This window comes from Helicobacter sp. MIT 01-3238 (assembly GCF_003364135.1).
In the GTDB taxonomy this organism is placed as follows: Bacteria; Campylobacterota; Campylobacteria; order Campylobacterales; family Helicobacteraceae; genus Helicobacter_B.
In genome coordinates, this window is sequence record NZ_NXLN01000001.1 from 1 (window position 1) to 57,671 (window position 57,671).

At 41.5% G+C, this 57,671-nt stretch carries 47 protein-coding genes and 1 pseudogene; 25 read left to right on the forward strand and 23 right to left on the reverse strand.

Annotation, left to right across the window (positions count from 1 at the left end; translation table 11 throughout):
• The first annotated feature begins 566 nt into the window (after positions 1 to 566).
• From ccoG to CQA40_RS00050, 9 genes are all read left to right on the forward strand, one after another.
• The gene (gene ccoG / locus CQA40_RS00005; RefSeq protein ID WP_115519117.1) at positions 567 to 1,979 is read left to right on the forward strand and encodes a cytochrome c oxidase accessory protein CcoG; all 1,413 of its coding nucleotides are present in this window, start codon (positions 567 to 569) and stop codon (positions 1,977 to 1,979) included.
• Positions 1,980 to 2,055: 76 nt separating this feature from the next.
• On the forward strand, positions 2,056 to 2,967 hold the full coding sequence (locus CQA40_RS00010; protein ID WP_258864395.1) for an endonuclease: 912 nt from the start codon (positions 2,056 to 2,058) through the stop codon (positions 2,965 to 2,967).
• A 190-nt stretch (positions 2,968 to 3,157) separates the two neighbouring features.
• Positions 3,158 to 3,430, forward strand: coding sequence for a 30S ribosomal protein S15 (rpsO, locus tag CQA40_RS00015; RefSeq protein WP_023927732.1), 273 nt, complete (start codon positions 3,158 to 3,160; stop codon positions 3,428 to 3,430).
• 529 nt (positions 3,431 to 3,959) lie between these two features.
• Positions 3,960 to 5,876, forward strand: a complete 1,917-nt coding sequence (locus tag CQA40_RS00025; protein ID WP_115518963.1) for an anthranilate synthase component I family protein — start codon at positions 3,960 to 3,962, stop codon at positions 5,874 to 5,876.
• Between the two features lie 22 nt (positions 5,877 to 5,898).
• Entirely contained in the window at positions 5,899 to 6,408 is a 510-nt protein-coding gene (locus tag CQA40_RS00030; RefSeq protein WP_258864396.1) for a DUF411 domain-containing protein, read from the forward strand.
• 149 nt (positions 6,409 to 6,557) lie between these two features.
• Positions 6,558 to 7,226, forward strand: a complete 669-nt coding sequence (locus tag CQA40_RS00035; protein WP_115518964.1) for an aminodeoxychorismate/anthranilate synthase component II — start codon at positions 6,558 to 6,560, stop codon at positions 7,224 to 7,226.
• Between the two features lie 65 nt (positions 7,227 to 7,291).
• Complete coding sequence (gene trpD, locus CQA40_RS00040) at positions 7,292 to 8,296, forward strand: anthranilate phosphoribosyltransferase (RefSeq protein ID WP_115518965.1); 1,005 nt, start codon at positions 7,292 to 7,294, stop codon at positions 8,294 to 8,296.
• 99 nt (positions 8,297 to 8,395) lie between these two features.
• Positions 8,396 to 9,367 carry an indole-3-glycerol phosphate synthase TrpC gene (trpC, locus tag CQA40_RS00045; protein WP_220271882.1) on the forward strand — a complete coding sequence of 324 codons (972 nt, stop codon included), beginning with the start codon at positions 8,396 to 8,398 and terminating at the stop codon, positions 9,365 to 9,367.
• Between the two features lie 34 nt (positions 9,368 to 9,401).
• Positions 9,402 to 10,061 carry a phosphoribosylanthranilate isomerase gene (locus tag CQA40_RS00050; protein ID WP_220271883.1) on the forward strand — a complete coding sequence of 220 codons (660 nt, stop codon included), beginning with the start codon at positions 9,402 to 9,404 and terminating at the stop codon, positions 10,059 to 10,061.
• An 86-nt stretch (positions 10,062 to 10,147) separates the two neighbouring features.
• On the opposite strand, the gene CQA40_RS10935 is transcribed toward CQA40_RS00050, so the two are convergent.
• A complete protein-coding gene (locus CQA40_RS10935; RefSeq protein ID WP_181882768.1) occupies positions 10,148 to 10,324 on the reverse strand; it encodes a hypothetical protein in 177 nt (58 codons plus the stop codon).
• Between the two features lie 471 nt (positions 10,325 to 10,795).
• Here CQA40_RS10935 and CQA40_RS00055 point away from each other — a divergent pair, with 471 nt between their 5' ends.
• Positions 10,796 to 14,137 carry a hypothetical protein gene (locus CQA40_RS00055; RefSeq protein WP_115518966.1) on the forward strand — a complete coding sequence of 1,114 codons (3,342 nt, stop codon included), beginning with the start codon at positions 10,796 to 10,798 and terminating at the stop codon, positions 14,135 to 14,137.
• Positions 14,138 to 14,253: 116 nt separating this feature from the next.
• On the opposite strand, the gene cobA is transcribed toward CQA40_RS00055, so the two are convergent.
• The 16 genes from cobA to cmoA form a co-directional block, all read right to left on the reverse strand.
• Positions 14,254 to 15,948, reverse strand: coding sequence for a uroporphyrinogen-III C-methyltransferase (gene cobA / locus CQA40_RS00060; protein WP_115518967.1), 1,695 nt, complete (start codon positions 15,946 to 15,948; stop codon positions 14,254 to 14,256).
• Positions 15,949 to 15,968: 20 nt separating this feature from the next.
• Positions 15,969 to 16,487 (reverse strand): GIY-YIG nuclease family protein, encoded by a 519-nt coding sequence (locus CQA40_RS00065; protein WP_181882769.1) that lies wholly within the window; start codon positions 16,485 to 16,487, stop codon positions 15,969 to 15,971.
• Positions 16,468 to 17,691 (reverse strand): class I SAM-dependent methyltransferase, encoded by a 1,224-nt coding sequence (locus CQA40_RS00070; RefSeq protein ID WP_258864397.1) that lies wholly within the window; start codon positions 17,689 to 17,691, stop codon positions 16,468 to 16,470. Before CQA40_RS00070 ends, CQA40_RS00065 begins: the two co-directional genes overlap by 20 nt.
• Positions 17,692 to 17,781: 90 nt before the next feature.
• Positions 17,782 to 19,233 (reverse strand): sulfate adenylyltransferase subunit CysN, encoded by a 1,452-nt coding sequence (gene cysN, locus CQA40_RS00075; protein WP_115518968.1) that lies wholly within the window; start codon positions 19,231 to 19,233, stop codon positions 17,782 to 17,784.
• On the reverse strand, positions 19,233 to 20,135 hold the full coding sequence (cysD, locus tag CQA40_RS00080) for a sulfate adenylyltransferase subunit CysD (protein WP_115518969.1): 903 nt from the start codon (positions 20,133 to 20,135) through the stop codon (positions 19,233 to 19,235). The genes cysN and cysD overlap by 1 nt, the downstream gene beginning before the upstream one ends.
• 37 nt (positions 20,136 to 20,172) lie before the next feature.
• The gene (locus CQA40_RS00085; protein ID WP_258864398.1) at positions 20,173 to 20,883 is read right to left on the reverse strand and encodes a phosphoadenylyl-sulfate reductase; all 711 of its coding nucleotides are present in this window, start codon (positions 20,881 to 20,883) and stop codon (positions 20,173 to 20,175) included.
• Complete coding sequence (locus CQA40_RS00090; RefSeq protein WP_115518971.1) at positions 20,852 to 21,907, reverse strand: sulfate/molybdate ABC transporter ATP-binding protein; 1,056 nt, start codon at positions 21,905 to 21,907, stop codon at positions 20,852 to 20,854. The genes CQA40_RS00085 and CQA40_RS00090 overlap by 32 nt, the downstream gene beginning before the upstream one ends.
• Before the next feature lie 9 nt (positions 21,908 to 21,916).
• Positions 21,917 to 22,729 carry a sulfate ABC transporter permease subunit CysW gene (gene cysW, locus CQA40_RS00095; protein ID WP_115518972.1) on the reverse strand — a complete coding sequence of 271 codons (813 nt, stop codon included), beginning with the start codon at positions 22,727 to 22,729 and terminating at the stop codon, positions 21,917 to 21,919.
• On the reverse strand, positions 22,726 to 23,565 hold the full coding sequence (gene cysT, locus CQA40_RS00100) for a sulfate ABC transporter permease subunit CysT (protein ID WP_115518973.1): 840 nt from the start codon (positions 23,563 to 23,565) through the stop codon (positions 22,726 to 22,728). The genes cysW and cysT overlap by 4 nt, the downstream gene beginning before the upstream one ends.
• 28 nt (positions 23,566 to 23,593) lie before the next feature.
• Complete coding sequence (locus CQA40_RS00105; protein WP_115518974.1) at positions 23,594 to 23,860, reverse strand: type II toxin-antitoxin system YafQ family toxin; 267 nt, start codon at positions 23,858 to 23,860, stop codon at positions 23,594 to 23,596.
• A 3-nt stretch (positions 23,861 to 23,863) separates the two neighbouring features.
• On the reverse strand, positions 23,864 to 24,151 hold the full coding sequence (locus CQA40_RS00110) for a type II toxin-antitoxin system RelB/DinJ family antitoxin (RefSeq protein WP_115518975.1): 288 nt from the start codon (positions 24,149 to 24,151) through the stop codon (positions 23,864 to 23,866).
• Positions 24,152 to 24,217: 66 nt separating this feature from the next.
• Positions 24,218 to 25,213: a sulfate ABC transporter substrate-binding protein gene (locus tag CQA40_RS00115; protein WP_115518976.1), complete on the reverse strand. Its 996-nt coding sequence runs from the start codon at positions 25,211 to 25,213 to the stop codon at positions 24,218 to 24,220.
• A gap of 63 nt (positions 25,214 to 25,276) precedes the next feature.
• Positions 25,277 to 27,031, reverse strand: coding sequence for a nitrite/sulfite reductase (locus tag CQA40_RS00120; RefSeq protein WP_115518977.1), 1,755 nt, complete (start codon positions 27,029 to 27,031; stop codon positions 25,277 to 25,279).
• A gap of 84 nt (positions 27,032 to 27,115) precedes the next feature.
• Positions 27,116 to 28,405 (reverse strand): O-acetylhomoserine aminocarboxypropyltransferase/cysteine synthase family protein, encoded by a 1,290-nt coding sequence (locus CQA40_RS00125; RefSeq protein WP_115518978.1) that lies wholly within the window; start codon positions 28,403 to 28,405, stop codon positions 27,116 to 27,118.
• 646 nt (positions 28,406 to 29,051) lie between these two features.
• Positions 29,052 to 29,753, reverse strand: a complete 702-nt coding sequence (locus CQA40_RS00130) for an amino acid ABC transporter permease (RefSeq protein ID WP_115518979.1) — start codon at positions 29,751 to 29,753, stop codon at positions 29,052 to 29,054.
• Positions 29,754 to 29,820: 67 nt separating this feature from the next.
• Positions 29,821 to 30,702 carry a carboxy-S-adenosyl-L-methionine synthase CmoA gene (cmoA, locus tag CQA40_RS00135; protein WP_115518980.1) on the reverse strand — a complete coding sequence of 294 codons (882 nt, stop codon included), beginning with the start codon at positions 30,700 to 30,702 and terminating at the stop codon, positions 29,821 to 29,823.
• A 130-nt stretch (positions 30,703 to 30,832) separates the two neighbouring features.
• Between cmoA and CQA40_RS00140 the strand changes: the two genes are divergently transcribed.
• The 14 genes and pseudogenes from CQA40_RS00140 to CQA40_RS00200 all read left to right on the forward strand — a co-directional run bounded on the left by CQA40_RS00140 (position 30,833) and on the right by CQA40_RS00200 (position 47,224).
• Positions 30,833 to 31,579: a triose-phosphate isomerase gene (locus CQA40_RS00140; protein ID WP_115518981.1), complete on the forward strand. Its 747-nt coding sequence runs from the start codon at positions 30,833 to 30,835 to the stop codon at positions 31,577 to 31,579.
• Positions 31,580 to 31,693: 114 nt separating this feature from the next.
• Complete coding sequence (gene lpxD / locus CQA40_RS00145; protein ID WP_408941398.1) at positions 31,694 to 32,689, forward strand: UDP-3-O-(3-hydroxymyristoyl)glucosamine N-acyltransferase; 996 nt, start codon at positions 31,694 to 31,696, stop codon at positions 32,687 to 32,689.
• Between the two features lie 78 nt (positions 32,690 to 32,767).
• Positions 32,768 to 34,192: a CapA family protein gene (locus CQA40_RS00150; protein WP_115518983.1), complete on the forward strand. Its 1,425-nt coding sequence runs from the start codon at positions 32,768 to 32,770 to the stop codon at positions 34,190 to 34,192.
• 31 nt (positions 34,193 to 34,223) lie between these two features.
• The gene (locus CQA40_RS00155) at positions 34,224 to 36,311 is read left to right on the forward strand and encodes an excinuclease ABC subunit UvrC (protein ID WP_115518984.1); all 2,088 of its coding nucleotides are present in this window, start codon (positions 34,224 to 34,226) and stop codon (positions 36,309 to 36,311) included.
• Between the two features lie 632 nt (positions 36,312 to 36,943).
• A pseudogene (locus CQA40_RS11825) lies at positions 36,944 to 37,300 on the forward strand (hypothetical protein); the annotation flags it as partial.
• A gap of 1,029 nt (positions 37,301 to 38,329) precedes the next feature.
• Positions 38,330 to 38,770 (forward strand): methyl-accepting chemotaxis protein, encoded by a 441-nt coding sequence (locus CQA40_RS11830; RefSeq protein WP_408605732.1) that lies wholly within the window; start codon positions 38,330 to 38,332, stop codon positions 38,768 to 38,770.
• 388 nt (positions 38,771 to 39,158) lie between these two features.
• Positions 39,159 to 39,848, forward strand: coding sequence for a hypothetical protein (locus CQA40_RS00165; protein WP_023927513.1), 690 nt, complete (start codon positions 39,159 to 39,161; stop codon positions 39,846 to 39,848).
• Positions 39,849 to 39,905: 57 nt separating this feature from the next.
• Positions 39,906 to 41,306, forward strand: a complete 1,401-nt coding sequence (locus tag CQA40_RS00170) for a peptidase U32 family protein (protein WP_115518986.1) — start codon at positions 39,906 to 39,908, stop codon at positions 41,304 to 41,306.
• 29 nt (positions 41,307 to 41,335) lie between these two features.
• The gene (locus CQA40_RS00175) at positions 41,336 to 42,118 is read left to right on the forward strand and encodes a TSUP family transporter (RefSeq protein WP_115518987.1); all 783 of its coding nucleotides are present in this window, start codon (positions 41,336 to 41,338) and stop codon (positions 42,116 to 42,118) included.
• A gap of 66 nt (positions 42,119 to 42,184) precedes the next feature.
• Positions 42,185 to 43,558 (forward strand): sodium-dependent transporter, encoded by a 1,374-nt coding sequence (locus CQA40_RS00180; RefSeq protein ID WP_115518988.1) that lies wholly within the window; start codon positions 42,185 to 42,187, stop codon positions 43,556 to 43,558.
• Positions 43,558 to 43,761 (forward strand): hypothetical protein, encoded by a 204-nt coding sequence (locus CQA40_RS00185; RefSeq protein ID WP_115518989.1) that lies wholly within the window; start codon positions 43,558 to 43,560, stop codon positions 43,759 to 43,761. The genes CQA40_RS00180 and CQA40_RS00185 overlap by 1 nt, the downstream gene beginning before the upstream one ends.
• 124 nt (positions 43,762 to 43,885) lie before the next feature.
• A complete protein-coding gene (locus CQA40_RS00190) occupies positions 43,886 to 45,394 on the forward strand; it encodes an aldehyde dehydrogenase family protein (protein WP_115518990.1) in 1,509 nt (502 codons plus the stop codon).
• 381 nt (positions 45,395 to 45,775) lie between these two features.
• Complete coding sequence (locus CQA40_RS00195) at positions 45,776 to 46,507, forward strand: hypothetical protein (protein WP_115518991.1); 732 nt, start codon at positions 45,776 to 45,778, stop codon at positions 46,505 to 46,507.
• 57 nt (positions 46,508 to 46,564) lie between these two features.
• Positions 46,565 to 47,224, forward strand: a complete 660-nt coding sequence (locus CQA40_RS00200) for a UPF0323 family lipoprotein (RefSeq protein WP_258864399.1) — start codon at positions 46,565 to 46,567, stop codon at positions 47,222 to 47,224.
• Positions 47,225 to 47,664: 440 nt separating this feature from the next.
• Here CQA40_RS00200 and CQA40_RS00205 read toward each other — a convergent pair whose 3' ends face one another.
• The 5 genes from CQA40_RS00205 to argF form a co-directional block, all read right to left on the reverse strand.
• A complete protein-coding gene (locus CQA40_RS00205; RefSeq protein ID WP_115518992.1) occupies positions 47,665 to 50,142 on the reverse strand; it encodes a TonB-dependent receptor in 2,478 nt (825 codons plus the stop codon).
• A gap of 527 nt (positions 50,143 to 50,669) precedes the next feature.
• Entirely contained in the window at positions 50,670 to 52,052 is a 1,383-nt protein-coding gene (locus CQA40_RS00215; RefSeq protein ID WP_115518994.1) for a (Fe-S)-binding protein, read from the reverse strand.
• Positions 52,049 to 53,443, reverse strand: coding sequence for an oxygen-independent coproporphyrinogen III oxidase (hemN, locus tag CQA40_RS00220; protein ID WP_115518995.1), 1,395 nt, complete (start codon positions 53,441 to 53,443; stop codon positions 52,049 to 52,051). Before hemN ends, CQA40_RS00215 begins: the two co-directional genes overlap by 4 nt.
• Before the next feature lie 59 nt (positions 53,444 to 53,502).
• Positions 53,503 to 54,006, reverse strand: a complete 504-nt coding sequence (locus CQA40_RS00225; protein WP_181882770.1) for a DUF2603 domain-containing protein — start codon at positions 54,004 to 54,006, stop codon at positions 53,503 to 53,505.
• On the reverse strand, positions 53,985 to 55,106 hold the full coding sequence (argF, locus tag CQA40_RS00230; protein WP_115519125.1) for an ornithine carbamoyltransferase: 1,122 nt from the start codon (positions 55,104 to 55,106) through the stop codon (positions 53,985 to 53,987). Before argF ends, CQA40_RS00225 begins: the two co-directional genes overlap by 22 nt.
• A 407-nt stretch (positions 55,107 to 55,513) precedes the next feature.
• Between argF and CQA40_RS00235 the strand changes: the two genes are divergently transcribed.
• Positions 55,514 to 56,149, forward strand: coding sequence for a DUF502 domain-containing protein (locus tag CQA40_RS00235; protein ID WP_023927527.1), 636 nt, complete (start codon positions 55,514 to 55,516; stop codon positions 56,147 to 56,149).
• Between the two features lie 213 nt (positions 56,150 to 56,362).
• Here the strand turns inward: CQA40_RS00235 and CQA40_RS00240 are convergent, their stop codons facing one another.
• Entirely contained in the window at positions 56,363 to 57,157 is a 795-nt protein-coding gene (locus CQA40_RS00240) for an SIMPL domain-containing protein (protein WP_181882771.1), read from the reverse strand.
• Positions 57,158 to 57,671: the final 514 nt, after the last annotated feature.

A 57,671-nucleotide genomic window follows, 5' to 3' on the forward strand; every position in this document is an offset into this window, starting at 1 on the left:
AAAAAAAAAAAATGTAAATTTACAAGAAGTGCTTTTTTGGATATTTCGCTTTTTGCAAAAGCTCACAATATGACAAATCCGCATTGAGATATTTCGCTTGCACTCAATATGACAAATAAAGACAACTCTCCTTGCTAAATGAATAAATCTTAAAAACATTTTTTACCTTTGTTTTGCTAGTATTTTTGTCAAAAATTTTTACTCAAAATTTTCTCAAAAAACATTGCTTTTTGGAAATTAAAGTTATATAATCGCTTCTGTTTTAGGCTAGGGCGTTTGGCATTTTGTGCAATTTTATGTGCAGAATTTGTCTAGATAGCCAAGCCAAACCCTTTATCACAAACACTTCGACATTTCACAACAGCTAAAGAGAAATCCTAAGGAGAATGCAAATGGAAGCGCAAAATCCACAAAATCCCACTTCACAAAATCCCGCCGTCTCACAAACAGCACAAAATCCACAAAACACCACACAACAAAATCTACAAAATCAAAGCACTTCACAAAGCCCAAGCACTACTACTCTCCCACCAAACTCCATAGACACTCTTTCAGGGCATTTGAGTATGCAGACTAAATCCCCTAGCCACTCTACTAGCTCTAGCTCCCTGCCAAAGCGCAAAAAACGCTATATCGGCTACGCGCTTATCACTACACTAGCATTGATTTTGCCATTTATCACTATAAATGGACATCAGCTTTTTTTGCTCTCATTTGTGCATAAAGAGTTGCACCTTTTGGGTGTGGTGTTTAGCGTGCAGGAGCTTTATCTTATGCCGTTTTTGTTGATAATGCTTTTTGTAGGGATATTTTTTATGACGACTTTGGGGGGTCGCGTATGGTGCGGGTGGTGCTGTCCGCAGACGATTTTCCGCGTGATATATCGCGACTTGATAGAGACAAAGATTTTGGGACTTCGCAAGCGTATCAGCGATAAGCAAAAAAAGCCTGATTTTAGTTTGTTTTCAAATAAGCTAAAAAAGGCATTGGGTGTGGTTATATTTGCGTGCTTATCTCTTGTAGTGGCGGCGGACTTTTTGTTTTTGTTTATGCCACCAAGTGAGTTTTTTGGCTATATAGCCGATGCGTCAAACCACACCATCGCAGTTGGCTCTTGGCTAGCGATAGCAGCTTTTTTGACTTTAGATGTTACACTTATGGCGGAGGCTTTTTGTATCTATGCTTGTCCTTATGCGCGCGTGCAGTCGGTGATGTATGATGATGATACGCTTATGGCGATTTATGATTCTAGTCGTGGTGGGGCAGTGTATGCACCAAATGGCGCAAAAAACGAGCTAGCACCCAAAAAGCAAAATCCAGCAAATGAGTGCACAAACTGCGTAGCATGCGTAAAAGTCTGCCCCACACACATAGACATACGCAAGGGAATGCAGCTAGAGTGCATAAACTGCCTAGAATGTGTCGATGCGTGCAGCGAAGTAATGGCTCACTACAATCGCCCAAGCCTCGTGCAGTGGAGCTCTCCAAACGCAATCGCTACGCGTAGTAAGGTGCGCTTTTTTAGGCTTAAGACTATCGGCTATATCGCCGTGCTGTGTGTGATATTTGCCATACTTATCGCTATGAGTGGCAAAAAAGAGCCAATGCTACTAAATGTCGATAGAAACACCCAAGCCTATGAAATCCGCAAAAGTGGCGCGGTGGATAACTACTATACTTTCCTTTTCCAAAACACCGACATAGAGCCACACGATTTTTACTTCGAGGTGGTGGGGAATGATGATATAAGGATTTTAGAGCCTAGCGAGCCTGTGAGAGTAGAGCCAAATGGCAAGGTAAAAAAAGCTGTGGCTTTGCGCGTGCAAAATCCGCTAGATAGCGCACTGGAATCAAAAGATTTGCGCGAAAAACTCATCATACGAGCCTATGCGGTGGATAATGATGAAATCTCTGTGGAGAGAGAGAGCTTTTTTGTCTATCCTAGCAAAAAGCGACTAGAAGCGAAAGCTAGGAGATAGTTGGTATTAAAAGTTGGCTTAAAAGTTTGGCTATATGTGGCTTATTAGATGACTTTATGGGCTTTATAAGCGGATTTTGGCAGTAGCAAATCAAGTGGCAAATAAGGATTTGGATAAAATCTTGGCTAGACTTGCTGTATACGCGCTTTTGTGTTGCTTGCTTAGTGTTAGTGCGTTTGCAAAAGTGCGAAACTTCGCCAATGCAAAAGCCACGCTAAAGCAGATATATCTAGACTTAGGGGAGGGGGCTTGGGAGGATTTTTATTGTCAAGCACCATTTATCCCCAAAGACAATCGCCTAGAAATCCTACCAAGCCAAAAATACACACCTAGAATCTCATCTAAAAAAGTGCAATATATCGAGTGGGAGCATATAATGCCCGCACATCGCTTCGGTAGCGAGCTAAAATGCTGGCAAGATAACCAAAGCAAAAATAACAAAAACTTGCCAAAAAATGCAAAATCTGCGAAAACTTCAAATTCTGCGAAAACCGCAAAAACCACTCAAAGCTCGCGAAAGTCCTGCCAAAAAGACGCATTGTTTCGACAAATGGAGGGGGATTTGCACAATCTTGTGCCTGCTATTGATGAGATAAATCGCGACAGACGCGACTTTGAGTATGCTATCCCTCCAAGCGAGCTAGAATTTAGCCAATATGGCGCGTGTAGAGTGTATAGCAATTTTGCAGAGGCGAAGTTTTATCCTGCGGAATATTCGCGCGGGTGGATAGCGCGGACATATCTATATATGAGTAAAAAATACGGCATAAAGCTAACAGATGATGAGGAATACATTATGCACTTGTGGGATAGGCAATATCCACCTAGCAAGCGCGAGAAAGCGATAAGAGAGGCGATAGAGCACAAGCAAAAATGGGAGGAAACAATGCAAGTGCTAGATGAAGCCAAAAAACTATACAGAAAATCCAAAAATCCGCGCAAAAAGCCATACAAAAATCCGCGCAAGCTAAGAAATGTTTTTAGATAGTATTTTTTTATTTTAATAAGGCAAGTTCGCAGAATTTTTGTGGCAATGCGCTGATAATTATATGCTTTGTGTGTTTGTTTTTCTGCTTTGATTTGTCTAAAAAGGGCAAAATTTAAGCAAAATTAAACTTATTTTATGTCTTTTTTGTGTAAAATCACGCCTTTATTTCATACCAATCAGGAGGTCAGTTATGGCTTTGGATACGGCGAAAAAGAGCGAGATTATCGGCAAATTTGCGCGAGATAGTAAAGATACAGGCTCTTCAGAAGTGCAAGTGGCTTTGCTAAGTGAGCGCATTTCATCACTCACACAGCACCTAAAGGAAAACCCAAAAGACCACTCTAGTCGATTGGGACTGCTAAAGCTCGTAGGCAAACGCAAGCATTTGCTACGATACCTAAAAAACACCAAATACGAGACCTACGCCAAACTTATAGAAACGCTAAAAATCAAAGACAGGTAAAACTTTCGGTTTTTTAGAAAATGGAGTGCAAGCTGTCCCAAAATGTGAAATGAGGCGAGTTTGTAAAATGTAAAAAGGGATATAAGGTTTGTGAGACTAGGGTAGGTTTTGTTACTTTTTGATTTTGCCTTTTTGTGAAATCTTTTTATAACAAACCTAAACCTGCAAGTTTTACGATTTTCATTGGTTCTTGTTTTTCTTTAGAGTTTAGGTTTGACAGAATCTAACACCGCAGATTATCATTTCACAATATTCCTGCGTGTTAGATTCTGTTTTTTTATATAATCTTTACTTATGAAAACTATAATTTTCAATGATTTTTTTATTTCCACGCCTTATGTAAAAACATTGTTTCGTATAAAATATACCAAAGAGATTAAACCTTTTGTGCTAAAATCCCAACTTATGTTTTTAGATGTGCAAAAATCAAAAAAATACTCAAAAACAAAAATCCTTAGCAAAAAATACAAAAATATCAAAATCCACACAAAAATTTCCAAAATCCTTTTTGCAAACTTAAGGAATCTAAATGCCACACTCCTTTTTTGAAGCCACAAACACTTCAAATGCCAATGCCTCCACTATTGCAGACGCCCCCAGCTTTTTAGATGATTCTATTATTTTTGACACTATCTGCCCTACCCTTGATACTCTGCACAAAATCTTGCCACAAATCCCCAAAGAATGCAAAAAACTGCCAATCTACAAAGAGCTATATGCGGATTTTATCACGCCCATTATGGCGATAGCACTGCTGAAATCCCGCTCGCAAAACTCCTTTTTGCTAGAATCTATGCAGGATAGGAAGCAGTGGGGGCGGTATAGCTTTTTGGGCTTTGAGCCAAGTGCGCATATCAGCTATTCTAATGGTGTGGTGCGACTAGAATCAAACGAGCAAAAATTGCTTGATTTGGCAAGATTTGGCAAAAAAGTATCCAAGCACCACGCGCAATCAAACACCATAGAATTTCAAGCAAATCCAAAAGAGATTTTGCGCGAAGTGCTAAAGCTATACAAAAGCCCCAATCTAGCGCAATATGGCATAGAAAATATCCCCTCTTTTAGTGGTGGGCTTGTGGGGTATTTTGCCTATGAGTATATAGGGCTTATTGAGGAGAAGCTAGATTTTGCCAAGACACAAAAATCTATGATAAATTTCACAAGCCACGCTAAAGAGCGAAATCCAACGCAAACAAAAGATATTGAGTTTATGCTTTTTGATAGCCTTATCATCTTTGATAATCTCGCTCAAAAACTCCTCTTGCTGACAAATATAGATTTGGACAAAAACAAAAATCCCACTGATAGCCTAAAAAACGCCTACATACAAGGAATCAAAAAACTAGAATCCATAGAAGAAATACTATGCCAAAATCTATCTAGCTCATCAACTAAAGAGAAAATCTCAAAAGAGCAGTCCCTATCGCAAAATCCACAAACTAGTCAGCAAACCACGCAGAGCAATCAAACTGCGCAAGATAAAATCCCTACCCCTCCTCCCTGCACTATCGCTTCAAGCCTGCCAAATGCTTTTGCCAAATCTCTGCAAGGATTTAGGCTAGATTCCCCGCTAAAAAGCCACTATGACAAAGCCGAATTTTGCGCTATCGTAGATAAAGCAAAGCACTACATAAAGGAGGGGGATATTTTCCAAGTAGTCCTCTCAAACCCTCTGCACGCAAAGGCAAGTGGCTCGCTTTTTGATGTCTATCGAGTATTGCGCACTAGCAATCCATCGCCCTATATGTTTTACCTCACAAGTAGTGATTTGGAAATTGCAGGGGCTTCCCCCGAAACGCTACTAAAGCTCCAAAATGGCACTATCTACACCTACCCGCTTGCAGGTTCTCGCCCTCGAGGTAGCACCCCTATCCAAGATGAAAATCTAGCAAAAGAACTCCTTAGCGATGAAAAAGAGCTAAGCGAGCACAATATGCTTGTGGATTTGGGGCGAAACGACATAGGCAGGGTGGCAAAAGTAGGGAGCGTGAAAGTCGAGCAATACCAAAACATTGTCCGCTATTCACACATTATGCACATTTCCTCACGCGTAAGCGGAATCCTGCGTGATGACAAAGACGCTTTTAACGCGCTTGATAGCATATTTCCCGCTGGCACTCTCTCTGGTGCTCCCAAAATCCGCGCGTGCGAAATCATTCACGAGCTAGAGGGGATAAATCGTGGCATATATGGCGGGGCGATAGGCTACCTTGACTTTAGCGGAAATATGGATATGTGCATAGGGATTCGCCTAGTTGTAAAGCAAGGCGATGAAGTTAGCGTGCGCTCGGGTGCTGGAATCGTCTATGATAGTGATGGGGAAAAGGAGTTTATCGAAACGCAAAACAAAGCAAAAGCTGTGATAAATGCCTTGCAAATCGCCTCACAAAATGCGCCAAAAAGACATAAAACAAAAGATGAGCAAATCAAAAATCTAAGCCAATAAAACCACTTAAAAGGAGTGTAAAATGAGATTCTTAGCTTCTATTATGACATTTGCATTACTTGCGACTTGCTTAAGTGCAAATAGCGCAAATCCAAATAGCGCAAACCAAAGCAAATTTATCAAAGTCTTTGAAAGCCCTACTTGTGGGTGCTGTGATAAATGGGTAGAATATATGAAGTCCAAAGGCTACAAACTAGAAGTGCATAAAAGCACGGATTTTTACAAAATCAAAGAGCAATACAACATAAAGCCCGCTTACCAAAGCTGCCACACAGGAATAATCACAAGTGCTAACCAAAGCTACGCGCTTGAGGGGCATATCCCACTTGGTGCGCTTGAGTGGCTACTAGAGCATAAGCCACAAGAAGCCATTGGCATATCTGCGCCCGGTATGCCTCAAGGAAGTCCGGGTATGGAGCAAGGGACTTATGAGGAATATCCCGTGATTTTGTTACTTAAAGGCGGCGAATATGAGCTACTAGGAATCTACAAAGGCGACAAACTCATAAAACCAGCAAAAATCAAAGAGTAAAAATCTGCGTAAAAAAAAACTTGACTAGAAACTTGTGTGCAAAAATCTAACCCAAAAATCTGTCCACAAAATTTGCTACATAGATTTTCGCAAGCAAATCTAAGAGAATCTTATAAAATCCACAAGCAAAAACACAAATAAGGAATCAAATGCTAGTGCTAATTGATAATTACGATAGCTTCTCATACAATCTCTACCAGCAAATTGCGCAATTTTACCCACAGATACAAGTAGTGCGAAACGATGAGTGCACTATTCCCCAAATAGCCAAGTTAAAACCAAAAGGACTTATCATATCCCCGGGTCCAAAAGCCCCAAAAGACGCGGGAATCTGCATAGAAGCCATTTTTCACTTTGCCCCGCAGATTCCTATACTTGGGGTGTGTCTAGGGCATCAAGCGATTTGTGAGTCATTTGGCGGAAAGGTAAGCTATGCCCCAAAGATTATGCACGGAAAAAGCTCGCTCATAGAAGCAAGTCAAGATTCCCCACTTTTTGATTCTATGCCACGATTTTTTGAGGTGGCTCGCTATCATTCTTTGGCGATTATCGAAGATGAGCTACCCTCCTGCCTAGAAATCATCGCACGCGTAAGTAGCAAAAATATCTCAAAATCCACCAACCACACAAAATCTACAAAATCCACAAAACTTGCAAAATCTAGGGAACAGCATTTGCAAGAAAATATAGATGAAAACACCATAATGGCTATCGCACATAAGCAGTATAAAACCTTTGGTGTGCAATTCCACCCAGAGTCAATCCTAACTCCACTAGGCAATCAAATAATAAAAAACTTTTTAGCACAGATTGGCTAAGAGTGCTAAAAATCCACTCCAAAAGTCCTAACTAGCGTAAATAAACCAAACAAAAAGGGGAACTAATGATAACTGACACTATCCACTCACTCACTCGCAAAGAAAATCTAAGCTCCAAACAAGCAAAAACCACGATGGACGCCATAATGGACGGAAAGGTAAGCGATGTGCAAATCGCAGCGTTTCTAACCGCCCTAGCCTGCAAAGGAGAAAGTATCGATGAAATCACTGCTAGCGTGCGCTCTCTAAGGGAGCATTGCGAGCATATAGAATGTGGCGAAGTGCTAGAAATCGTAGGCACAGGTGGCGATGGCTCACATTCTTTCAATATCTCTTCCACCGCTTCGTTTATCATCGCTTCAGGTGGCGTCAAAGTCGCCAAACACGGCAATAGAGCATTTTCATCAAAATGTGGCGCAGCTGATGTGTTTGAAGCATTGGGGGTAAATATTTCACTACCAAGAGAGAGGGCAAAAGCACTCATAGATGAAGTGGGAATGTGCTTTTTGTTTGCCCAAAACTATCATAGCGCGATGAAAAATGTCGCCCCTGTGCGCAAAGAGCTAGCAATCCGCACGATTTTTAACATCATAGGACCGCTATGCAATCCTGCAAATCCACAAATGGAAATAATGGGCGTCTATGAGCAAAGACTACTAGCCCCTATGGCAAAGGTGCTGCAAAATCTAGGGATAAAACGGGCACTTGTAGTCTATGGATTAGACAAACTCGATGAAATCTCACTAAGCGCACCTACACAAATCTATGAAGTAAATGGCGACAAAATCGATACCTACACGATTTCGCCACAGGATTTTGACTATGAAGTGTGCGACAAATCCTCGCTAAAAGGTGGCGAAGCAAAAGAAAACGCCCAAATCATAAGAGATATTTTAAGCGGGAAAGAAAAGGGAGCAAAAGCCAAAATCTCCTGCCTAAACGCAGGTGCAGGGCTATATCTAGCAGGCAAAGCAAGCACGATAAAAGAGGGCGTAAAGCTCGCTGAAAGCCTAATAGAGAGTGGCAAGGCAAGCGCAAAACTAGAGGAGCTAATCATCAAAAGCAAGTAAGCCCTTAGAAATGGTATTTTTGGGCATAGCTAAGATTTTGTGTTGTGTTTTTTTTGTGCTTTTATAAAGGGGAAGTAATTTTAAAGTTAGGATAAAAATTTGGATATTTTACAAAAAATTGTCAAATCAACTAAAGCGCGTGTGGAGCGTGATAAAGCGCAGATTTCTTTTAATGCAATGCGAGAAAAGGCGGAAAATCTTTATAAGATTCAGGTTGAATCAAGTGGCGAATCTAGCACAAAATCAAGTGGCAAATCTAATGTCGATTCGCCGATGAAATCGCCATTTATCAAGCCGCCATTTGCGTTTGAAAAGGCATTAGATTCACGCGAATCAAAGCTAGATTCAGCACAAGATTTGGCACAAAATAGCGATTCACAACCAAAATCTAAACTAGATTCAGCGCACGATTCAAGCGATTTAGCCCCACAAATGCGCTTTATTTGCGAGGTGAAAAAAGCTTCGCCATCAAAGGGCATTATCGCGCACGACTTCCCCTACTTGCAAATCGCGCTTGATTATGAACGCGCGGGGGCGGATTGCATCTCCTGCCTCACCGAGCCAGAGTTTTTCTGTGGCGCGGATTCGTATCTAAGCGAGATTGCAAAACGCGTGAAAATCCCTATTTTGCGCAAGGATTTCATCATCGATTCGTATATGATTTATCAGGCAAAGGTGCTTGGCGCGGATTGTGTGCTACTTATTAGCGAGATTTTGGAGTGTGATGAAATGCGCGAATTTTGCGACATAGCGCACTCTTTAGGCTTAAGTGTGCTAGTGGAGTCTCATAGCGAATCCGCCCTGCAAAACGCGCTAAACACAAACGCGCGACTTATCGGCGTAAATAACCGCGATTTGCGCGATTTCAAAGTGGATTTGCAAACAAGTGTGAGGCTAAAAAAGCTCGTGCCAAAGGATAGAATCTTTGTCTCCGAATCAGGAATCGCCACGCATAGCGACATAGCCCTTTTGCAATCAAGTGGCATAAATGCCGCTCTCATCGGCGAAACGCTAATGCGCGAAAAAGACAAAACCAACGCCCTAAACGCACTCAAAGGCGTGAATCTATGAATATGAAACACACAAATATGCAAAGGAATCATTTGTGTTGAAAATCAAATTTTGTGGGCTTTTTAGGGAGTGTGATATTGATTATGCAAATGCGCTAAAGCCCGATTTTATCGGCTTTATCTTTGTGGAGCATTCAAAGCGATTTGTGGATTTTGCCCTTGCTAAAGCCCTAAAATCGCGTCTAGATTCGGGGATTCAAGCGGTGGGCGTGTTTGTAGATAGCCCTGTGGAGCGCGTTTGCGAGGCTTTGAGTGAGGGCATTATAGATGTGGTGCAGTTGCACGGAAATGAAAATAGTGCCTATATCAGCGCGTTAAAAGAGTGTATGCAAAGCGATTTAGGCAAAGTCGCGCCCATTATCAAAGCGATAAAAGTAAGCGATTCGCACTCTTTGGTGCAAAGTTTTGAATCTAGTGCGCAAATTGGGGCGGATTTTATCTTGCTAGATAGCCCAAATGCTGGGAGTGGCAAAGCATTTGATTGGAATGCTTTGGCGCAACGCCTTGTCAAATCGCAAGATTTTACACGCGCATTTCAAACGCGCTTTTTCCTAGCAGGTGGGATAAATGTAGAAAATATCCAAAGCGCAATCGCGCTAAAGCCTTTTTGCATTGACATTTCAAGCGGTATCGAAACAAATGGAGTGAAAGATTTTGCCAAAATGCAGACAATCATCAACGCCATTCGCTCCTAACCTAAACTTCAAGCAAGGACAGCAACCGCTAGCGAATACGCCACTTTCGTCATTGCGAGAATCTGCGTTGGCAGATTCGTGGCAATCTACAAATCCATAGAATCAATCGTCATTGCGAGATTCCGCACTAAAGCGTGGAATCCGTGGCAATCCACAAAAACAAATATAGATTGCCACGCAAGTCTTGCGACTTGCTCGCAATGACGAAATGACATTTGGATTGCTAAAGAAACTGCGCTACGCTTGTTTTCTAAAGAAGCCAAAGGCTTTCTAAAGAAACTTCGCTTTGCTCGTTTTACTAAAGAAACTGCGCTACGCTTGTTTTGCCACGCCCACTTCGTTCGCTTACAATGACAGGAAAGTATCTCGCAATGACGAAAGAACCCACCCCCTTAGTCCCCCTCCGCAAAGGGAGGGGGAAATAATTTGCTTGCCCGCACTTGCAAGGGAGGAGACTTTAAGTATTTTTGTGATAAATACACCAAAAAATCCAAAAAATCTACCCAAAATTTTTTAGCAAAATATCAACAAAATTTTGCCGTTTTTTTTTTTTTTCATTTTTTGGGACTTTTTATTTTTATTTAATATTGATTTAAGAAATATTTACTTATGATTTGCTTGTCTTTTCAAAGCCAAATAAAATCTTAAATAAAGAATCTTGCGATACAGCGTAGCCAAAAAAGTGAGATTTTCTATATTTTGTAATGTTTGGCAGTCATCTTTAAGGAGTCAAAATGAAGCAGGGCATTAGACAAGTTTCTATCATCAATAGCACGATAACCAAACGAGAGAGAGAGAGAGAGAGTAGTTCGCGCTTAATTTGTCATACTGGGCAAAGCGAAGTATCTCAAGTAAAATCTAATAGAGATATTTCGGTTTCTACGAAACCTCAATATGACAAAGGTGTTTCCCTTGTAGGTAGTAATTTCACTTATTCCCCCTCCCTTGCGGAGGGGGCTAGGGGGTGGGTAAGTCCCACTTCTGCACTTCAAGTAAAGTCAGCGATTGTCAACGACAAAAATACAACCGCAGGCAATACAAATTCCATAAGTATCTCAAAAACAGATTCTGCCCTAAGTGCAAAATCAGCACACAATGACAACGCAAACAACCCAAACAACCCAAACAAACCTCGCAAACTAGCACTATCTCTCATCGCAAGCGTAGCATTTACAGGAATAGCCCTAGACATACTAGCAGCTGCTTGCTCAAGCACAGGGCAGGCAAACTATTGGACGATAAGCTGCTCGGGCAGTATGAATGCAAGCGATTTATACAATCCTCCCGCTATCTCATCAGGCATAGTCACCATAAATCTAAACAACCTCACTACAAATGGCGGAAGCAAACTTTTCGCGTTTCAACGATATGCAGGTAGCTGGGCTACAAATGGCACAAGGGCGGTGAATTTTAACAATGTAAATTCTGCTAGCACGACTTTTAGCATAGGATTTAATGTAGGGAATTGGAATAGCGTATCTGTGAGCGCGTCTAGGATAGGCACGCTAAATGTAAGTGGCAACTCCACACACACCATAAGCGTAAGCAATGGCTCAAACATAGGCAACCTACAAGTAAATCAAAGCAATTCCAACACCACCATAAACGGCTCTAGCATAACTAGTCTAAGTGGGAATTGGATAGGTATACTAAATGTAAGCAATGGCTCGAGTGTCGGCACTATCTCAAATGCTGGCATAGGCACGCTAAATGCCAACAACAGCACGATAAATACTATTGATAATACTTCCTCTCTAGGCACGCTAAACCTAAATAGCAACGCAAGGCTAGGGAATCTAACCAATCGTGCCAACAAAACCATAAACACCATAACCCTAAATAGTAGCTCCATAAGCGGGACACTTCTAAATAATGGAGCGATAAATACACTCACTCTAAACACAAACTCTTCTATAAACACCATTTCAAATAATTCTAGCATAGGCACACTCACGCTAAATGGTGGCTCTATCAATACCCTTACTCAAAACGGCACACTCACCACGCTAAACCTAAGCAATAACGCAAGAATAGAAAATCTAACCAATCAAGTAAATAAGACTATCTCTACTTTGACGCTAGATAATAGTTCTATAAATGGAGTGCTAACAAATGCTGGCACGATAGGGACTCTATCTCTAAGCAATTCTTCAAGGGTGGGTAGCATAAATAGCTCTGGGAATATCACAAGTCTAACTATCAGGGGCGATGGCTCTTATGTGGGTAGCATATCAGGTGGAGGCACTATCGGCACGCTCTCTATCGGCAACCGCTGGGTGTTTCAGCCAAATCTAGGAAGCAACGACATAGACGCAGCAGTAAATACACTTCTACTATATAGTGCAAGTATCGAGATAGACTCTGAAGGTGGTGCAAACAAAGGGTGGAATAACCTTACAAAAGCCAACGCAAAAGAGCATATAAAATTTAAAAGCATAACAACTGCTGGTATAGGCAACTACTCAATATATGTCGGTATCGGGGCAAATGCACCTACACCAAAAAGTGATGAGGACTACTATGAGACAAAAAATCTTGTGGTAAGTGGCACTACTCCTGCTGCGGATTTAAGATTTAAGCACATAAGCCCACAGCCCGGTGTCAAACTTATCCCCCTAGATGATGCCAATAATTCACTAGAGGGGACAAATGAATATATCCAAGCAGAAGCGACTAAATTTCGCCTAGAAGCAGATGTCGCTACAAGCTATGGTGCGAGTATGTATCGTGCACTTGCCCTAAGCTATATGCGCAGAAATGCGATGACGCAAAATATCCTAGATACGATGACAACAAAGACATTTCATAGTGATAAATACTATACCCACGAGGTTGAGTTGCGCCTTTTGCAATACGATATGGCAAGGCTAACAAATCGTAGCACGAAGTTTTCAAAACTTCAGCGCAAAAACACTTCCAATCTCGATAAAGTGCGTCAAAAAATCGCTAAGGTAACCTTAGAGCAAAGCAAAGGGCAGGATTTGGACAAAGGCTACAACAATTTTGAGCTTATCGACCAACTAGATGCAATCTTTATCCCTTACAGTGGGCGCAAAGATTGGAGGCTTTTTGCACTGCCTTATGGGGCAAATAGTGTCGTAGGACTTGGTGCTTCATCTGCTCTAGAGTGGGCTGGAGGTGCGATTTTTGGGATTCAGCGAAATCTGCTAAAAGGTGCGGGAATCTTTGGTGGCTATTGGGGGTATGAGTTTGTAAATACTGATACGCAACTTGTAGGAGCACCCACACGAGTGCAGACAAACTCACTTCAAGCAGGACTAAACTATTTTAAAACCTTTGCTTTCACTTCAAAAGTATGGGAGGGTTTTATCAAGGCTAGCGTTCGCGGCGGGGTTGATTTGCCACGATTTACATTCCAAGCAAGCGGGCAAGACAACACCATACAATCAAATACCAAAGCCTCATCTATCCCGCTTCTATGGAGCGCAGGAGCAGAGGTGCACGGCGGGATTACCTTTTATCAGTTTAAGCGCAATAGCTATGTAGCACCAGAGATTGGCATAAGCTATGATATTTTATCCACGCTTGATATGAAGTTTTTGAAGCCATTTGGTGCGAGCGAATTTTATGATAGGATTTATTGGCATTTGCCACAAGTGGACTTAAGCCTGCGCTACTATAAAATATTTGGCAATACATTTCGTCTAAATACCAAAATAGGCATAAAGTATAATATCCTAAACAATCAAGAAGCTACTTTCACTATCGGGCAATTTAGCGACAAAGGCACTATCAGCCTCCCCGTAGTTTATGGAAATCTAAGCCTTGATTTTATCTGGATGGTAAAGAAAAACCACGAGCTAAGTTTGGGCTATGATGGGCTTTTCTATGCAAATAAATTTGTCAAAGACAAGCAAAGTAAGGAATACAATCAGCAGTTTAACGGCGTAACTACGACCATAAACTTCAAATACGCGTATTGGTTTGGTGGCACTGACTATGTCAAAGACAAAGAGGGCAATGTCATCTCTACCAAATCAACCCAAAAACCCAAAAAATCTAAGCCCAAGAAGCAAAAGAAGTCTAATAAAAAAGTCTACTATATCGATGGGTAATATATTGATGGGTAAATGGGCTTGTAAAATGACATAAGGACTTTTTGGCAGGTAACATCACAAATTCCCCCTCCCTTAGCACGAGGGTATTTGCTTATCTTTAAGTCCCCTCCCTTTTAGTGAGGGCTAGTGGGTGGGTTCTTTTTTATTGAATCTAGCACGATTCGCTTACCCATAAAGGGCATATTGAGGCTTTCCTCTACCGCCTTACCTAAAATTAAAATGCTTGGATTTTCGCACGATTGCGCCATTTGGGGTAATTCGCCCAAAGTGCCGATGATTGATTTTTGGCTAGGCAGTGAGATATGCGAGATAAACGCTGCGGGGAGATTTTCGCTAATGCCCTGCGCCAAAGCCTCATCTTTAATGCGTTCCGCAAAGCTACGCGCCATAAGCACTATTATGGTGTAGGGCGAATCTTTAAGCCACTCTAACCACTGCGTGTGAAAAACACTCTCACGCAAATGTGCCGAGACGATAAGCGCACCCGAGCTAATGCCACGCAATGTCGGCGCAACCCCGCTATACAGCGCACCGCAAAGGCTTGAAGTAATCCCGCTGATATATTCCACCTCGATATTGTGCGCGTGTAAGAAACTCGCCTCCTCCCACACACGCCCAAAAATCACGGGGTCGCCACCCTTTAGTCGCCCTACGACTTTGCCATTTTTTGCGTGGTGCAACATTAGCTCGTTAATCTGCTCTTGCGTGAAAGACGCTTCGCTCTTGCGTTTGCCGACATTCACGCACTCCACGCCAAGCCCCTTGATATGCGCGGTAATCTCTGCGCCTATGAGATTATCCACTAGCGCAATATCAAGCAGGGCAAAGGATTCTAACGCTTTTAGCGTGAGTAGCTCAAAGTCGCCAGGACCGCAACCGATGATAAGCACCTTGCCAAGCGTGTTTTGGCACTCTTTGGCAATGGAATCTTTTGCCTTTTTATCCTTTGGTAACGCGATTTGGCGCAGATTTTTAAGGCGGTGGGACAGCACACCAAGTGCCTTTGGCAAAATCGCACTAATCTTATCACGCAGGACTTGCGAGAGAATGGGACTTGCGCCATTTGTGCTAACCATAACGCTCACATTCTCGCGCCTCACAATGCTCCCAAAGTAAAAATCACACAGATTTGGCGTATCCACGACATTTAGCAAAAACCCACACTCTTTACGCACACTATGCAAAAACGCGCCAAGTTGCGCATCACCACTCGCATCGATGATAATCTCAAAGGGCTTTAAAAGTTGCAAATCGGTGGTGGAATCTAGGGTGATGAGGTGGAAAGTTGCGTGATTTGTGGAATTTGCGTTTTTATTAGATTCGTCATTGCGAGATTTGGCGTTAGCCGAATCGTGGCAATCCACCACAAATTCATCATTCTGAGCTTTCATAGAAAGCGAAGAATCCATTTTAGCGACTTTGGAATTATTTGTGATTTGCTGACTTTGGGTGAATTTGTGTGATTTATCGATTTGCTCTTGGTTCATCGATTCACTATTTATTTTAGAATCGCGTGATTTGGATACTTCGCTACGCTCAGTATGACAAAATGGTAGTAAATTGCCTCGCAATGACGATTCGGTGCAATTAGATTCTGCGAAATACGGCACAAATCGCTTATCACAAATCTCACGCGCCCACACACAAACTTCCCACTGCGAATCTTGCAACACTTTAAACTTTTGCCACGCCACCGCCCCAGCACCGATAAGTAGCGTCTTTTTAGGCGTAAGCGCGATAGGCAGACTAAAAGATTGTCGCGAATCGTGAGTAGATTCAAAGAATTTATTGGATTTCTTGTTTGGCATATTTCACGCAAAAAATAAATTTAACTCTGTGTGCAGCCGATAGGCTTTTTACCGTGCTTTTTGATAAAATCTGTGATGATGATATTTTCAGCTTTTTTGCTTGGTGGGTAGCTGTCCTCAAACACTTGTCCAAAAATCTCATATCGTGGCTTTGGTGGGAAAAACGCATAGACAAACACTTCTTTGTTGATTTTTAGCAGACTTTGCAAGACAAAGTAGTTTGTCGTGGAGTTTGTGCCATTTATGCGGTATTCTGTCTTGCCACAATTATAGCTTTGCACGCGCTCTTTTATGTTGCTTATGGATTGCCCTATTTTAAAGATTTTGCCCTCAATGACAAACACATACACAAAGCCTTTATCTTGGCATTTTGCCTCATCTATGATTTGTATTTCTAGCTTTTCTTTGTCGCTATTTGGCTTTAGCTTGCAAATAAGGCTAAAATGCTCTTTGTATGCGAAATCCTCATATTTGCACTCACTATTAAGTTCATCGATATTTTTTAGTGGGACTATGTTTTTATTTTTTTGCTTTGCCATAATACGCCTTGTTAAATGATTCTATCACTGCATTTTCCTCATCGCTTAGTTCAAATGTGCCAAATTTTGGGAAGTGTTGCAAGATTCTAATGTTATTAAAATTCCCATAGCGCGTGATATTATTTAGGAATTTATAGATTGGCTTATTAAGTTCATCTTTGATTTTTTTTGCCTGCGCAAGATTTTCGCAGCGCACAAAAGCGATAGATTGTGTCATTCCGCAGTTATCGATAAAAGTGCCGTATTGATTGGTAAGCGAGATAAAGACTTTGTAGCCCTCTTGGTAGATATGTGGCTTTGTGGCATATACCACTTGGCTAGGCGTGTGGATAAGTTTGTAGATATGCGTTTTATCCTGCTTGGTGCTTATGCACTCTCGCTTGGTGTAGCGATGCAAGTTTGAGCTCGTCTGAATCTGATACTTTTCTAGCGAGGTATTATTAAGTGTTTTATCGATGATATTTTGCACGATTTGTGAGTGATAGAGCGGGATAAATCGCTGATTTGGCGTGATTTTTACAAATTGTGTGTCTTTTAGCACATAGTGATTGCGCACTTCAAATGCTTCTTTGTTTGGCACTTTTTGGAGCAAAAACCAAGTAAAAGATGAGCCAACTTGGGGGAAATATTTTTTTGCCCCGCCAATGTCTAAAATCCTAAATTGATACTTGCTTAGCTCACTAGGCAAGTCATTTCTATCAGCAAAGCTCATCCAATTATTTGGCACGATGAAAAGCAAATATCCACCCTCTTTTAAAATCTTTAGGGATTTTTGGATAAAAGCGCGTGAAAGGTTGTGATTTTTAGAGACGCGCTTGCCATCGTTAAATTTCGCATAAGGCGGGTTTGAAACGATTAAATCATATTCTTTGTTTTCGATAAAATCCAAAAAATCCATTATGGTAAGGTTGATATTTTCGCCAAAATAGGCTTTTAGATTTGCTATGCGTTTTTCATTTATTTCGTTGAAATAGAGATTTTTAAGCGGAGTTTTTAGCGCGGCATAAGCGTGAAAATTGCCATTGCCACAGCACGAATCAAGCACTTTGATATTTTGCCTTTGCCAAAACTCATCGGGAAGTGAATCAAGCATTTCTTTGACACAATCCATAGGAGTGCAAATATCATTAGAATTTACAAAATGCTCGGCATTAAAATTAAGCGTATCAAAGTGATTTTTTATCGCTTCAAATTCTGCTAACAAGGCAATTCTCCTAAGGTTTTGTATGAGCGATTATAGCAAAAGAAACTTTATCAAAGCAAACTAAAAATGGCAACTCTTGCATAACTACCCCTAGATTTCCCTGCACTCCCATTCGGGGTAAAATTCACGGATATAGGCATTGAGCGCGATTTCTTGTGGTGTGTATGTCCGTTTTGAATCTGCCTTATTTGCGCCAGATTCAAAGCCCTCAAACACCTCTACAATCATACCTGCCCCAAGCGTGGCATTTGTGTATTTATCGATGATGATAAAGCTCCCTGCCACGCGGTTATTGTTATAAGATTCAAGCCCCAAAGCCCTATCAAATTTCACCACACACCGCGCTATATCATTTAGGTGCAGATTGTGCGCGGGGTGCTCACTAAAGTCGTTAATATCCTTTTTATACACGATTTTTTCCACACTGCCCTTTAGCGTGGAGGTTGCGCGTTTGATGACATAGCTAGATTGCAACTCCATTGCCACCTCATCAAACCACACAATATCCGCTACCACGCATTTTCCAAGCCTAAGGCTATGTCCCTTTTGTGCGATTATATCACCACGCGTTATGTCAATCTCATCTTCTAGCACAAGCGATACGCTTTGTGGGAATCCAGCGTGTTTTACTGCGCCCAAAGCCTTTTTATCAAACTTTTTGCAATCCAAATCCGCAATCTCTTGGCTGACAATCGCCTTAACTTTGCTTGTCTTATTTGAGGGCAAAACAACTATATTATCGCCTACTTTAATTTCGCCACTTTCTATATTGCCACAAAACGCGCGGTAGTCAAGATTGGGACGATTCACATACTGCACGGGTAAGATAAAATTTTCCCCGCTTTGTCTGTGAATCTTAGCATTATCTAAAATCTCCATTAGGGATTGCCCCTTATACCACGCGATTTTTTGGCTTTTATGCAAGATATTTTCTCCATTTAGCGCAGAAATTGGGATAAAGTCAAATGTAATGTCGCTATTGTAGGCAAGTTGCGGGATAATCGCTTTGTAATCGCGCACAATATTTTCAAAAACTTCCTGTGAGTAGTCCATCAAATCCATTTTATTCACAGCCACGATTATATGCTTAATTCCAAGCAAACTCACAATATAAGAGTGCCGTTTGCTCTGGGTAAGCACACCTTTGCGCGCATCAAGCAAAATCACCGCAATATCCGCCGTGCTAGCACCTGTCGCCATATTGCGCGTGTATTGCTCGTGTCCGGGCGTATCGGCGATGATATATTTGCGCTTATTGGTAGTAAAAAAGCGATACGCCACATCAATGGTAATGCCCTGCTCACGCTCACTTGAAAGCCCATCGACTAAGAGCGCAAAGTCTAGCCCACCGCCTTGTGTGCCCATTTTTGCGCTCTCTTTTTCAAGCGCGTTTAGCTGGTCTTCAAACAACGCCTTTGAATCATAGAGCAATCGCCCGATAAGCGTGGATTTACCATCATCTACGCTTCCGCAAGTGATGAATCGGCAGAGTTCCTTATTTTGGTGCGTGGTTAGGTATTCGTGCAATTCAAGTTTTTTCATTAAAAATAGCCCTCCTGTTTTTTCTTTTCCATACTTGATTCCTCATCGCTATCAATAAGCCGTCCTTGTCGCTCACTCGTATTTGCAAGGAGTAATTCCTCAATGATTTTTTCTAGTGAATCGGCACTTGATTCAATCGCGCCTGTAAGCGGATAGCACCCAAGTGTGCGGAATCGCACCATTTCTTTACGCGCATTTTTGGCTATGTCTTTGGGGACGCGCTCATCATCAATTAGAATCTTTGTGCCTTTATACGCGCTTACAAGCCGCTCTTTGGCGAAATACAGGCTAGGAATGGGAATGTTTTCTAGCAAAATATATTGCCACACATCTAGCTCCGTCCAATTACTAAGCGGAAAAACGCGAATGGATTCGCCCTCTTTGTGGCGTCCGTTGTAGAGATTCCACACTTCGGGGCGTTGATTTTTGGGGTCCCAGCGGTGATTTTCATCGCGGAATGAATACACGCGCTCTTTTGCCCGAGACTTTTCCTCATCGCGCCTAGCCCCGCCAAACACCGCATCAAACTTGTATAAATCTAGCATTTGCTTTAGCCCTTGCGTTTTCATAATGTCCGTGTGCATAGCACTTCCGTGCGTGAATGGCGAAATGTTGATTTTTTCGCCCTCAGGGTTGCTATATACGATGAGATTCATACCCACTTCCTTAGCGCGTTTGTCGCGAAACTCAATCATCTCGCGGAATTTCCACTTCGTATCCACATGCACCAGCGGAAACGGCGGGATAGCGGGATAAAACGCCTTTTGAATCAAATGCAAAAGCACCGAGCTATCCTTGCCAATGCTATACAGCATAGCAGGATTGCTAAACTCCGCGATGACTTCGCGGATAATGAAAATCGATTCAGCTTCTAAAGCCTTTAAATGCGTGGTTTTGTTCATTTATATTTCTCCTTAATAAATATTAAAGTCTATTATTTTATCTTTGGTGTAATCCGCATTCTTTGTGGTCGGGGTTTTCCCACCACCACCGCCCTGCGCGAATATCCTCGCCCTCTTTTATAGCGCGAGTGCAAATTGAGCAACCAATACTACTAAAACCGCGCTCATACAGCGTGTTTATGGGGAGATTGCGCGATTTGGCATAATCCCACATTTTTTTGTCTTCCCAATCAAACAGCGGATTGATTTTAGTGAGTGCAAAGTTTTTATCCGTCTCTACTAATTGCGTGTCGCTACGCGTGATTGATTGAGCGATTCTTATGCCACTAATCCACGCTACTTTCCCACTAAGTGCGAGTTTTAATGGCTTAATTTTGCGCACAGCACAGCATTTTTTGCGCTTTTCTACACTTTCGCGAATCCCCCACTCACCTAGCTCATTTTCTAGCTCCAAAATCGCCGAATCACTCGTGCTATAAGGCTTTATCTCTATATCAAAAAAGCGCGAAACCTCTGCTTGATACGCCAAACTTTCAGCAAAAAGTTTTTTGGTATCTAGCGTAAAAACCTCGAATTTCTCCCTATCAATCCCTGCCTTTATGGCTAAATCAAGTGCGATTGTATCCTCGATTTGGTGTGAAAAGGCTAGAGCGATTTTGCCCTCACTCTTATTTTGAAACTCACTTAAAACCTCACGCAAACGCGCAACATCGCTACTATATGACATATTCACTCCAGCTTTGCTCATCGCTACGATAAGCCTTGAGATTTAAGAAATTCACATAAATATTTTTCGCTTCCCTTTGGCGAATCTCATTTAGTGTGGCTTTATCAATCTGCACTTCCACAATCTGCGCGTTTTCGCCCTCATCGATTTGCACTTCTAGGATAATCCTTTGCCCTAAGATTCGATGATGTAAGATTTGTCCCTCGTGTGAGCCATATTTTTTGGTAAATGAGATTTCAATTTCATTTGGACGGACGAAAAATGTCTCGTGTTCCCCGCTCTCTGTTACTAGCATACCCTCTTTGATTCGCGCTTTAAAGAGATTGACATTGCCTAAAAAGCTATACACAAAGGGATTTGCAGGGTGCTCATAGACAGATTCGGGCGTGCCTACTTGCTCGATTGCCCCACTATTCATTATCACAATCTCATCGCTTAGCTCCAAAGCCTCCTCTTGGTCGTGCGTAACAAAAATGCTAGTGATATGAATCTCATCGTGCAGTCGCCTTAGCCATTTGCGTAAATCCACGCGCACCTTTGCATCAAGCGCACCAAATGGCTCATCAAGCAACAAAACCTTTGGCTCAATCGCTAAAGCACGAGCGAGTGCCACGCGTTGCTTTTGTCCGCCGCTAAGTTCGCTTGGGTAGCGTTTAGCCAAAGATTCTAATTGCACCATTTTTAGGAGTTCCATAACCTTTGCTTTAATCGCCTCTTTACTTGGGCGCAATGCTTTGGGGCGCACTTTTAACCCAAAGGCGATATTTTCAAACACACTCATATGCTTAAAAAGCGCGTAGTGTTGAAATACAAAGCCAATGCCACGATTTTTAGGGCTTTGCTTGGTAATATTCTCGCCAAAAAATCGCACTTCGCCACTATCGGCAGATTCAAGCCCTGCAATGATTCGCAAAAGCGTGGTTTTCCCGCTACCGCTTGGTCCTAAAAGCGCGGTAAGTTTGCCCTCTTTTAGCGTGAGATTGATATTTTTTAGCGCGTCAAAATCATCGAATCGCTTCCGTAAATTGCGTATTTCTATGCTCATTTTTTCTCCTTATTGTCTCTCATATTTTTCAATGATAAATTTTAGCACCAAAGCTATGATTGAAAGTAGGCTTAGCACGCTAGCCACCGCAAAAGCCGCTGTGTAGAGATAATCATTGTATAAAATCTCAATATAAAGTGGCATTGTGGTGGTAAGCCCAATGATTTTGCCACTCACCACCGCTACCGCGCCAAACTCGCCAATCACTCGCGCATTTGTTAGCACGATACCATAAAAAAGCCCCCATTTGATATTTGGCAAAGTTACTTTAAAAAAGCTCTGAGCTCCATTTGCGCCAAGACTTATGGCGGCTTCCTCCTCGTCCTTGCCTTGCTCTTGCATTAGGGCGATGAGTTCCTTTGCCACAAAGGGAAAGGTTACAAATGCACTCGCTAAAATTATGGCAGGAAGTGCAAAAATAATTTGAATATCATATTTGGCTAAGATTGCGCCAAAAAAGCCACTATTGCCAAAGAGTAGCACAAAGCAAAGCCCCACAATCACAGGCGACACCGCGAAAGGAATCTCAATAAGACTTGCTAGGATAAATTTGCCACGAAATTCAAACTTCGCAATGGCATAAGCGATAAACACGCCAAAAATCGCATTGAGTGGGACGACAATGACTACGCAAGTAAGCGTGAGCACAATGGCTTTAAGCGTGTAAGAATCACTTAGTGCTTCCCAATACACAGAGATTCCCTCGCTAAATGCCTCGATAAATACTATGACTAAGGGCAGTGCCACCATAATGCCCAAAAAGACAAAGCTAATGGCAATGGCGATATATTTTAACGCTTTTGGCTCGATGCTATTTCTCATACGCGCTTCCTCCACTGCCCTAGTAAATTTATGGCAAGTAAAATCACAAATGCCACGCTAATCATAAATACGCCCACTGCGCTACCGCCTAAATAATCAAAGGAATCTAACTTTTTTACAATTAGCAATGGCAAAATTTCGCTCTCAAATGGGATATTGTTTGAGACAAAAATCACCGAGCCATACTCTCCAAGTCCTCGTGCAAAAGCTAGGGCGAATCCAATAAGCGCAGAGGGGAGCAAAGAGGGCAAAATCACAAAATAAAAACTTTGGCTAAAATTCGCCCCCAAACTTGATGCTGCCTCTAAACTCTCTTTGTCTAAGTCTTTAATCACAGGCTCTAGCGTGCGAATCACAAAGGGAATCCCCACAAACACCAATGCCACCACCACCGCAAAGAAACTTTTGCCCTCTAAGTCAATGTGAAAAGCCAAAAATGCCTTGCCTATTATGCCGTTGCTTGAAAGCAAAAAAGCTATGGCAATCCCTGCCACAGCGGTAGGTAGCGCGAAAGGCAAGTCGATTAGTGCTTCTAAGATTTTCTTACCAAAAAAATCATATCGCGCCAAACTCCACGCCACGATAAAGCCAAAGATGAGGTTAATCAAAGCCGCGAGTAATGCCGTAAGGAGCGAAAATTTTAACGCGCTCATCACTTGTGTATCACTGATGATTTCTACAAACTGCGCCCACTCCAACTTAAAGCTAAAGGCAAAAAGTGCGATTAGCGGGATTAGCACTAATAGGCTAAAATAAGTCATTCCAAGCCCAAAGCTAAGCCCAAAGCCTTGCAAAATCGAGGGCTTTTTGTAAAAGATTTTTTGTAAGATTTTCATTTTGCTAATCCTTAAATTATTTGTTCAATCACTTAAAAAGTTGCGAATGTGTGCCGATTCGCAAAAGGCGAATCTCATCGTTCTTTATCAAATAAATCACTAGTTTATCGCCACCGATATGAAACTCTCTCGTATCGGCGTATTCGCCACTTAATGCGTGGTCGTTTGCGCTTGGTGGCAGTGGCTTATCATTAGCTAGCAAAGAAAAATATTCTATCATTTTGTTAAACTCACTATCGCTCAAGCGCACTTTTGACAAATCGTTTATAAACTTTTTCTCGCGTTTTAGATTCATCGCTTATGCCTTGTTTTGCGCTTTTAGTGCTTCAAACTCGGCTTTTAGTTGCTCTAGCGTGAAACTTTCTAAATTCTGCCCTTTTCGTGCATTTTCTATCACTTTTTGCGTTTCTTCGTTTGGAATCTTCCCCTCGCCTTGTAGCTTGAAAGGTATCGCATTTTCGCGTATAACGGCTTTGGCAAAGACATTAAACGCGGAGCTAAGATTTAGCCCCATATCGTTTATGATACTCTCAAATCGCGCCTTATCGTCTTTATCCATTCTAAAGGTTACATTTATGGTTTGCATTGCATTATCCTTATTTTTAAATTAAAATACGGCATTTTACCATAAATTTATATTTAATACACGACTTTACTTACTCTTTTTGATAGTCTCAAAAATCTTATCAAACTCGCCATTATCGCTAAAATGTTTCTTTTGCGCTTCACTCCAGCCACCAAAGCTATCGATTCGCACGAGATTTAGATTAGGAAATTGTGCGCTATATTTTTGTGCCACTTCCTTATCTGTGGGGCGATAGTAGTTTTTAGCGATGATTTCTTGCGCTTCCTTGTCATACAAATGCGTGATATACGCCTTTGCAACCTCTCTTGTGCCTTTTTTATCCACGACTTTATCCACAAGTGCCACAGGTGGCTCAGCCAAAATGCTAATGCTTGGAATCACAATCTCAAATTTCCCCTTTCCTAGCTGCTGAACGGCTAAATGCGCTTCATTTTCCCACGCGATTAGCACATCGCCCACATTGCGCTTGACAAAGGTATTTGTCGCACCACGCGCACCTGAATCAAGCACAGGCACATTTTTATAAAGTTTGATTAAAAACTCTTTTGCCTTTGCCTCATTATTGTTGTTTGCTTTAAGTGCGTAGGCTAGGGCTGCTAGGTGATTCCACCGCGCACCACCTGAAGTTTTAGGATTTGGCGTAATGACTTTTACGCCGTCCTTTACCAAATCCTCCCAATCTTTTATGCCCTTTGGATTGCCTTTGCGCACCAAAAACACAATCGTTGAATAATATGGCGTAGAGTTGTTTGCAAACTCTTTTTGCCAATCTTTTTTCACACTCCCTTTTGCACTAATGGCATCAATGTCATAAGCTAGTGCAAGTGAGACAATATCGCTACTAAGCCCGTCAATCACAGCTCTTGCTTGTGCGCCAGAGCCTCCGTGTGATTGGCGGATTTGCACTTTATCGCCTGTCTTTTTCTCATACCACGCGCTAAATTCCTCATTATATGCTCTATAAAGCTCCCTTGTAGGGTCATAGCTCACATTTAAAAGCTCATAATTCGCTCCAAATGCGAATGCCGCGAATCCTACAATACTAAAAATTGCCTTTTTCATAATTTTTACTCCATAATTTAAAATTTTCGTAGTTTAAAGTCATTACGGACTTGATTCGCCTTTTTAATTTGGCTTGACTTCCTTAAAATGCTCTTCGCCAATGCCTCGTTCTTTGCTTGTCTCGCCAAAGAGTTTATCGCTTGTGTAGTCATAATATGGCGCGGTGTTTTCGCTGAAATCGGGAATCTCTTGTAACGATTCCGCAATCGCTACGATTTCTGCCTCGCCTATGCTATCTACATAATCCTCAAATAGCGGATATTTTGGCTTTTGCTCTATATATTTTGCTAATACGCGATAGACAAATTCAGGCAAGTGATATGCTGAAATATCCGCCACCTTTTTAGCAAAGCGTGATTTTTTATTTTCACTCGCACTTACAATCCCGCCAATTACGACATTATAAGCAGGATAGCTATGCTCTCCATTGCGCTTAGACTTGCCAAAAAAGCCAAGATTCGCGCTAAAATGATTCGCACAAGAATTTGGACAGCCAGAGAGCTGAATCCTAAAGCCTTTTAGCGAATCTAAATCCAAGCCCTTGTCCTCTAAATATTCCTCGATTTTTGCCACTGCACCGCGCGGACGCGCAATCCCTAGCTGACAAGTCGCCGCACCCGTGCAAGCCACCATATCACCGATAATGGCGGGTTTGTGGCTTTGAGTAGAAAACTCCATAATCAAATCATATAGACTTAGCAGATTTTTCGCACTTAGATTGCGTAAATACATATTTTGATTAGGCGCGAAAAAGAGGCTGTGATTGCCGATGACTTCCAATCTTTTGGCAAGTTCCCTTGCGTGAATTGCCTTTAAATCGCCTAACTTCAAAGGCACTTTGGCGCAATAATAGCCCTTTTGAATCTGCGCTATAACAAAGCGATTCCACCATAGTTCTTGCTCTTTGCTCATTTTTGGAATTTCTAAATCCACACCTTTTAGCTCTGGCAACTCTGGGCTTGGCTTAATATCTAATGTGCAGTCAAATTTTTCACGCACGATTTTCATCTCATCAAAAATCATCTTTGAGAGTTCCGCCTCGCCAAACTTTTCAGCCACGAATCGAAACCGCGCCCTTGCCTTACGCTCTCTATCGCCGTGCCTATCATAGATTTGCTTTGCTGCTTGAGAGAGAATAAAAAGCTCACTTTCGGGCAAAAAATCCATTAGTTTAAAGCCAAGCAACGGTTTTGCGCCCATTCCACCTGCTACCCAAACCTCAAATCCCCTCGCGCCATTTTGAATCTTAGCGATGAATCCCACATCAGTAATTGTTGCCATAGCCCTATCTGCGCTTGATGCAGAAAAGGCAAATTTGAATTTTTTAGGCAAATGGAACGAATCTTTAAGCCCTAGCATTTTAGAAGTGAGCGCATTTGCGTAAGGAATCACATCAAAGATACAATCAGATGCTACATTTGAGAGAATATCTGCGTTAATATTGCGCACCGTAGCACCGCCACCACCACGCGAAGTAAGCCCGATAGAGTGCAGATTTTCCAAAATCTCGCATAAATCATCTAGCTTTGTATAATGAAGCTGAATCCCGCCACGCGTGGTAATATGAAGCTGATTGTTTGCATATTTATCCGCGTAATCCGCTAAAACACTAAGTTGCTTTGGCTCTATCTCCCCAGCATAGGTTTTTACGCGCACCATATAAGTCTCGCGCTCTCGCTGTTCATAGACACCAAAAGGCACACGAATGCCTTTAAAATCGTCCTTATCTATTTTGCCACTCTTTAAATCATTAAGTGATTTTTTAAAAAACTCAAAATCACCCTTTGTAACCGAATCTGGGATTGTATATCCGCTCATTTTTTCTCCTTATTTTTAATTCCAAAAGTAAAACATATCACGCAGAATTTTAGATTCTGCGTTTTTGTTTGCTCTAAATAAATCCTAGCTTTCAATCGCGTTTTTCAAATCTGCAATCAAATCATCTACATTTTCTAGTCCTATGCTTAGGCGCACACCTGTGGGCGTAATCCCCGCAGATTCAAGCTCTTTTGCGGAAAGCTGTGAATGCGTAGTGGAAGCTGGGTGAATGACAAGCGACTTGGAATCCCCGATATTTGCCGTAATGGAGTAGAGTTTAAGCGTATCGCAGATTTTTTTAGCCGCATCATAGCTTTGTGCCTCAAAGTTTAAAAGCCCACTCGCACGAGAATCTACAAAGTATTTTTTCAACTTCGCATTATATGGGCTTGATTTTAGCCCCGGATAATCCACTTTGCTAACTTTTGGGTGTGATTCCAAAAACTCTGCCACTTTTAGCGCACTATCGCTGTGTCGCTTAATGCGAAGCTCTAGCGTTTCTAATCCTTGCAAGTGAATCCACGCTACTTGTGGAGCGAGTGTCGCACCGATATTGCGTAGCCACTCGGTAATTAGGCGAATACCAAAGTTTGGCAGTGGCAAAGAGCTATACACAAGTCCGTGATAGCTTTCATCAGGTGTGTTAAATGCTGGATAGCGCGGATTATCTTTGATAAGCGCATTTAGTCCATCACGCTCCACTGCTACACCACCAAGCCCTGCCCCGTGTCCATTGACATATTTTGTAAGGCTTGAAACGCTAATATCAATGCCGTGCTCAAAAGGGCGGAAAAGGAATGGAGTTGCCACAGTGTTATCGCACACGGTGATGATTTTATGCTTTTTGGCAATCGCGGTAATCGCCTCAATATCTGGGATTGCGATTTGCGGGTTTGAAAGCGATTCAAAGAAAATCACTTTGGTTTTATCATCGATAAGTGGCTCAATACTTGCGATATTATCCACATCAAAGACACGCACCTCAATGCCAAATCGCTTTAAAGTATGCACCAAAAGCGTTTGTGTGCCACCATAAATCTTATTTGCATATAGGATATTATCCCCATTTTGCGCAAGATTCACAAATGTATAAAAGAGTGCTGCGCTACCGCTAGAAGTCGCCACGCCAAATGCTCCGCCCTCAACCGCTGCAAGTCGCTGTGCTAGGACATCAACCGTTGGGTTTGTAAGGCGTGAGTAAATATTGCCAAGCTCTTGCAAACCAAATCGTGCCGCCGCCTGAGCGATACTCTCAAAGCTATAAGCGGTGCTTTGATAGATAGGCACGCTTAAAGTGCGCTGTGAGTCATAGTTATACGCCGCGTGAAGTGCGAGTGTCTCGCTACTGAAATTGTTGCTTTCTAAATTTGCCATTTTTTGTCCTTTGTTTTGAATTTTGTTTTTACACAAACAATGAGAAAATTATACACAAAAAAATTTAAAACACAATATGTGTTTTAAATTTTTTTGTCATATTTATGCGCTTGAGTAGAAAAATAACCCTGACTTATAAGGTTTGCTTCCACCATTTGTGGTGGGGTTGTTATTGGGGTGGGTTTAGCAAATTGGCAACTTTGCAAAAAATGAGGGCTTAATATGGTGGCTAATTCGTAAAGGAAATACTTAGTAGTGTTGTGACTTTCACAAGACAAGATAGGGAATCTCACAAGACAAGAGGAGGAAAAGTGGCATTATTTGCCACAAAAAAGTCCCTCCCCATAGACGAGGGATTTAGGGAGGGGGTGCATTTGCAACAAAATTAAAAAATAGTTTTTTGTCGTATAAAAGTTTTTCTTTGCCATATTGAGATATTTCGCAAGAAAGCGAAATATCTCAATATGCGTATTTATCATACCTAAGCGTAAGTGAAATATCCAAAGGGATAATGCAAGTTGTTGGAAGATTCTTTTTTAGACACTTCGGTTTTTTAAAAATCCCAGTATGACAAATGAAATATGACAAATATTTGGTTTTTTGCTAGATTTTCAAAGTATACACTGTATACCACTATACACTGCTTTTACATTTTTTTGCGCAGGTGCGATTCTAGTGCACCAAATATGATTGAGAGTGGCAAAAGCACCACCAAATACGCACCTATCAGTAAGCACAACGCCTCATAAGTCTTGCCATAAATATCAATCATATCCTTTGCATTATATAGCACATCAGCAAGGGCTAAAATCCCAACCACCGAAGTTTCTTTGATGAGAAAAATCACATTTGCACTCAAAGCGGGCATAGCTATACCAAGTGCCTGCGGTAGCAATATATAGCGGACAATCTGCGCTCGGCTAAGCCCTAGAGATAGGCTAGAGTGGATTTGGGAAGTGCTGATACTTGTAAGCCCAGCGCGAAACGCCTCGCACATATACCCACCTCCCAAAAACGCAAGCCCAATCACTGCACAGCTAAACGCTTCTAGCTTTATGCCCACCTTTGGCAAGGCAAAGTAGAGGAAAAATAGCTGGATCAGCAGTGGCGTATTTCGCGCTATTTCGACATAGATTTTGATAAAAATCTCCAAACATTTCAGTAGATATGAGGTTTTGGATTTTTGTGTGTTTAGTGCTTTTTCTCTCTGTGCTTCGCTTAAGCCTATCGCACAAAATAGCCCGATAATGAGTGAGAGCAAAATCCCCAAAGCAGAGATTTCTAGCGTGAGGATAAGCCCCTTTTGGACTAGGCTTATGTGTGAAATCATAAAGTCAAAATCTAGCATTCTACTTTGTCCTTGATACTTGCACTTTAAGCTATTGTGTCAAAAGCTATTGTGCTAAAAACTTTGCCTAAACTTTTTGCGCGATAATCGTGCCAAAATTTACCCACTTAAATAGCACTTCAATATCATTTATGCAAAACCCCGCTTCACACAAAAGCGCGATATTTTCTTGCAAACTATAAGGCACAAGCACATTTTCTAGTGCTTCGCGCTTGGTGCTTATCTCGGTTTTTGTATAGCCATTTTTTGCTTTGTAGCGATGATAATGCTCTATCATTTGCGCATCAAGCATTGCATTTGGGCTTGTCATTTTTTCGCTTAGTATCAAAACCCCGCCAGATTCTAGCGCGTCATAGATTTTCTTAAGAAAAGCCACTCTTTTAGGCGGGCGGATAAACTGCAAAGTATAGTTTGCGATAAAACAACGCGCTTTTTTGTATTTCACTTCATTGCAGTCAGCACACACAAAGCAAATATCCGCCCCATAAGCCTTAGCCTTTAGTGTCGCATTTTCTATCATCGCGCTAGAATTATCAATGCCTACTAGCTTAGCCTTTACTGCGCTTGCTTTTAGCCTGCTTGCTAGTTCTAAGAGCGTGTTTCCCGTAGAGCAGCCTATATCATAGATTCTAGCATTTGCTTGATTTTTGGTTTGCAAGTGCTTTTGTGATAGTTTTTGCGAAGTATTTTTAAGCGAATTTTGCGAAGTATTTTTAAGCGGTTTTTGCGCTAGATTTTGTGTGGTGTATTGCGCAATGTGCTGCGTGATAAAATCCACACAAAGCGCAAGATTGTCTTTGTAGTAGGGAATCGAGCGCTCAAGCATATCATCAAACACACTTGCCACCCTCTCATCAAAGCAGAATTTTGCTTTTTTGCTTATCTTTTTGTGGCTAAAGAGATTGTCTTTTTTTTGTGTGATTTTAGTGCGTGAAGTATCTTTTGGCATTTTTTCTCTTTGTGATTTTTGCGCTTTGGCTTATTTTAAGGATTTTGGCATTATAGCGAGATTTGACAATATTCAAAAAGTATTTAGGTATAATCATCGTTTTGATACAAGCATTTTAGGAGTTATGCAGATGAAGTTTATGGCAAATTTTAAGTGCAATCACACACCAAGCTCGACATATCACTACTTGAGAGAATTTGAGAGATATGATTTTGGTAAATCTAGTGAGGGCAATGCTAAGTTTTGGGAGCAAAATGAAGTGGTGGTTTTCCCGCCATTTGTTGCATTGCAAAGCGCGATTGATAGCGCAAAAAATGTAAAAATCGGAGCGCAAAATGCCTATCCCGCACAAAGTGGTGCATATAGTGGCGAGATAGGGGAGCAAATGCTAGAATCTATCGGTATAAAAACCGTGCTTATCGGGCATAGCGAGCGTAGAAATATTTTGGGTGAAAGCCAAGAATTTTGTGCACAAAAGGTGCGGTATTTTTTGGATAGAGGCTATGAGGTGGTGTATTGTGTGGGGGAAAATCTAGCCACAAGACAAGCGGGCAAGCAAGCATTAGAAGCGTTTTTGCGTCTCCAATTTGTAGGGCTAGATAGTGTGATAGATTCTAGTGAATTTGCAGGAAAATTTTGCGTGGCGTATGAGCCGATATGGGCGATTGGCACGGGGGTTAGCGCAGATGAGGGCGATATAGAGGGGGCGCATAGATTTTTGCGCTCTATTACAAGCACACCTCTTCTATACGGTGGCAGTGTCAATGCTTCAAACGCTAGCCAAATCACACAAATCAACAATGTAGATGGCGTTCTTATCGGTAGTGCAGCACTTACTCCAAGCGGGTTAAGAGATATTATAAAGGCTTGCATCTAGTGTCGCATAAAATACAAAACGCACACAAAAATACGAACTAAAAAAACTTGCACGCGAAAAATAAAAAATCTAAAATCAAAGTTTTAAGGAGCAAAAATGTCAAAATCTAGTCAAATCAAATTAAGTGAAGTCAAAGAATCTATCGGCATCAAAAATCCTATCAAAAAAGATTTCACTATTCACGCGCTCACTCCGCTTGAGCACGGAGGAGAAAACGACATAAGCTATATTGACCAGCCAAAATATGTATCTGCTTTAGCGGATTCTAAAGTCGGCGCGGTGCTAGTGCGAGAAGAGATTGCTAAGCAAGTGCCTAGCCACATACAACCCCTAGTGGTGCAAAATCCCCACTTAGCTTTCGCGCTTTTGTCTCATCATTTTGCACAAAGCGAGTTTGGAGAGGATTCGCTAAAATCTAGCCAAGAGCAAAGACTAAGACAATCTAGCCAAATCCATAGTAGCGTGCAAATAATGCAAGGCGCGTATATCGGGCAAAATGTCAGTATCGGGCAGGGTAGTGTGATAATGAGCGGGGCAGTCATAAGCGATAATGTCTCCATAGGAGAGAATTGCAAAATCTATCCAAATGTCGTTATCTACCGACAAACCCAAATCGCTGATAATGTCTCAATCCACGCAAATGCCGTCATAGGTAGCGATGGATTTGGCTATGCGCACACCGAGCTAGGTGAGCATATCAAAATCGAGCATAATGGAATCGTGCAAGTAGAATCAAATGTCGAAATCGGTGCGGGAAGCACGATTGATAGAGCCGTGTTTGGCAAAACAATCATCAAAAAAGGCACAAAAATCGACAACCTAGTTCAAATCGGGCATAACTGCATAATCGGCGAGCATAGCTTGCTAGTTTCTCAAGTGGGCTTAGCAGGTAGCACCACCACTGGGCGAAATGTCGTATTTGGCGGGCAAGCAGGCACAGGCGGGCATATCCACATAGGAGATTTTGTCCAAATCGCAGGGAGAGGTGCAGTAGGCAAAAACCTCCCTCCAAATACCAAGTGGGGCGGACATCCGCTAATGGAGCTTGACGCGTGGATGAAGTTTTTTGTAACTTTGCGCAGACTTGTCAAAAAAAGCGAGAGAGAATAAAGCCGTATTTTTGCTTGCTTAAGATTTAGCCTACGCAAGTGCCACAAATACCAAGTAAAATCCGCACAAAAAATCATAATGATAGATTCTCTAAAAAACATTTGGCAAAAAAATCTTGCAGAATTTGCAAAAAAAGCATTTATAGAGAGAAGCATTTGTAAAAAAAATATTTGCAGGAAAAATATTTGTGGGATACATTTGCCAAAATCTCTCTTACAATCACGCGGTAGCAATTTGTGCGATGATTTGCGTAGTAGCTTGTATAGCACATTTTTTATTCATTTTGCAAAAATTCTAGTTGCTATACTTTGTGCCTGTATTTTTGCAAGCACACTTAGTGCAAAAAGTTCGCACAGCTCACTGCGATTGTTTATCGTAGGGGACGCGCTAATCCACAAATCTGTATATGAAGACGCACTTGGGCAAAAAGAGCAAAACTACGAGAATAGGGCAGAATCTTTGCATTATGATTTTGCAAAAATGCTTGAGCTAATCGCGCCCATAAGCAAAAAGCACGATTTAGCGTTTTATAATCAAGAAAGCATTTTAGGTGGCACTCATCTTGGGCTTAGCACTTATCCTAGATTCAACTCCCCGCAAGAATTTGGGCTAAATATGCTAAGGCTTGGATTCAACCTCGTAAGCCTAGCAAACAACCACACTCTAGATAGAGGCGAAGCAGGTGTGCGCTCTATGCTAGATTTTTGGCGAAAAATGGAGGCAAGAAATAGCACGCTTTATACCACAGGGAGTTTTGAGAGCTTCAAAGCGCAGCAAAAAATCCAGCACAAAATTTTGCACAAAAATGACATAAGCTATGCGATGCTTGCCTACACTTATGGGACAAATGGAATCCCACTACCACAAGGCAAAGAATATCTTGTAAATATCTACACCAAAGAAATGCTAAAGTGTGATATTGAAGCGATTAGAGCGGAGGTGGATTTGCTTATCGTGTCTATTCATTGGGGAGTAGAATACACCCACACACCCACCAAAGAGCAGCGCGAAATCGCAAAGTTTTTGGCTAGCTTGGGCGTGGATATTGTCATAGGCAATCACCCTCACGCCATACAGCCTATTGAGCGTATAGGCGATACGCTAGTATTCTACGCACTTGGCAACTTCATCTCCGCACAAGTGGGACTACAAAAGCGTGTAGGATTGATAGCTTCTGTGCGGATTGACAAAATCCAAAACGCAAGAAAAAGCACAAGCACGATAAATCCCACCACAAAATCCCACCACAAAAGAGTGCCCAAAAGAATGCAAAGAAAGTCTAAAATCAATAACCGCATATACAAAAAAATCCCCAAAAAAATAAAACTGCGAAATATCCGCGCAGATTTAGTCTATACTTACTACAAGCACGAGCAAAAAATGAGCGATTTTAAAGTCTATCCTTTTAGTTTGCTAAATGATGAGCTATTGCCAAACTACCAATCAATCTACAAAGACTACATAAAAATCATTAGCAAAGATTGGCTAATCATCGGGCTATAAAAGCAATATATAAAAACAAAAGACAAGCACAATGGGAAATCTAAGTCAAAAACTTACTTCTTTGCCAAGCTCCGCAGGCGTGTATCAGTATTTTGACTCTAATGGCAGGGTGCTATATATCGGCAAAGCAAAAAGCCTAAAAAACCGCGTAAAAAGCTACTTCGCACTATCTCAAACCCTAGAGCTAGACACCCCAATCCCAAACCCAAAAGTATCCTTGCGCATAGCTTCTATGGTGCGACAAATATCAAACATAGAAATCCTGCTTGTAAATAGCGAGCAAGACGCCCTAATCCTAGAAAATTCCCTGATAAAGCAACTAAAGCCAAAATATAATATTCTCTTGCGTGATGACAAAACCTACCCATATATCGCCTTTGATTTGAGTAGCGATTTCCCCACACCTAGCATAAGTCGCGCCAAAGCCAAGCAAAAAGGTGTAAGCTATTTTGGACCATTTACAAGCGGTGCTAGAGAGATAATAAACTCACTTTTAGAAATGTATCCCCTTGTCCAAAAATCCTCCTGCCTAAGAGAGAAAAAAGCCTGCCTTTTTTATCAAATCAATCGGTGCAGTGCACCCTGTGAGGGCAAAATAGACAAGCACTCTTATGCCAAAATACTAAATGAAGCCACTTCACTACTAAAATCCCCCCACAAACTCCTATCAAAACTCAAAGAAAAAATGCTTACCCTAGCAGAATCTAGGCGATATGAGGAAGCTACAATCTATCGCGATAGAATCAAAAAACTCCAAAACTTGCAAAGTTTTTCAGCACTTGATTTGGCAAAAGATATAAGCGCAGATGTGTTTTATTTTTATGTAGATGAGGCTGCCAAAGAATACAAAAGCCCCGCAAGTTTGGCAGAATCTATAAGTCTTACAAATTCTACAAATTCTACAAGCCTTGCAAGCTGCGCAAATTCTGCAAACCCCACGATTCCCACAAAGCCCGCCAAAAAATCACAAAAAGGAATCTTGCTATCTCTTTTTGTCCGCTCTGGCAAAATCATCTCCATACAGCACGAGATTATCCCCCTCCCTGAAAACACCCAAGACACCACCGAAATCCACGCCGAAATCTACACTCAAGCCATTCTTAGCCAATACGCAAGCAAGCTGCCAATACTTCCTAGCGAGATTTTACTGCCAAGTATTGATGGGCTACCTTGCGAGCTATTAAGCGATTTTCTCCACTCCACACAAGGGCGCAAAATCCTCTTAAGTGCACCACAAATCGGCACAAAAGCAAAAATCCTAGCCCTTGCCAAACAAAACGCAAAAGAGCTACTAGCGCGACATAGCCAAAATCTATCAAACGAAAATGCTTTGCTAGAGCGCGTAGCAGAGCTAGCAAACCTAGAATCTATCCCAAGCAGAATCGAAGTCTTTGACACGAGCCACCACAGCGGGTGCGATTGCGTAGGGGCGATGATAGTGTATGAAAACGGCGAGTTTGTCAAATCCGCATATCGCCGATACAAACTAGAAGCAAGCGATGAGTATAGCCAAATGAGGGAAATGCTTATCCGCAGGGCAAAAGACTTTGCCACCACACCACCACCAAATATGTGGCTAATCGATGGGGGCAAAGCCCAAATCACACTTGCAAAAGAAGTGCTACAATCTTGTGGCTTGGGCGGTGGCGGAATCGACACGATAGGCATAGCCAAAGAAAAAAGAGAATCTAGTCTATCAGCGCAAAATCTATCAATACAAAATCTCACAGCGCAAAATCTTGCAAACCAAAGCACACAAGAAGCTATAAGTCAAAAAATGCTACACATTTCCACAAGAAAATCTAGCAAAAGTGCAAATCGCTCAAAAGGCGCAGCAAACGATACTATCTATACCATTGATGAAAGCATTATGCTTAGTCCTAGCGATGAGCGATTGCAGTTTTTGCAAAAGCTACGCGATGAAGCGCATAGATTTGCTATCACTTACCATAGAGAAAAAAAGCACGCAAGCACACTTCAAAGCACCGAGCTAAAGAAGCGCAACCTTAGCCAAGCCAAAATCAAACGACTGCTATCTTTGGTGGGTAGCTTTGAAGCGATAAAAAATTTGAGCGATGAAGAGATAAAAAATCTACTTAAAAAACGACAAGCGAAATAACTTCAGGCAAAATCACAACAAGCAAAAAATAGATTTTGGATTTTGCATAAAGATTTGCAAAACCTAGCAGGATTTACCAAAGATTTTTTTAAATTTTACAGATTTGTAAGTAGCTTGAAAAATATACAAAATCTATAAAAAAATATCAAAAGATTTTATATTTCATTTCGCGCAAAAAATACACCACAAAAAAGCAAGATTTTTGCGCCAAAAATTTTGACAGATTTCCCCAAAATCAAATAAAATCCGCACAAAAATTTTTTACATTTTTTGGCGTTTTTTTTTTTTGTTATCGCAAATTAAGCAAACTTTTGTAAAAATGCCGATTTGGAATCAAATCTACAAAGGGAGAAAGCAAAATGTTGCAAAATATGAAACTTGGAACAAAAGTAGTGCTGTTTATAAACGGCATAGTGATGGTTTGTTTGGCGATTATGGCGATTGTCATATATATGCGCTCTGCAAGCATACAAACAGAGGAGAGCAACGCACTCATAGCGGATATTTCAGAGAAATATTCTTTGTATATGAAAGGCTCTATGGGCGATGTAGTAAGCTCACTAAAGACTACCGAAGTGGTGCTAGAATCGCTTATCCAAAGAGGTGGCGGAAGTCAATACAGCCAAGAAATGATGCAAAATGTCGTGCTTGGTGCGCTAAATAGCAACTCCGTAGCAAGCTGGACATATCTCTACATAAAAGACCCTGCATATCGAGGCGAAAATATCGCTAACTCTAAGCACAAGCTATCTAATGGAGAGTTTTTGATTCTCACAGAAGATGTCTCACTTACCCAAAAAGGCACGGTCGTTTCCGCTGATGATGTTATCCTAAGCTTCAAAGGAGTAAGAAAAGCATTTGATAGCAAGAAAATCTCTATAAGCCCACCTGCGTTTAAGACGGTCAATGGCAAGCAAATGTATGGAATCTCTGTAAATGTCCCTGTTTTTGACTCTAGCAAAAATGTCATCGGTGTTATTGGGACACTTGTAGAGACAAATCACTTTAGAGAGCATATCATCAATGAGCTAAAAGTAGGGCATATCAAAGGTGCATTTCCTTTTGTTATCCTAGATGATGGCACGATTTTGGTGCATAATGATTTGAATCTGCAAGGTGATAGTCTAGCAAATGTGAATAAAGACGCAACCGTTGGCAAAATGCTATCAGTAGCCAAAAACCACCAAGATAGCGTGCAAATCTACAAAACAACCGCTGGACTTTCTGGCTATGCTAGTATCACTTCATTTGAAGTAGCAGCGGGAAGTGGGACATATTGGAGTATGGTAGTGGCTGCACCTGAAGATTCTGTGATGAAGCCTGTGAGAGATTTGCGAAATGTCATCGTGCTAGGCTGTATCATCGCGCTTATCGCCATAGCACTACTTGTATCTTGGTATATCAAATCCCGCGTAGTAATGAGAATCGGCAAAGTTTCAAGCAAACTTCTAGAGTTCTTTAAATACCTAAACCACGAAACAACCACTCCTCCTGCACCGCTAAAAATCATAGTCGCAGGCGATGAAATCGGTGCTATGGGTATCGCACTCAATGAAAACACCAAACGCACACAAGAGACACTTGAGCAAGATGCAAGCGTCATCAAAGAAGTGGTAAGTATGGTAGAGGAAGCAAAAGCTGGTAAGTTTGGTAGCAAAATCACTCAACACACAGGCAATCCTCAAGTAAATACGCTAAAAGATAGGATTAACGAAATGTCTCAAGCACTATTTAACCTTGTCGGTGGCAATCTAGAAAATCCTGCAAGAGTGTTTGCTTCCTACCAAAAAAATGACTTCACACCGCGTATAGACAATCCTCAAGGACTAGAAGTAAGCGTAAATCAGCTAGGGGATTCTATCGTGGATATGCTAAAAGTATCTGCAAACTTCGCAAAAGAGCTAAAAGTCCAAGCCGAAGAGTTAAGCAAGTCTATGCAGATTCTCACAGAGGGCTCACAAACTCAAGCTAGCTCTGTTGAGCAGACAGCCGCAGCAGTAGAGCAAATCAACTCCTCTATGCAAAATGTCGCAAGCAAGACAGGCGAAGCTACACAACAAGCCGAAGACATAAAAAACATCGTAAGTGTCATCAAAGACATAGCCGAGCAGACAAACCTACTTGCGCTTAATGCTGCTATCGAAGCCGCACGCGCGGGCGAGCACGGCAGAGGGTTTGCCGTTGTCGCTGATGAAGTGCGAAAGCTAGCAGAGCGAACTACTCGTTCACTTAGCGAAATCGAAGCAAATGTAAATATCCTAGTGCAATCTGTAAATGAGATGAGCGAATCTATCAACGAGCAAACAGAGGGCTTAGGACAAATCAACGAGGCGATAGAGCAGTTTGAGAGCGTTACACAGCAAAATCTCCAAGTGGCAAATAGCACAAATGAGGTTACTAAGCGCGTAAATGGTATCGCCATAGAAATCGCAAATGACACAGACAAAAAGAAATTCTAAGCCTTTTTGATTTTGTCTTTTGCGGTTTGTGTTGCCACGCTTTTTGAGTGTGGGTTTTTGCGGGGGATTAAAAAACTTTTAGAAAATCTTTTTTTAAGATTTTTGGAGGGGGTTTTGGGTGCAAAAGGTTGCAAAACTTTTTGCATCATTTTTTTGCTAATCTATTTTTAACCGACTTTTTATTTTTGCACTTTTTTGCCTCTTTTTTTATACGCTTTTTTACACACTTTTTTACGCCTGCCCAAATCCCAAAATCCTAGCAAAACCACAAAAACACCGACAATATCGACACAAGATTCTTACCCAAACTTTTGCAAAACAAAATCTAAATCCACACAAAATCCCCAAAAAAATGGTATAATCGCGCAACTTCTCGTTAGGAGCGATAATGACTCAAGAAGAATTAGACGCGCTAGTAAGTGCAGGTGCTGATAGCACTAGCACAGATAGCGCAGAAAATACAGAGCTAGATTCTGCTTCATCAAAAGAGCAGTCTAACTTCAGCGATGATAATTTCCGCGTGGAAGCTTCTAAAGAGTGGCCCCCACCTCCACCAAACAAAGACCACAAAGTCGTTCATCAGCTTGATGATGTTACGCGTGATACGGAGGCAAAAGCAGGCGAGGTGTTTGACCAGCTAGACATTATCGGTGCAAATGCTGATGATGTCGCCAAAGCCGCAAAATCTCTCAAAGAATACCTAGCAAAGCAAGAAGAAATGTTTGTCAAGCTCACGGCAAAATTCCCAAATGTCAAAGCATTTGCAGAGTCTTGTGAGCAAACAAAAACCGCCAAAGAAAGTGTGGCTAAAATCATAGACGGCGCAAATGCCTGCTCTGATGCTATGCTACAAGCAATGGATATAATGCAATTCCAAGACATAAATCGCCAGCGAATTGAGCGCGTAATCAATGTAATGCGCGCTTTGGCACAATATATGAACTCGCTATTTGAAAGCAAAATCGATGATAGCAAGCGCGTATCAAGTGCGGTGTATATACAGGGCGATGATAATGCCGATGTAGCAAACGCCGAAGAAATCGAAAGCCTTATCGCTTCATTTGGTGCAAAAAGCTAGCCCAAAATCAATAATATCAGCCAAGATTGTATACTTCACTAAGCCTAAAATACACAAATGCAAAATCCTAGTAGCTCCCACAAACTAAAATCTAGCGACACAACAAAGCCAAAATCTAGCACCACCAAGTCAAAAATCCCACAGCTACTATCCCCTGCAGGAAATCTACACAAACTAAAAGTCGCCCTAGCTTATGGTGCGGATGCAGTGTATGGCAGTCCTAGTCAGTTTTCTTTGCGCTCGCGTGCTGGGCAAGCATTTGTGCTAAAGGATTTTGCAAATGGCATAGACTATGCGCACAAAAGGGGCAAAAAAGTTTTTGTAACCATAAATGGATTCCCCTTTAATTCCCAACTAGAATCCCTAAAATCCCATATCTGCAAAATGGCAGAACTAAAGCCCGATGCTTTTATCGTAGCAGCCCCCGGCATAGTAAGACTATGCAAAAGCCTAGCCCCACAAATTCCTATCCACCTATCCACCCAAGCAAATGTGCTAAATGTCCTTGATGCGCAGGTGTTTTATGATATGGGTGTGAAGCGCATAGTCGCTGCTCGAGAGCTAAGCCTAAAAGACGCGCTCATCATCAAAAAAGAGATTCCAAACTTAGAGCTAGAGATTTTCATACACGGAAGTATGTGCTTTGCTTTTTCTGGTCGTTGCCTCATCTCATCACTACAAAATGGGCGAATGCCAAATCGCGGAAGCTGTGCAAATGACTGCCGATTTGACTATCAGTATTTTGTGCGCTCAAAAGATAGTGGCGAGCTAGTGGAATTTGATGAGAGGGAATTTTATGCCAAAAACCCTGATAATGGCGTGCTTTTGCGCTTACAAGAGGAGGAGGGATTTGGCACACATATTTTTAACTCAAAAGATTTAAACCTCGCTAGCCACATAAAAGAAATCATTGATAGCGATTGCATATCCGCGCTAAAAATCGAGGGGCGCACCAAGAGCACTTATTATGCAGGTATCACTGCTCGCACTTATGCTATGGCTTTGCGCGACTATGAGCGCGGAATCTTTCGCCCGCAAGCCTACCAAGATGAGCTACACACGCTTAAAAATCGCGGATTTACTGATGGATTTTTGGTGCGAAAACCATTTGAGCGACTAGATACACAAAACCACTTCACAGCTATAAGCGAGGGTAGCTACCAAGTAAATGCCGAAGTAAGCGAGTGTGGTGAGCTAGCATTGTGCAGGCACACTATCCGCGCAGGCGAAGCAAAAGAGATAGTCGCCCCGCTAGATTCTAAGCTAGTTGAGCAAAAAGGCTCATTTGGCGAAATCTACAAGGAGGGCGAAAAATACTATATGCGATTTGAAAAAATCCTGCTAGAAAATGGCAAAGAGCTAGATTCTATCCATAGTGGCAACACAAACGCTATTGCACTTCCTCTGCCACTCCCACCTTTTAGTTTTTTGCGTGAGAATATTAGCGACAAAATCTAACTACGCCAAAACACAAGGACAATCTATAAATGGCATTTGACATAAGCATCACCACACTCCTCCTACTCGCTTGTGTCGCGCTTGTGGCAGGCTTTGTCGATAGTATCGCAGGAGGCGGGGGAATGATAACAATCCCAGCACTTTATATGGCGGGAATCCCCCCGCACGAGGCACTAGGGACAAATAAATTCCAAGCGGTTTTTGGGAGCTTTAGCGCGGCGTTGCACTTCTACAAAAAAGGGCATTTACACTTGCCCAAATGCGCGCTTTTTGTGCTTTTTGCCTTTGTGTTTTCGCTGTGTGGCACACTGCTTGTGCAGGCAATCAACGCGCACTTTTTGCGCAAGGCAATCCCTTTTTTGCTTATCTTTTTCGCGTTGTATTTTCTTTTTTCCCCAAAAATCAAGCAATCAAGCCAAGAACAAGGCACGGCAAGTACTCTAGATTCTAGAATTTCACGCAAGGCTATCCTCGCACTTAGCATAGGTGGCATAGGATTTTATGATGGATTTTTTGGTCCGGGCACGGGCTCTTTTTTGATGCTAGCCCTCATCTCTCTAGGCGATTTTGGCATAAAAGACGCGCTAGCCCAAGCCAAGCTGTATAACTTCGCTACCAATCTCGCCTCCGTGCTTGTGTTTATGGCGTTTGGGCATATTTTGTTTGCGGTTGGGATTGCTATGGCTTTGGGGCAGTTTGTGGGCGCAAATATCGGCGCAAAGCTCGCCCTGCGCTATGGAATCACGCTTATTAAGCCACTTGTGGTTATCGTGTGTTTGGCGATGTGTGCTAAACTACTTCTCTTTGGGTAGAAAATATAGCATAAGCCACCAATGCCAAAACACACGGCAAAACTCACAACTTAAGGATTCTTAGCAATGTCAAAGCAAACCACAAATAATCGCCACACTTGGTCAAACGCCTTTATATATGTCCTAACCGTCGCAGGAGCGACTATCGGGTTTGGGGCGACTTGGAGATTCCCCTATCTTGTGGGAGAAAACGGAGGTGGTGCGTATGTGCTTGTGTTTATCATTGCAATGCTTGTCATCGGCATACCGATGATTTTGGTAGAAAATGTCATCGGCAGGAGGGCACATACAAATTCTTTGGACGCCTTTAGTCCCTCTGTGCAGCGCAAAGATTTTTCTAGCACTTGGAAAATCGCAGGAATTATGGGGCTTATTGGTTGCTTTGGGATTATTGCGTATTATATGGTGCTTGGTGGTTGGGTTTTGACTTATTTGTGGAATCTAATAAGCGGTGGGCTAAATGTCGCCTCCTCCCTTAGTGCAGATAGCACGCGTGAGTTTTACCTAAAATCCATTGAGCATAGTCCGCTTATGGTGGCGATTTATACGCTTGTGTTTGTGTGGCTAAACTATATCGTGCTAAGCAGGGGAATCTCAAATGGTATAGAAAAAGCAATGAAAGTGCTTATGCCATTGCTTTTTATTTTTCTCATCGGCATAGCAGCAAAAAATCTCACAATGCCCGGTGCGCTAGAGGGTGTGAAGTTTTATCTTATGCCTGATTTTAGCAAGATTTCTCCCAAACTTTTTATCGCTGTTTTGGGGCAGGTATTTTTTGCCCTATCGCTTGGATTTGGTGTGATGATTACACTTTCTTCATACCTTGATAAAAGCGAAAATCTACTAAAAACCGCGCTTAGCACAGGGATTTTAAACACCATTATCGCGCTTTTGGCAGGGTTTATGATTTTCCCATCTCTTTTTAGCTTTGGGCTAGAGCCTGATTCTGGACCTAAGCTTGTCTTTGAGGTGTTGCCTGTGGTGTTTTCTCATATCTCATTTGGCGCATTTGTGGGAGCTGTGTTTTTTGCTTTGTTGCTTATCGCAGCTTTTACTACTTCTATCACACTCTATGAAGTGCTTATCACTGCTGCGCAAGAAAAGCTACGACTTAGTCGCAAACTTGCTACGATTGTCGTCCTTAGCGCGACTTTTGTATGTGGGAATCTCCCTTGTGTGCTATCCTATGGAGCGTGGAGGGAAGTTAGCATTTTTGGTAGAAATATTTTTGATACTTTTGATTTTGTCAGTGGCAATATTTTCTTTGTCCTTACTGCGCTTTTGGCAAGTATATTTGTCGGCTGGGTGCTAGGAGAGGACGCAAAAGATGAGCTAAAAAAGGGTTGTGATAGTCCCAAAATCGTTTCTGTTTGGTTTGTCTATGTCAAATATGTGATTCCGCTTGTGATTTTGGTGGTGTTTGTAAGTGGGATTGTGTAGTGGCTAAATTTTTGGATTCTAGCGCATTGGATTCTAGCGCAAAAGTGCGAGAATCTAGAGAGGGAAGTTTAAGCATTATTTTTTTTAAGATTCTCATTTTTTTGTGCATTTTAGGTAGCGTTTTATCGCTATTTTTGGGAATCAAACTCGCTTTTTGGCTACTCATATCACTTTTTGTAACAAAGCACAAAAATTTCACATAATTTTTTGCCTTAATTATAAAATCGTTTATTATTAGAGAGTTATATTACCTTACTAGGTTTTGGAGAATTTTGCCAAAAAGCAAGACAATCTACCTAGAATATTACCCCAAAAAGGAGGCTCAAAATGAGCAAATACAAAACCATTGCAAATGTCTTTGACAAGCAATATGAGAACTATATCGGTGGCAAATGGGTCGCCCCTGTGGATGGACAATATGTAGAGAACAAAACCCCAATCACGGGCGAAGTGCTATGCAAAGTGCCTCTCTCAAGCGATAAAGACATACAAAACGCGCTTGATGTAGCACACAAAGCAAAGGACAAATGGGCAAACACAAGTCCGCAAGAGCGAGCAAGAATCTTGCTAAAAATCGCTGATAGAATCGAGGATAATCTCGAGCTAATTGCGCACGCAGAGACTTGGGATAATGGCAAGCCAATCCGTGAAACGCTAAACGCGGACATTCCTTTGGCGGCTGACCATTTTCGCTACTTCGCAGGTGCGCTAAGGGCGCAAGAGGGCGCGATAAGCGAGATAGATTCTGACACGATTGCTTATCACTTCCACGAGCCACTAGGCGTTGTGGGGCAGATAATCCCTTGGAATTTCCCACTGCTAATGGCAGCGTGGAAGCTAGCCCCCGCACTTGCCGCAGGGAACTGCATAGTGATAAAGCCTGCTAGCCCTACACCTGCAAGCATTTTGGTGCTATTTAAAATCATCGGCGACTTGCTCCCTGATGGCGTGGTAAATATCATCAACGGAAGCGGTGGCAAAATCGGCAAGACACTTGCCACAAGTCCCAAAATCTCCAAAATTGCTTTCACAGGCTCTACGAGCGTGGGACGCCAGATTATGCAGTTTGCCACAGAAAATATTATCCCCTCGACTTTGGAGCTAGGAGGTAAATCGCCAAATATTTTCTTTGAGGATATTGCGGATTTTGAAGATGAGTATTTTGACAAAGCAATCGAAGGGCTTGTGCTCTTTGCTTTCAATCAAGGCGAAGTCTGCACCTGCCCATCTCGCGCACTTGTGAGTGAGAAAATCTATGATAAATTTATAGAGAAAGTGCTAAAGCGCGTGCAAGCCATCAAGCTAGGCAATCCACTAGACCCAGAGACAATGATGGGCGCGCAAGTCGATGAAAATCAAATCAAAACAATCCTAAACTACATAGACATAGGCAAAAAAGAGGGCGCGGAGTGCCTTATCGGCGGCGAGAGAGACAATCGCGGTGGTGAGCTATCAGGCGGCTGCTATATCAAGCCTACGATTTTCAAAGGGCATAACAAAATGAGAATCTTCCAAGAAGAAATCTTTGGACCCGTGCTCGCACTTACTACTTTCAAAGACGACAAGGAAGCCCTAGAAATCGCAAATGACACGATTTATGGGCTTGGCAGTGGTGTATGGACTCGCGATATAAACCGCGCATATCGCTTCGGGCGAGGCATAAAAGCAGGACGCGTATGGACAAACTGCTATCACGCATACCCAGCGCACGCGGCATTTGGTGGCTACAAGCAAAGCGGTATCGGGCGCGAAACGCACAAAATGGTGCTTGAGCACTATCAGCAAACCAAAAATCTGCTTGTAAGCTATGGCATAAACAAACTAGGATTTTTCTAGGAGGTTTTTTTATCGTGTGCTTAAAGTCATCTATGGATTTTAAGCACATTTTTGGATTTTGATTACGCTAGCACGACTACAAAAGTTGTGCTAGCAAGTTTGGGACAAAATCAAACTTGCTAGCCATTAGTTTTTACTTTTTTTTACTTCATATCGCTTCATATCGCTTGGGAATTTATATAGATTCTAGCAAATCTTGCAAGGCTATTTTTGGCAAGCCTACTCTTTGCTTTTTTCTTACTTCATTTTATTGTGGCTAGATATAAGCTAGATTTCGTAGCCATTGCGCGTTTTTGAAAGCTTTTGCCTATACCATTTCATAAATATTTTGTTTTTTGTGGCAATATGTTGCGTTATTTTCCACATATTTAAGGAGCTAAGATGACAAGAATATCTAAAATCTTTTTTTTGTGCGGTGTTTTTGCACTTCCGCTTAGTGCAGGAGTGAAAGAAGACGCCATAAAAGTGCTTGAGGGACAGACAGGAGCGAAGTTTGAGGTTATTTCTTTTGAGCCACTTAAAGGTTCTAAGCAATTTTTGCTAGTGGTAAAAGACACCAAAAACGGCTACCAAAGCGTAATCATAACCGATGAGAAGCAAAAATCTATGATTGCACCTATGGCGTTTTTTGGCGATAAAGAAGATGCCAAGTTTGTCGCCACACAGCTAGAAAAAGCCAACGCCTATAATTTCAAACTTCAAAACGCAGCCACACTTGATAAGCTTTTTGCTTCGATTCCGCAGGATTATGCTATTCGTTTGCAAGGTGCTAGCAACAAAATCACTTACATTGTCTCTGACCCTATGTGCGTGCATTGTCAGCAAGAGCTAGCACAGATAGAATCAAAGCTAGCAAAAGGCACGGTAGTAATGGTGCTAGTAAGTTTTCTAGGGCAGGATTCTTTGCAAAAGTCTGCCGAGATTATCTCCAAAATCAAATCAGCCAAAACCCCAAAAGAGCAAATATCATTGCTAAGAAGTGTCTATGCCACTACGCACAAGGCAAGCCCACAAAAGCAAGAATACACTTCGCAAGTATCTGCCATAACCAAAAAGCTAGGGGATTCAAATCTAATAGAAGCCGTGCCTTTTATCTATGAACCGATAAAATAAAAGCTGATTTTAGCTTTGGCACTCTAATTTTTGGTAGTTTAATTTCAAGGAGTAAAAATGAGCAAAAAATATATGACTAACAAAAAATATTTGCGCAAGATTTCAGATTTTGCGATGATAGGTGGCGTGAGCGCGCTTGTGGTAGGTGTGTTTGCAGGCTGTGATATAAACAACCCAAACGAGCAAAATCCACAAGCAAGCCAAGCAATCAAGCAAGGTGCGTTTGTCCTACTAGAGCAGCAAGCAGACGGTAGCTACAAAGTGCTAGAGGAATATCCAAGTGGCAAAACCCACATTGTCGTGCGCGACACTTCGGGCAATGAGCGCGTGCTAAGCGATGAGGAAATCCAAAAACTGCTAAAAGAAGAAGAGCAAAAAATAGACAACGGCACAAGCGCACTTACTGCTAGCCCAAGTGGTGGCGAAAGTGGCGGGCTAGGACTAGGAGGAGCAATCCTAGCAAGCGCAGCGGGTGCAATGCTAGGGAGCTATATCGGCAACAAGCTGTTTAACAACCCAAACTACCAGCAAAACAAACAGCGCACATACAAATCCCCTCAAGCCTATGAGCGAAGTGCAAATAGCTTTGGTAAGTCAAATTCTGCGAGTGGGGCAAGAGGAGGCACACCAAGCAATGCAAAGGGAGGGTTTTTTGGTGGCTCTCAAGGTGGCACAAAGGGTGGCACACCAAGCAAAAGCAGTGGGTTTGGTGGCTAGCATATCGCTTCAAAGCAAAATCAAGTTGGAAGCAAAGTCAGGCTAAAGCGGGCAGGGCGAGTTTGGCTTGATAGGGCAAAACAAGTCAAGTAAAAAGTAAGTCAAAATAAATTAGGGTGGGGGTAGAGCGCAGAGCAAGAATAAAGTAAAGTAAATAAAAGCAGAATAAAAATAAAGCAGATTAGAGTAAGCAATCTTTCAATCGCCACCATAGCCACAAACGCGATTCTAGCCTAGAATCGTAGAAGTCTCAAATCTCTTAAATCTATCGTTGCCACGCTTTAAGATAGATTCCCCCCGACTTAAAAAAATCTTTTTGCAATGTTTTGTATTGCTTCTAAAAACTTCTTTATATGATTTGCCTAAAACTCGCAAAATACACCAAAACCCCCTCCATAAAAATCCAAAAATCTAAGCTACTAAAACTATCAAAACTCTACCTAAAACGCATAGCGCAAATCCAAAAACACCTCTCGCCCCTTTGCGTAGAGGTAGCTATTGCCGATTGTTGGGTCGCTAGCATCAGAGTTGTAGTATGAGAAATACACCGTATCAAACACATTTCGCACGCCAAAAGTCGCGCTAAAATCCCCAAATCGCATATCAAGTCCCAAATCTGTCAAGCTGTATGATTTGATTGTCCCTCCTGCTATGTCTTTTTGCGCCCCGATAAATGAATTTTGTGTCCAAATTCCAAAGTGTCGCGTGAAGTCATAGTTTATGCCGATTGTGGCTTTGTAGTTGGAAGTGTATGGGATTCTCTCTCCATTCATTGAGCGAGAAGCGTTGTCAGTGGCAAATGTGCCTTTTAGGATTCTCGCATCGACATAAGTGAAGCTCTCGCTAAATCGTAGCGATTGACTAAAAAACTCTTGCTTTGAGAAAATCTCCACACCCACTCTTTGTGTCAAGTCGTAGTTGCGATAGCCAAAGCCACTTAAGCCAGAGTGCGCACTTCCGTAGTTGTATAGCTCATCTTGGGTAAGGGTATAAAAAGCCGAGCCAGAGAGAAAAACATATTTGCCGATTTGGGATTTGCTACCCACTTCAAAGGTGTGGTATTGCTCACTTTTGACATTGGAGTCTACATATCGTCCGCCTGCCACTCCTGTGAGGGTATCAGGGTTTGGCGAGCGAAATCCTTTCTCATACTTAGCATAGACATTGCCTGCGCCAAAGTTGTAGTTTGGCACTAGCTCTAAGGCGTAGTTTGAGATATTATCGTTTATAGCTTTGTCAGGGCGCGTGGTGTTATAACTTGGGGTAGGGCTTGCGGGGTATGTGTTATTATTGGGCAAAGACATTCCCATATTGCTAGAATATCGTCTTTTTCCTGTGTATTTGGCGTTTTCATACCTTGCACCAAGCGTGAGAGAAAATCGCTTCGTAAAGTCAAATTTTTCAATCGCATAGAGAGAATTTGTCCATTTGTTTGCCAAGATTGGCGTGTAAAGATAGTGATTCATTCGCATATTGCCAAAAGGCACATCATAATACAGCGACAAAAATCGCTCCCCTATATTATAAACAGAATCAAATCCAACGATAAGCAATCCTTTGTAATGCTTCCAATCATAGCGTAGATTTAGCCCGATTTTTTCATCGACAAAGTATGAACCGCTTTGAGAAAAGTCCTGCACCCACATTTGCATACCTTGTGCCGCATACCAAATATCTTGCAAGTTTGTATCGTATTTGTTTTTTAGATAGTGAAAAAATGCTTTTACTTGGAATTTATGATTTTCGCCAAATTTTGCATCATAAGTAAGTGCAGTATCGATTCTATCTTGTTTGGTTTTTATGCTACCTTGTCCGCTATCATATCGCTTGGATTTATCAGGCGAATTATCTGTGCTACTAGATTGTCCATTTGCGCTTCCTAAGCGAAATAGTAGATTTGGCGTAGTGGTAATATATCCTTGAAAGTAGCTCGCTTCTAAGCCAAGTGAATGGTTTTGCGTAATGTCCCACATAAGATTCCCACCGACATTGTAGGCATCGCTTTTATCGCCTATGCGATACCCCCTTTTGTGTAGAAATCTCCCGCTAACTCCATAATAAAGCCCTTTTGTGATTTTACCTGCAAACCTCACATCCGCATTTATATCGCCATATAGGTTTTTATACTTGCCCCCCCCCCCTAATATTTCTGGCACACCTGAATAGCTTATGCCTACACTTGGGGAGAATTTCTCATATCGTCTTTTGGTAATGATATTTATCACGCCTCCACGCGTGCCATTGCCATACATAACCGCCCCGCCACCGGGCAAGACTTCTATACGCTCAATATCGCTTGGAGCGATAGTGTTTATAGGTGTAACGCCGTGGCTAGAATCTAGCATATTTAGATTTATGCCATTTAGCAGGACTTGGACATTGACATTGGCAGATGAGCCTTGTCCGCGCAAGTCTAGATTGCTCCCTAGCCCGATAGAATTGCGCGTGATAAATGGTATATAGCTAAAAATCTCTTCGGTGCTCTTAAATCCCTTTTGCTCAATCGTGTCTTTGTCTATGATATAGACATTGCGATTTAGCTCATCTAGCCTTGATTCAAATCCTTTGGCAGTGGCTGAAACTTTGCCCAAATCTTGCGCTTGCAAAGAGGTGTAGTCTAAGGAAGTGTAGTCTTTGGGGTTTTGGGTGGCGTTGTAGGCATTGTCTTGTGTGGTATTGTATGATGTGGATTCTTGTGGGGTTTGAGGATTTGCGCTTTGGCTAGAATCTACGCTAGATTCTGCAATCTGTGCTAGTGCTGCAGTGCCAAAAGCGCAGGAAAAAGCTAGCGCAAGTGTGGCTTTATGCGGGATTTTGTGCGAGTTTTCGCACTGAAGTATTTTTAGTGGTGTTGGTTTGAATGCTTGCTTATGAGTTGCTTGAATTGTGTCAAATGCGGTGTGTGGAGTTTGTTTCATTGTGTGTCCTTTTGGATTTTGATAGTCTTATAATCCTAAAGATTTTGAGAATCGCTTTAGAAATTATAAAATGCGCGAATTGTAGAAAAAATTTGCTTAAACAAAAATTAACAACAACTCGCATAATTATCAATATATTTTCAATAATGAGAAAAAATCACAAAAAATCACGCAAAATAGGGCAATGCAAATAGACAAAAAATTTTTGAGAAATTTTTAGGAATTTTTGGGTGGAGTTTTTAAGTGTGGATTTTACAAATTGCTTGATAAGTGGCTTTTATTTGGCAGGCGAAATGATTTTAGGTTTTTTTAGAGAAAAGTTATGAAGTTTTGTGGCAACAAAAAAGATAGCAAAAGATAGAAAAAGAACTGCTAGCGCACACAGATTGCTAAAATCTTGGAATTTCTTTCATTAGATTTTTTCAAATGATAGATTCAAATAGCAGACTTAATAGTAGTTTTACTCAAAAATTTTAAGCAAACTTCATCTAAAAAAGCACAAAATCCCCCAAAATCGCATAAAAATCTTAGTCTAGATTTTGTGCGATTAGCTCAAGTGGGTGGGCAAAGCTAGCTTTGACATTGCTTTGAGACATAGCATTTGTGATTTGCATTCGGCACGCAGAGCATTCCGCGCTAATGATTTTCGCACCGCTTTGGGCTATCATCTCTGCCTTTGGCTTGCCCGCTTGTAGCGTGAGTGCATACCTATCTAGCTGCATACTTACCCCGCCAAACCCACAGCACCTATCAGGCTCGCTCATCTCGCGTATCTCGTAGTTTGCGCTAAGTAGTGCGCGTGGCTCTTTATGCACTTTTAGCACTTTTTTGGCGTGGCAAGGGTCGTGATAAGTGAGAGATTTTGGAGAAGAGGCAGGATTTTTGTTCAAAACAGATTCTAGGTTTGTATGCGTTTGTAGCCATTTGCTTGCCATAGACATTTTGGGTGTGAGGTTTGCAAGTCTTTTTTGCCACTTTTCGCGCTCATTTGTATTTGGCTCTGCATTTAGCGCGTGAGCCCAATCCACCATAAGCATAGCTGCACAAGTCGCCTCTGGGATAAGGATAGCATCTACTTCATCAATAAACTTCTCAAAAAGCTCAATATTGCGCTTGATAAGATGAAGCACAGTGCCAATATCGCCTGTGAAATACGCAGGCGCACCACAGCACTCTTGGGCAGGCACAAGGACTTTTATCCCCAAATGTCCCAAAATCTTAAGCAGGCTTTCGCCCACCTCTATGTAGTTGTAGTTGGCAAGACAGCCGATAAAAATAGCGACTTTATTGTGTGTTAGATTTTGGGCGGGCTTTTGCTCGTGGCTTTGGGTCAGATTTTTATAACCTTGCGCTAGGTTGTCCCCTGCTTCGTGCGAGCGACTTTGTGCTAGATTTTGCTCTTTTTGTAGATTTTCATTTTTATGATTTGGCAAAATCTCACCACGATATTTTTGCAAAAAACTTTTTTTGACAAAGGGAAACACCACGCGCTTGCTAAAAAAGATTTTGTTTCCACCATCTACTTTTTTGAACGCGCACGGAGCGACAAAGTAGGCAAAGCTAAACACAAAATCCATAAGTTTTCTATGCTTTAGCAAGAAAAAATATAGCCTTTTATACCACGCGATTCCATATTTTTGTGCTATGTCTATGCGGATTTTTTCTATGGCGGAGTCTATTGGGAGATGAGATGGGCACAAATCCACGCAAGTAGTGCATAAAAAGCAAGATTCTAGCATATTTTTAAAATCTTTTTGCAATGGCAGTTCGCCTCTCTTGTATGCACCAATGAGGTCTAAATATCCGCGTGGGGAGGTAACCTCCTCACGCTTTAGCCGATAAATCGTGCAGTAAGGGATACATTTGCCACATTTGACACAGGCGTTTGAAGTTTGGGTGAAGTCTATCATATTGTCTTGCTAAACACTCGCTTTTCTTGGGGTAGGGAGTGCAAGTAGTTATCAAACACCATTGCGATATTGCGGATAAGTAGCCCACCTGTGGGGGTGGGATATAGCCCCTTGTCATTTATCTCTAGCACACCTATATCTGCGTATTCTTTTAGTCTTTCTAGCTCGCTAGCAAAATGCACTCTAAAGTCGATATTGTGAGTTTTCTCGATACTATCAAAATCTAGCTTTAGGTTGTTCATAAGTCCCATAATGACTTCTTTGCGTAGTATGTCTTCACTTGATAGCTTTATACCTCGCTCGATGGGGATTCTCCCCTCATCTAGCGCATTCTCATAGCTTGCCAAATCTTTGACATTTTGGGCATAGTAGTCTCTCCCCTCGCCTATGGAAGTCAGCCCTATGCCGATTGTTTGGGAAAATCCGCGTGTAGTGTAGCCCTGAAAATTGCGCCGCAATTCGCCATTTTGCTTTGCTATGTATAGCTCATCGCTTTTTTTTGCGAAGTGGTCCATACCTATCATTTCATAGCCATTTTTGCCCAAAAAATCAATGGTGTTTTTTAGAATCTCTAGCTTTTCTTGTGGGCTTGGCAAGTCATTTTCATCGATTTTGCGCATAGTCTTTTTTAGCCACGGGATATGCGCGTAGTTAAATATCGCTAATCTATCAGGGCTAAGAGATACTACCTTTTGAAGTGTCGCCATAAAGCTAGCTAGCGTTTGCTTTGGCAAGCCATAGATTAAGTCAAAATTCACAGAATTTATCCCGCTTTTTCTAGCGATATTTATCGCTTCATTTACTAGCTCTACACTTTGAAATCTATGCACTGCTTTTTGCACCGCTTCATCAAAATCTTGCACACCAAAACTCAAGCGATTAAACCCACCCTCTTTTAGCGCATTCATTTGTGAGATTTCAAAGTGTCTAGGGTCGATTTCGCAGCTTATCTCTGCGTTTAGTGCGAAGTTTGGGAATGTGTCTTTTATGAGAGTGATGACTTTGCTTAGCTGTGTAGAATCAAAAAATGTCGGCGTCCCACCACCAAAATGTAGCTGGACTACTTCGCGTGAAGTATCCATAAGTGTAGATAAAATCGCTAGCTCTTTTTGCAAGTATGAAATATATCTGTCTTTTTTGTCTTGCTTGCTTGTATAGATGACATTGCATCCGCAAAAATAACACGCACTTTGACAAAATGGTAGATGCACATATAGCGAGAGTGGAAGCCTGCTCTCTTGCGTGTCATAGCTATCATTTCGCTTAAATGATTCCCTCAAATCCTCATAGCCAAAATCCGCTCCAAACTCCACCGCAGTGGGATAGCTTGTGTATCGTGGGGCGGATTTGGAGTATTTGGCAAATTTGGCAAAATCTATGTTTTGTGTCATTACGCTAGATTCTCCTACTTGGATTTCCTGCTAGATTCTTATTTGTGGTGTAAAGTGATTTAGAGATTTTTTCGCAAGAAATGCGTTTCAATGTTGAAAAACAAATTTGGGTGTGATTTTTTGATTTCGCTGATGATGGATTTTGTGTTGATATGCGGTGGCAATGAGCCATCATCTAGCCTTTTTGATTCAATTCTATCAATCGCCACTGCCATAACATCATCAAAATCAATAGGTGCGCTTTGTATGACATCTCTCCCAAGCTCTAGTAGGAGTTTTTCCTCATTGATTCCCTCAATAGCAGATAGGACTTTTTTTAGCACAGAGTGCGGAAGCAAGAGGTATTGCTCGCCCTCCTCATCTTGTATCCACCACGCTTCTTTACTATTAAACGCGACTGGTTGGCTAGCAAAAGAGGTTGGTTGGTTTTCATCTTTTTGCTCGCTATTTTGTCTCTTTTTTTGGACATTTAGCAGGATTTGCGTGCTAGAAATCTTTGAAGCCTTGATGAAATTTTCGCTATCAAAAAAATCTGCCAATGTTATTTTTTTGCTAGTAGCCATAGCATTATTCCTTTTTGAATGTGTAGGCGATTGTTTGCTTCCTGCCATACTCGCGATTGCGCTCCCTCTATGACTTCATCGCTTACTTCATAGCCTCGATACGCAGGCAGACAGTGCAAAAATATTGCATTACTATGTGCTTTTTGCATTAACGCTTGGTTAATGCAAAAGCCCTCAAAAGCGTTGATTCTGCTTTGCTTTTCTTCCTCTTGCCCCATAGAAATCCAAGTATCAGTCGTAAGCACACTTGCATCTTTTGCCACAGATTCTAGCGCGTCTTGCACAGCGAATTTATCGGCATTTGAGGGAATAATCTCTACGCGGATTTTGGCATTTGACTTGTTTGCTAGATTTTGGGCTAGGGCGATGATTTTTTCATCTGGGGCGTATTTTTGCGGACACAGTAAGCGCAGCTCAAATCCCAAAATGCAAGCTAGCTTTAGCCAAGAGTGAGCCATATTGTTGCCATCGCCTATGTAGCAAGCTATCGGGGAGCAAATCCTCTTTGGCAGTGGATTTTGTGATTTTATGAAATCTAGTGCTTCTTGTTGTAGATTTTGCTTGCAAAACTCCTCAAAATGTGGAGCAAAATCCTCCAAATAGATTCCGCACTCTATCATTGTAAGCATATCTGCCATTACTTGCAGTGGGTGAGATAAGTCTGTGAGCGCGTTTATCACAGGGACGCTTGAGTGGAGGGCAAACTCCTCTAGTCCCTCTTGAGAAAATGTGCGAATAGCGATAATATCCACCATAGAGCTTATCACTCTTGCGCTATCTTTTATCGGCTCTCCTCGCCCCATTTGCGTGTCTTTGCCCATTAGGATTATGGCTTTGCCACCTAGCTCATATACCCCCGCTTCAAAGCTAACTCTAGTGCGCGTGGAGGGCTTCTCTAAGATAAGTGCTAAAGTAGGTGGATTTTGGGGGGAGTTTTTTATGCCAAGTGCTTGTGGTGTGATAGGCTTTGATAGGGATTTTGCATTTTGGCAGAGGGACTTTAGGGCTAGGCTTAGAGAGAGCATATCATATAGTTGTGATTTGCTAAAATCTTTCAAACTTAAAAAATGGTTTGAAAAATGATTTGGAACTTCTCTCATCTGTGCGCCTTTGCTAGTGGTGTTTGTTATGTTTGTGTTGTTTTGGTTTTTTAAGATTATCAAAATCCACTCCAAAATAAAAAGTGTAATATACTTCAAAGTGCCTAAAAGTATTCTAAAATCTGCAAAGTTTTACTTCTTTTTGCGTTTTAGCCTTTTGCTAAGCGGAGTTTGTGCGTGTTGATTTTGGTGTTTGTGCCATTTTATCGCTATTTTGCCACTTGGCTATTTTGTCGCTTCAAAGCATAAAATAATCCCACAAAAATGCGATATATCTACCACGCAAGTAATTGCCACGCAAACAAATGTGTGCGTAAGCAAAAACCCACACAAGCAAATGAACTCGCAAAATAGCTAGAGCCAAAATCAAGCTAAAATATTAAGAATCTTTACAAGGAGAATGCACAATGCAGCCAACAAACACAAATCAGCAAAAACAGCCACATTCTACAAACCCTACCAAAGATAAAAATATCATTTCACATTGCTTTAGTAGCTTTTTTACACTTATAGGCAGGGGGTTATTAGCCCTTGCGCCTATTATTATTTTGCTATGGCTTTTAAAATTTGCTTATGATTTTATCGCGCATATTATCGGGGCGATTTTTGACACTACCGAGCATAATATGTTTGCAACTATTGCGATTCTTGTGATTTTGCTAGGGATTTTGCTATATAGCGGACATTTGCTAGAGAAGAAAAAAGACTTTATTTTGCTAAAGATTTCGGAGTTTTTCATCGGCAAAATCCCATTTATCGCTTCTATATATAATGTCATCAAAGATATGGTAAAAATGTTTTCTGGAGGCAATGACAAGCAATATCTAGGCGTGGGCTATATAAAGCTAGGAGAGCAAGAAGTCATAGGATTTATCACCAAAGAAGAGTCAAATGAGAGAGGGGAATTTTTGTGGGTGTTTGTCCCAACCACACCAAATCCTACTTCAGGCTTTCTTTTTTGTGCTCCAAAAGACAAAGTCCGCAGAAGTGATTTATCTGTGGCAGAGGGATTCAAAAAGGTTGTCTCACTAGGGATAAAATAAAAAATAGATGAGCCATTCTCAAGCTATTCTTATGTAAAATCAAACAAAAATGATAAAGCATAGAATCAAAAAGAGTTTAAGTAGTTTAAGTAAAAAGTCTAAGCAAAAAAGAAGTGGCAAAAGAGATATTTTACACGATTTTGCGTGATTCTAGCCCTCACAGACTAGAATCGACTAGAATCACGGTGCTTTTATGTGGCTATTTATGAGGAGCTATTTTGCCATACACCCTATGATAAAGTTTGCACTTAGCACCAAGTCTTCTTCTTTGGTTGTGGGGAGTGATACGCCATTTGGTGCTACCTTTGATGATGGAGTTTCTGCGCTCATAGCCATAACGCCATTTCGTGCTTGTGGCTTGGTATTGCCAACTTCTTGGAAACTTATATCCTCAATATTGCAATTCTGCTTTAATGCTTTAGAGTATTGTTTAGCAACACCTTGCGCTTTTTTTAGTAGCTCTGTGCGCATTTCTTGTGTGCTTTTATCGATTTGTTCTGGTGTGATTATGGCTTGTATGGGCAATATAGGAAGCGTAAGCAGTGCATTTCTACCTACTTCTACGCCGACAGCTTTGAGTAGCTTTTCATAAGCAGATTTTTGCTCGCTACCAAAGCTGCATACGATTTCTTGATACGCGCTAAATCCTACTTTGCGTCTATTGCGCTCATAATACACTTCTGGAGAGTATCCATAGCTACCACCTGAGCAAATCTCTTTGTTTGCTTTTATCAGCCTAGAGACAGCATTAAAAGTTTGCACGAGGCTTTCGCTTTGCTCATCATTTAGCTTAGATAGCGCACGCAGTGTGTTGCTCCCTTGAATGCGAATCTTTGCTTTGAAAGTGTCTGGTTCTGCTTTTGAGCGCACTTCTACTTCTTGATTGATAGAGAGTTTGCGCTCGGTTGCGATTTTGTTGTCATTGAGGACAAATCCTAGCCATATACCGCATACAAATACGATAGCTACGACAGATACTGCCACAATGAATTTCTTTGAGTCTAACATATTATGCTCCTTATGCTCGCTCATTATCACTAGCTCGTTTTTAGATTAGCTAATGATTTTGTGCCTGCATTGTAGTGAAATAAACCTTAATATTTACTTAACATTTACTAATTATTTACTTAATATTAACTAAGTATTTAATCAATATTTACTATTGTATTTTTTGTGTGAAATATCGTATTTTAGGGAATCTATCTGCTTTTACCAAAACAAATTTTTTGAATTTTTAAGAATTTTTGTGGCATTTTATAAAAACTTTTTGCAAAAAAAATTTGATGAAATATTCTAAGAGTATAAAATTTTATCATTGCGCGATGATTTTTATAATTTGAGTTTTTGTAAGCAAGTTTTTGCCTAGATTTTGCAAAATCTCATTTTTTGTATACATAAATAAATACTCCTTAATATTTTTTTACGAAAAAACCATACAAAGGCTACTCCTTAGAAAAACTTTAAAAAATTATAAAATTTTCATAAAAGTTAGCTGAAAATTTCCTAAAAGTTTGCTATAATC

Coding starts and splice junctions, on each gene's coding strand:
- trpD (WP_115518965.1), top strand. CDS start 7,292: ATGATAACTGACACTATCCACTCACTCACTCGCAAAGAAAATCTAAGC.
- CQA40_RS00150 (WP_115518983.1), top strand. CDS start 32,768: ATGATAGATTCTCTAAAAAACATTTGGCAAAAAAATCTTGCAGAATTT.
- cysW (WP_115518972.1), bottom strand. CDS start 22,729: ATGAGAAATAGCATCGAGCCAAAAGCGTTAAAATATATCGCCATTGCC.
- cysT (WP_115518973.1), bottom strand. CDS start 23,565: ATGAAAATCTTACAAAAAATCTTTTACAAAAAGCCCTCGATTTTGCAA.
- CQA40_RS00215 (WP_115518994.1), bottom strand. CDS start 52,052: ATGATAGACTTCACCCAAACTTCAAACGCCTGTGTCAAATGTGGCAAA.
- CQA40_RS00115 (WP_115518976.1), bottom strand. CDS start 25,213: ATGAAAAAGGCAATTTTTAGTATTGTAGGATTCGCGGCATTCGCATTT.
- CQA40_RS00025 (WP_115518963.1), top strand. CDS start 3,960: ATGCCACACTCCTTTTTTGAAGCCACAAACACTTCAAATGCCAATGCC.
- CQA40_RS00105 (WP_115518974.1), bottom strand. CDS start 23,860: ATGAATCTAAAACGCGAGAAAAAGTTTATAAACGATTTGTCAAAAGTG.
- cobA (WP_115518967.1), bottom strand. CDS start 15,948: ATGCCAAACAAGAAATCCAATAAATTCTTTGAATCTACTCACGATTCG.
- cysD (WP_115518969.1), bottom strand. CDS start 20,135: ATGAACAAAACCACGCATTTAAAGGCTTTAGAAGCTGAATCGATTTTC.
- rpsO (WP_023927732.1), top strand. CDS start 3,158: ATGGCTTTGGATACGGCGAAAAAGAGCGAGATTATCGGCAAATTTGCG.
- CQA40_RS00090 (WP_115518971.1), bottom strand. CDS start 21,907: ATGAGCATAGAAATACGCAATTTACGGAAGCGATTCGATGATTTTGAC.
- CQA40_RS00035 (WP_115518964.1), top strand. CDS start 6,558: ATGCTAGTGCTAATTGATAATTACGATAGCTTCTCATACAATCTCTAC.
- CQA40_RS00190 (WP_115518990.1), top strand. CDS start 43,886: ATGAGCAAATACAAAACCATTGCAAATGTCTTTGACAAGCAATATGAG.
- CQA40_RS00110 (WP_115518975.1), bottom strand. CDS start 24,151: ATGCAAACCATAAATGTAACCTTTAGAATGGATAAAGACGATAAGGCG.
- argF (WP_115519125.1), bottom strand. CDS start 55,106: ATGAGAGAAGTTCCAAATCATTTTTCAAACCATTTTTTAAGTTTGAAA.
- CQA40_RS00170 (WP_115518986.1), top strand. CDS start 39,906: ATGCAAAATCCTAGTAGCTCCCACAAACTAAAATCTAGCGACACAACA.
- hemN (WP_115518995.1), bottom strand. CDS start 53,443: ATGACACAAAACATAGATTTTGCCAAATTTGCCAAATACTCCAAATCC.
- CQA40_RS00195 (WP_115518991.1), top strand. CDS start 45,776: ATGACAAGAATATCTAAAATCTTTTTTTTGTGCGGTGTTTTTGCACTT.
- CQA40_RS00240 (WP_181882771.1), bottom strand. CDS start 57,157: ATGTTAGACTCAAAGAAATTCATTGTGGCAGTATCTGTCGTAGCTATC.
- CQA40_RS00175 (WP_115518987.1), top strand. CDS start 41,336: ATGGCATTTGACATAAGCATCACCACACTCCTCCTACTCGCTTGTGTC.
- cysN (WP_115518968.1), bottom strand. CDS start 19,233: ATGAAAAAACTTGAATTGCACGAATACCTAACCACGCACCAAAATAAG.
- CQA40_RS00205 (WP_115518992.1), bottom strand. CDS start 50,142: ATGAAACAAACTCCACACACCGCATTTGACACAATTCAAGCAACTCAT.
- CQA40_RS00225 (WP_181882770.1), bottom strand. CDS start 54,006: ATGGCTACTAGCAAAAAAATAACATTGGCAGATTTTTTTGATAGCGAA.
- CQA40_RS00235 (WP_023927527.1), top strand. CDS start 55,514: ATGCAGCCAACAAACACAAATCAGCAAAAACAGCCACATTCTACAAAC.
- CQA40_RS00155 (WP_115518984.1), top strand. CDS start 34,224: ATGGGAAATCTAAGTCAAAAACTTACTTCTTTGCCAAGCTCCGCAGGC.
- CQA40_RS00065 (WP_181882769.1), bottom strand. CDS start 16,487: ATGGCAAAGCAAAAAAATAAAAACATAGTCCCACTAAAAAATATCGAT.
- CQA40_RS00030 (WP_258864396.1), top strand. CDS start 5,899: ATGAGATTCTTAGCTTCTATTATGACATTTGCATTACTTGCGACTTGC.
- CQA40_RS00180 (WP_115518988.1), top strand. CDS start 42,185: ATGTCAAAGCAAACCACAAATAATCGCCACACTTGGTCAAACGCCTTT.
- CQA40_RS00130 (WP_115518979.1), bottom strand. CDS start 29,753: ATGCTAGATTTTGACTTTATGATTTCACACATAAGCCTAGTCCAAAAG.
- ccoG (WP_115519117.1), top strand. CDS start 567: ATGCAGACTAAATCCCCTAGCCACTCTACTAGCTCTAGCTCCCTGCCA.
- CQA40_RS00200 (WP_258864399.1), top strand. CDS start 46,565: ATGAGCAAAAAATATATGACTAACAAAAAATATTTGCGCAAGATTTCA.
- CQA40_RS00085 (WP_258864398.1), bottom strand. CDS start 20,883: ATGAGCAAAGCTGGAGTGAATATGTCATATAGTAGCGATGTTGCGCGT.
- CQA40_RS00140 (WP_115518981.1), top strand. CDS start 30,833: ATGAAGTTTATGGCAAATTTTAAGTGCAATCACACACCAAGCTCGACA.
- CQA40_RS00125 (WP_115518978.1), bottom strand. CDS start 28,405: ATGGCAAATTTAGAAAGCAACAATTTCAGTAGCGAGACACTCGCACTT.
- CQA40_RS00055 (WP_115518966.1), top strand. CDS start 10,796: ATGAAGCAGGGCATTAGACAAGTTTCTATCATCAATAGCACGATAACC.
- CQA40_RS00165 (WP_023927513.1), top strand. CDS start 39,159: ATGACTCAAGAAGAATTAGACGCGCTAGTAAGTGCAGGTGCTGATAGC.
- cmoA (WP_115518980.1), bottom strand. CDS start 30,702: ATGCCAAAAGATACTTCACGCACTAAAATCACACAAAAAAAAGACAAT.
- CQA40_RS11830 (WP_408605732.1), top strand. CDS start 38,330: ATGCAAAATGTCGCAAGCAAGACAGGCGAAGCTACACAACAAGCCGAA.
- CQA40_RS00120 (WP_115518977.1), bottom strand. CDS start 27,031: ATGAGCGGATATACAATCCCAGATTCGGTTACAAAGGGTGATTTTGAG.